This window comes from Agromyces sp. ISL-38 (assembly GCF_018613935.1).
Taxonomy (GTDB): domain Bacteria; phylum Actinomycetota; class Actinomycetes; order Actinomycetales; family Microbacteriaceae; genus Agromyces.
The window spans coordinates 1-55,675 of sequence record NZ_JAGGPF010000001.1 but is presented as its reverse complement, the minus strand read 5'-3'; the positions used below and the strand labels follow the sequence as shown (position 1 = coordinate 55,675).

Below are 55,675 nucleotides of genomic sequence, written 5' to 3'. Positions count from 1 at the left end.
GGATGCCGCGCATGGCCGCGAGGATGAGGCCGATGGTGAACTCGGCCGCCGCCTGGGCGTTCCGTCCCGGCGCGAACGTCACGAGCACCCCGGCATCCGTCGCCGCGTCGAGGTCGACGTTGACGGGGCCGCCGCGGCACACGCCGATGAAGCGGAGTTCGGGGCTGGCGGCGAACACCTCTGCGGTGAACGGCGCCATCTGCGTCACGGCGATGTCGACGCCGTCGAGTGCGGCGATCGTCTCATCGATGGTGCCGCTCGCCTCGTGCACGCTTGCGACGTCACCGAAGGGCTCGTGCGGCCAGGGAAGGGTGAGCTCGCGATAGCGCGGCCGCGGTTCGGTGTCGGGCAGCTCACGGTCGAGCGCGGCCCGGAACAGTCCAGGCGTGACGAAGTGGTCGCCCGCGATCAAGATGTGCGTCATTGCGCGCCTTCCTGCAGTGCAGCAGACCGTGCTGGTGCATCGGTCGAGTCGAGCCGAGCGTAACACGCAGAATGTTACTTCTACCAGTCGTGGTGTTGGGCCTTCTGATCGAGGGTCAGCGGATGCCGCCGCGCGAGGGGATCGCCGCGACATGCACGGTCGCGTGGTCGGCGATGCGCTCGACCATGGCGGGGTCGACATCGTCGGTGAGGATCACATCCGTGAACTCCGCGATCGGCACGAATCGGTGGAGCGAGGTGTGCCCGACCTTCGAGCCGTCCATCATGAGCACCCGGCGCCGGCCGCTCTGCAGCATCACGCGCTTCATGCTCACGACGTCCTGCTCCTGGTGGTACGTCATGCGTTCGTCCATGGTCGACGTCGACTGGAACGCGACGTCGACCGCGTACGCCTCGAGGTTCGTCTGGTCAGGCGGCCCGATGAACGAATCGTGGGTGCGCGAATACGCGCCGCCGATCATGATGAGGTGCACGTCGGGCGCTTCACGGAGCGACTCGAGCACCTGCCGATAGTTGGAGACGACCGTGAGCGGCGCCTTGTCCTTCACGAGGCCGGCGAGAGCGAGCACCGTCGTGGAGTCGTCGAGCATGATCGCCATCCCCGGCTCGACGAACGACTGGGCGACCTGGGCGAGCGCCGCCTTCTCCTCGGCACGGCGATGCAGGCGGAACTCGGAGCTCGACTCGAACACGCTCGTCGGCAGGGCCGAGACGCCGCCGTGGAACTTTCGCACGAGCTGGCGGGCCGCGAGGTCCTCGAGGTCGCGGTGCACGGTCATCAGGCTGCGTCCCGTGAGCTCGGCGAGCTCCGCCGCGGTGGCGGATCCGGCGGCGAGCACGTGATCGAGGATCATCCGTTGCCTGGCGCTGCGTGTGGACGGGCCATTGGCGTTCGAACTCATGGGTCTCCTTCGAGTTGCCGAACTTTACCAAGCTGATCGGGAGAACGACCAGCGTGGAGCCAGGATGGAACTAAGGTTTACCACAGAAGTTGACAGTTCTAACGTCATGTTTGGTAGAGTTCCCGGCAACGGTTCGGTAGATGCGTCGCGACACCGCCGAGCCGCCCCCCTGCACCACCCGTTCCCCGCACCGGGGACTCACCGAGGAGATTCAATGAAGAAATCCCACGTGCGACTCGCAGCAGTACTCGGGTCGATCACGCTCGCCACGGCGATCGCGGCGTGTTCGCCCGGAGGCGCCACCGCAGGCGGCGACGGCGCCGGAGACGGCGCGGCATCCGGCAAGATCGCGTTCCTCATGCCCGACCTCGCGTCGACCAGGTACGAGCAGCAGGACAGCCCGCTCTTCACGGCGAAGATGGAGGAGCTCTGCCCCGACTGCGAGGTCATCTACCAGAACGCGGACTCCGATCCCGCGAAGCAGCAGCAGCAGGCCGACTCGGCGATCGCGCAGGGCGTGAAGGTCATCGTGCTCGACGCGGTCGACACGAAGGCAGCGGCATCCATCGTCGTGAACGCCCAGTCGCAGAGCATCCCGGTCATCACGTACGACCGGCCCATCGTCGACACCCCGGCCGACTACTACGTGTCGTTCGACAACGAGGGCATCGGCGAGCTCATCAGCACCTCCCTCGTCGAGGGCCTCACGGCGGCGGGCGCGACCGGCGGTGTGCTCATCGTCAACGGCTCGCCGACCGACGACGCCGCCCAGCTCATCAAGAAGGGCATCCACACCGGCGTCGACTCGAGCGACTTCAACGTGCTCGCCGAGTTCGACACCCCGGGCTGGGAACCCCAGAAGGCGCAGGACTGGGTCTCGGGCCAGATCACGCAGTTCGGCTCGCAGATCGTCGGCGTCGTGGCCGCGAATGACGGAACGGGCGGCGGATCGATCGCCGCCTTCAAGGCAGCCGGCGTCACCCCGACGCCGCCCGTCACGGGCAACGACGCCGAGATCGCCGCGATCCAGCGCATCATCGCCGGCGACCAGTACAACACCATCTCGAAGCCGATCCGCATCGTTGCCGAGGCGGCGGCCGAAGTCGCCTACGCCTTCCTCACGGGCAACCCGCCCGAGGGCGAGACGACGCTCTTCGACACCCCCTCCCAGTTGTTCACGCCCGAGGTCGTGACGCAGGAGAACGTCAAGGAGGTCATCTTCGACGGCGGCATCTACACCGTCGACCAGGTGTGCACCACCGAGTACGCTTCCGCCTGCGAGGCGCTCGGCATCGCCTGATCGATCGGATGCCGCCCGCGCGCGTCGCGGGCGGCATCCGGCATCCGGCAAACCACCACCACCACCCGTTCAACGCAACGCTCCCCACCTCACCAGCACCGCACCGACGAAGAGGTCACACCGTGAACGCAAGCCCCGCAACCGACACCGCGGCCGCGCCGGACGGCGCCCACCCGAACATCCACACCGTGCTCTCGATGCGGGGGATCTCGAAGAGCTTCGGTGCAGTGGCGGCCCTCACCGACATCGACCTCGATGTCTCCTCGAGCGAGGTCGTCGCGATCGTCGGCGACAACGGCGCCGGCAAGTCCACCCTCGTCAAGGTGCTCTCGGGCGTGCACGCGCCCGACTCGGGCACCATCGACTTCGGCGGGGAGCGGGTGACCCTGCCGACGCCGATGGCCGCGCTCGAGCGCGGCATCGCCACCGTGTTCCAGGACCTCGCCCTCTGCGACAACCTCGACGTCGTGCAGAACCTCTTCCTCGGCCGTGAGCGGGGCCCGTTCCGGCTCGACGAGGTGGGCATGGAGGTGCGCGCGTGGGAGCTGTTGCGTCAGCTCTCGGCGAAGATCCCGTCGGTCCGGATCCCGATCGCGTCGCTCTCGGGCGGCCAGCGCCAGACGGTCGCGATCGCCCGCTCGCTCCTCGGCGATCCGAAGCTCATCATCCTCGACGAGCCCACCGCGGCGCTCGGCGTCGCGCAGACCGCCGAGGTGCTGAACCTCGTCGAGCGGCTGCGCGAACGAGGACACGGGGTCATCCTGATCAGCCACAACATGGAGGACGTGAAGGCCGTCGCTGATCGCGTCGTCGTGCTGCGACTCGGCCGCAACAACGGCGAGTTCCGCGTCGGCGACGTCTCGACCGAGGAGATCATCTCCGCCATCACCGGCGCGACCGATAACGCCGTCACCCGACGCCGCTCACGTGGCGACGCGGCATCCCAGACCCCCGACGCCATTACCACCGAGGAGGCGGCACGATGACCACCACGACCACTCCGAGCCCCTCCACGCCCACCGACCTCCAGGACGAGCGGCTCCGTGCCGACACCGGAGTGGGCGGCGCCATCCGTGCCGGCATCGATCGCATTCGCGGCGGCGACCTCGGGTTCCTGCCCGTCATCGCCGGCCTCGCGATCATCTGGACCATCTTCCAGATCCTGAACCCGTACTTCCTCTCGAGCGGCAACCTCACGAACCTCCTCATGGAGTCCGCCCCCGTCGGCGTCATCGCGCTCGGGATCGTGTTCGTGCTGCTCATCGGCGAGATCGACCTGTCGGTAGGATCCGTGAGCGGCCTCGCCGCCGCGATCATGGCGATCAACTTCATCGACAACCGCTGGCCCCTGCCGCTCGCGATCGCCGCGGCCGTGGGCATCGCGGTCGTGATCGGATTCGCCTACGGCTTCATCTACAACCGGATCGGCGTCCCCTCGTTCGTCATCACGCTCGCCGGGCTCCTCGGCTTCCTCGGACTGCAGCTGTTCGTGCTCGGCCCGAAGGGCACGATCAACCTGCCATTCGACTCGCCGCTCGTGTACTTCGGCCAGCTCGCCTTCGTGCCGCAATGGCTCGCGTACGCGCTTGCCGTGCTCGCCGCCGCGGCGCTGCTCGTCGGCGGGATGCTCCGCGCCCGCGTGCGCCGCAATGCCGGGCTCTCCGCGCCCGCGCTCAGCCTGATCCTCATCCGCGCCGGCCTGCTCGCCGTGCTGCTCGCATTCGCGGTCTGGTACCTCTACCAGGCGCGCGGGGTCGGGTGGATGGTCGTGTTCTTCGTCGCGCTCGTGCTGCTGGCGAACTACGCCCTCACCCGCACGAGCTGGGGCCGCTCGCTCTTCGCGGTCGGCGGCAACCGGGAGGCGGCGCGGCGCTCCGGCATCCGCATCACCGCGGTCTACACCTCCGCCTTCATCGCCTGCACGACCCTCGCAGCCGTCGGCGGACTGCTCGCGGCGGGGCGCCTCGCGTCGGCTGCGCAGTCGAGCGGCGGTGGCGATGTGAACCTCAACGCGATCGCCGCCGCCGTGATCGGCGGCACGAGCCTGTTCGGTGGGCGCGGTTCGGCGTTCGCGGCGCTGCTCGGCATCCTCGTGATCCAGTCGATCTCGAGCGGCCTGACGCTGCTCAACCTCGACTCGTCGATCCGCTACATGGTGACCGGCGCCGTCGTGCTCATCGCGGTCGCGCTCGATGCGGTCGCCCGGCGCTCGCGCAGTTCGCACGGTCGAGCCTGACGCGGTGGCCGGCGCCCCTCCGAGCGGGCGCCGGCCACTGACGTGCGCCCCGGCGCAGGCGTTTCGACCACCGCGTCCGTTCCGGTGCTGCCCCGGTATCGTGCGAACCATGGACTTCTCTGCGGATGCCAGCGCTGAAGCGGTGGAGGCCGCGCTCGCGGAGCTCGCCTCCGTCGACCGGGCTGCGGTGTCCGCGCGGTTCTTCAAGACGGGCCCGGGCCAGTACGGCGAGGGAGATCGATTCATCGGGGTGAGCGTGCCCGCGACCCGATCGGTCGTCGCGGGCTTCGCCGGGCTTCCGCCGGTCGAAGTGAGGAAGCTCCTCGAGAGCCCCGTGCACGAGCACCGGCTCGCCGCGCTCCTCGTGATGGTGCGGCAGTTCCAGGTCGCGAGCCGCCAGCGAACCCGCGTTGACGAGGCCCACGACGACGACGGCCGCGACGACGACGCACGGCGGGCGCTGCACGAGGCATACCTCGCCGCGGTGCGAGCCGGGCGCGTGAACAACTGGGATCTCGTCGACTCCTCAGCGGAGTATCTCGTGGGCGAGTTCCTGCGGGCGGCCGGGCGCGGCGACGATCCGCTGCTCGACGAGCTCGCGGCATCCGACTCCCTCTGGGAGCGCCGGGTTGCGGTGCTGGCGACGTTCGCCTTCATCAGGGCCGGTGACGGCGGGCCGATCCTGCGGCTCGCGCCGCGGCTGCTCGGCGACCGCGAAGACCTCATGCACAAGGCCGTCGGATGGATGCTGCGCGAGCTCGGCAAGCGCGTCGATCGCGGCGTGCTTCGCGGGTTCCTCGACGAGTACGCCGCGCGGATGCCGCGCACCATGCTCTCCTACGCGACCGAGCACCTCTCGCCCGACGAGCGAGCGGCGTATCGCGCGCAGCGCTGAACGCCCGGGAGTCCCCGCCCGTCGAGCGGGACGGGGACCTCTTCGCTTTCCGTCGGGTACTCCGCTAGTGCACGAGCTCGGCCGCGCGGGCGGGAGCGGCGACGCCGGTGGGGGTCGCCGTCGTCGCCGTGCGACCAGACGGCAGCAGCATCGCGACGAGCGCCGACGCGAGCAGCACAGCCGCGCCCACGGCGACCGCCGGCTGTGCGCCCATGGCGTAGTCGATCGGCGTGAGCGCTCCGCCCGCACCCGTGAATACCGCCGTCGACACGGCGATGCCGAGTGCGACGCCCACCTCGCGGAGCATCGAGTTCGTGCCGCTCGCCTTCGCATGGTCCTCGGGCGCCATCCTCGCGAGCACCGCGGTCGCCGAGGGCGCGAACACCAGGCCCATGCCGACGCCCGCGACGATGAAGGGCGCGACGTAGGCCGAGTACTCGATGCCGGCGTCGAGCAGTTGCGTGAGCCAGAACAGTGCGCCGCTGAGCAAGAGCAACCCGGTCACGATTAGGGCGCGCGTTCCGACCCGCGGGGCGAACACCCCGGCGAGGGGCGCGACCACCATCGGCGCGAGCGTCCACGGCGAGGTCTGCAGCGCCGCCTCGAGCGGCGTCGCGCCCTGCACGACCTGCAGGAATTGGATCAGGATGAAGATCGACCCGAACGCGCCGAAGCTGAAGCCGAAGCCCGCGACGTTCGCGACCGTGAAGCTCCGGTCGCGGAAAAGCCGGAGCGGGAGCAGGGGCGCGGTAGCGCGCGTTTCCCACAGCACGAATGCGAGAAGGAGGATGCCACCCGCGATGAGGCTGCCGAGCACCTCGAGGCTGTCCCAGCCCGCGTCGTTGCCTCGGACGATGCCGTAGACGAGACCGAGCAGCCCGAGCCCCGAGAGCGCGAGTCCGAGGAGGTCGGCGCGGAGCCGTGCGCCGAAGCTGTTCGGCAGGGCGAGGAGGGCGAGCGCGACCGAGATCACGCCGACGGGCACGTTGATCCAGAAGATGGCTTGCCATGCCCAGCCTTCGATCACGGCGCCGCCGATGAGCGGGCCCGTCGCGACGCCGAGCCCCGCGACGCCGCCCCAGATGCCGATCGCGAGCGGCCGTCGGGCGATCGGCACGGCGCCCGCGAGGAGCGTGAGCGAGAGCGGCATGATCGCGGCCGCGCCGAAGCCCTGGGCCGCGCGGGCGGCGATGAGCTGCCCGGGATCGGTCGCAAGGGCCGCGAGTGCAGAGCTCAGGGTGAAGACCACGATGCCGACGAGGAAAAGGGTGCGGCGGCCGAATCGGTCGCCCAGCGCGACGGCCATGAGGATCGTGCTCGCGAAGGCGAGCGTGTACGCGTTCATGAACCACTGGAGCTCTTCGACGGATGCCCCGAACTCCGAGTGCAACACCGGCAACGCGTTCGTCATCACGAGGTTGTCGAGCGTCGCCATGAACATGGGCAGGGCGGTGGCGACGAGCACGAGCCACAACGGGCTGGGTCGACGCGTGAGCGGGCTGGATGGTGCATCGAGGATGGTCGACACGACGAAACTCCCTAGTTGTTATCGGATGATTACTTGGACTGTAGTAATCGACTGATAACATGTCAAGCATGACGGTCGAAGAAGCCACCACAGCGCCCCGCATGAAGGCGGCGGATCGCCGCGAGCTCATCCTTGAAGCGGCGACCGCGGTCTTCGGAGCGAAGAGCTACGTCGGCACGACGACCGATGAGGTCGCCCGCGCCGCCGGCGTGAGTCAGCCCTACGTCGTGCGGCTCTTCGGCACGAAGTCGAAGCTGTACATCGCCGTGATCGAGCGGGCGTACGAACGGATCCTCGGCGAGTTCACCAGGGTGCTGCCAGGCCCGCCCGAGGAACGGATGAAGCGGATGGGCGCCGCCTACGCCGGACTCCTGGTCGAGCGGGGCATGCTGCCCGTCATCGCGAACTCCACGGCGCTCGGCGGCGACCCCGAGATCGGTCCGGTCGCGCGCGCCGGGTTCAACTCGATCTGGCGCTTCGTGCGCGACGAGGCCGGATTCACCAAGGTGGAGACTCGCGACTTCATGGCGAACGGCATGCTCATCAACGCGATCGTGGGCCTTCGGCTCGTCGGTGCGTATGGCACCGAGCAGTCCGTCACCGAGGTGTTGAACGCCTGCTTCCCCGACGCCGTGGGAGTGCGCGAGCTCATGCCCGAGGCCGGCGAGCCCTGGTGACCGCGTCCCTCTCCCACGTCCATGCTCTCCTGGCTGAACGGCGCATGGGCACCGCTTTCCATTGACAGCGACTCGCGTGCGCTGCCAGTATGCGGTTCGGCAGTTCGCCGATCACCAACACAGCAAGGAATCCTCACATGACTACTCCCGCGCCCGCTCCCGTGCCCGCTCAGTCGGCGCCCACCGAGAAGTGGAATGTCCTCTCGATCGTCGCCTTCGTGCTGTCGCTCGTCGGCTTCAACGTCATCGCGATCGTGCTCGGCTTCATCGGCCTCAACCAGGTGAAGAAGACCGGTGAGCGCGGCCGTGGCCTCGCGCTCGCCGCGATCATCATCGGATTCGTGTCGATCGTCATCATCATCATCTGGGTGATCGTGGTCGTCGCGGTCGTGGCCTCCAACCCGGAGCTCACGACGACCTACTAGGTCCTTCGCCTCCCGAGGTTCCAGGGAGGTCCCACCGAGGTTTCACGCACACGGAGTCCCCGACCGGCACAGCCGGACGGGGACTCCGTTCGTCGTCAGGCATTCGTGCTGTCGCGAGCCGCCACGCCACGCCATGATGTGGAGCATGGAATCCCCGGTGGCGAAGCCCGACCGCACCCTCATCGTGATCCTCGGCGTGATCGCCGTAATGGTGATCGTGGCACTCATCGTCGTGTTCACGACCGGTGCGCCCGAACTCCTCGACGAATCCACGCCCGAGGGCGTCGTGCAGCGCTACTCGGCGGCGGTGATCGAGGGCGATGAAGCGGCGGCCATCGAGTACCTGGTTCCCGAGCTCGGCGACTCCTGCGAGCGCACGGGGACCGGCCCTGTCGACGGCATGCGGGTCACCCTCGTCTCCACGACGGAACGCGACGACTCGGCCGACGTGAAGGTGCTCATGGTCACGTCGTACGACGGCGGACTGTTCGGATCGTCGGAGTACGAGGAGGAGGCCGTGTTCGACCTCGTCGCGGCCGACGGCGGCTGGCTCATCGAGTCGGCCCCGTGGCCGCTCACGATCTGCGCCCCGAAGGTGGTGCAGTGATGACCGCCACCACGCTCCCGACTGACCCCGTCACGGGCTCGGCGCAGCGCACCGTGCGGCGCCTCATCGTCTACACGCTCCTCTTCGTGCTCGTCACGATCGGTGCCAGCGGCCTGAGCGGTCTCCTCGCGCGACTGCTCGAGAGCGGCACTCCACTCGCCGTCGGCGGCAACGCCGGCCTCGCGCTGTCGCTCGCCTTCACGCTCATCGGCGGGCCGCTCGCGGCGGTGCTCTGGTGGGTGGTGTGGCGCCGGCTCACGGATGACTCGGAGCGGTCGTCGCTTGCATGGGGCCTCTACCTCGCCCTCATGTACACGGTCTCGCTCATCGTGGCGACCTCGGCACTCGTGGGCACGTTGTCGTTGCTCGTGAGCGGACGTTGGGATCCCGGAGACCTCTCCGTCGGCGCGGTCTGGGCACTCGTTTGGGTCTGGCACCGATGGATGTGGCGCCACCCGGTCCGGCATCCGATCAGGCTCGCCACCGTGCCCGCCGTCGCCGGCACGGTGTACGGCCTCATCATCGGCATCGGTGGCGGCGTGACCGCGCTCGGCTCACTCTTGGACACGGCGATTCGGCGAGCATCCGAGCAGGCGATCGCCGGCACCACCTGGTGGCAGGCGCCGCTCGAGTCGCTCATCTGGGCGGTGGCTGGTGGGGCGATCTGGTCGTGGCACTGGTTCCGCGACGATGCGCGACGACTGGAGACGGGCCTCGCCCGCGTGGCGCTCGTCGTCATCGGCGTGCTGGCGGCCGGGTTCGTGATGCTCGCCGGACTCGGCACCGCGCTCTTCGTGCTGCTGAGGCTGGCCTTCGACCCGAGCGACCCGATGGGCGAGATCCTCCGCCCACTGGGAACGGCGCTCGCCGCGGCATCCGTCGGCGCTCTCGTGTGGGTCTACCACCACCGCATCGCGTCGGGGCGCTCCGACGGCACGCGCCGCGCCGGCGCGCTGGTCATGTCGGGCCTCGGCCTGGTGGCGGCCGCGTCGGGAATCGGCGTCGTCATCAACGCGACGCTCGCCACGCTCGCGAGCCCCCTCGCGGCATCCGACACCCGCTCGCTCCTCCTCGGCGGGATCAGCGCGCTCGCTGTGGGCGGACCGGTCTGGTGGATCAGCTGGAAGCCCGCCCGGCAGGTCGGATCGACGGAGATCGGCTCCACCGGCCGCCGGGTGTACCTCATCGCCGTGTTCGGCGTGAGCGCCGTCGTGGCGCTCATCACCCTGCTCGTGGTCGGCTACCTGCTGTTCGAGTTCGCGCTCGATCCCACGACGACGGCGAGCCTCGTCGACCGGGTGCGTGCGCCGCTCGGCCTCCTCGTCGCCACCGGGCTCGTGTTCGGCTACCACTTCGCGCTCTGGCGGCGCGATCGCTCGGTGATCGCCGCGGAGGGCCTCGCGCCCGCGCGCCGGATCGGCCGGGTCATCCTCGTGACGGCGGGCGACGCGGTCGCACTCGAGCAGGCCGTAACGGATGCCACGGGCGCCTCGGTCACCGTCTGGCGCTCCCTTGACGAGCCGGGCGCCGAGCCGGGCGCAGATCCGGATGCCGCGGCGATCGCCGGTGCGCTCGAGGGTGTGGCCGGCAAACGCGTGCTCGTGCTTGCCGGCCCGGGAAATCGCGTCGAGGTCGTGCGCCTGGCGGACTGAGCCGCAGCTCGGCTCTCAGAGCCGCTTCTGCTTGGAGATCGCCGTCGTCTCGTAGCCGAGCTCGTCGTAGAGGCGGATCGCGCCCTCGTTGTCGGCGAACACGTTGAGCCGGATCGAGGTCGCGCCCTGCGAGCGGGCGACGTCTTCGGCCAGTTGCATCGCTGCTCGGCCGATGCCGCGCCGTCGAAAGGCGTCATGCACCCGGATGTCCCAGACCCACCAGTTCGACGCGTCGCTCGAGGGCCCGATCCAGAGCCACCCTGCATCCTCGCCGTCGGCCACGACCGTGAAGAGGAGTTGCCCGTCGATGAGGCTGCCGTCGGGGAAGAACTGCTGCTCGGAGGCCTGCCGCGCGGCCGCCGCCCCCTCGGCGCTGTCGCCTGCGGCGATGCGGGCCTGTTCGTAGGCCGACATCGCGATGGGCAGCCAGGTCGCGGTCTCCTCGATGGACTTCGGCACGAGGCTGAGGTCGTTCGTCACCATCCGTCCATGCTCGCACGGGCGTGGCGATCAGCTGTGAGCTTTTCGGTTCAGTGAGTCGGGCGCCGCTCACGGGCGCCGGTGCAATGGTTGCGAGAATGGGGGCATGACGAGAACGGTGCGCGGCGCGAAGGTCCTCATCACCGGCGCGGCCGGTGGCATGGGCCGCCTGTTCGCCGAGCGAGCGGTGGCCGAGGGCGCGACATCCGTCACCCTCTGGGACCGCGATGTGAGCGCCCTCTCTCGCGTGGTCGACGAGCTGGGCGCCGCCTCGCGCGGGCGCACCCGCGTGCACTCGTACGTCGTCGACGTGAGCGACCCCGGCGCGATCGCGAAGCACGCGCAGCGGGTGCGGCGCGACGTCGGCAATCCCGACGTGCTCATCAACAACGCCGGCATCGTGCGCGGCAATCGCTACTTCTGGGAGACCGACAGCGGCGACGACACCCGCCCGACGATGCAGGTCAACGCGCTCGCGCCCATGTACATCACCCGCGAGTTCCTGCCGGGCATGATCTCCTCGTCGTACCGCGCGGCGCGCATCGTGAACATCGCCTCGGCCGCCGGCACGCTCGCCAACCCGCGCATGGCCGTGTACGCGGCCTCGAAGGCGGCGCTCATCGGCTGGAGCGAGTCGCTGCGCATCGAGCTCGAGCAGGCCGACCACACCAACGTGCGGGTCACCACGGTCACGCCGGGCTATGTCTCGACGGGTATGTTCGCGGGCGTCCGGGCGCCGATGCTGGCTCCGATCCTCGAGCCCGAGTACGTCGTCGACCGCGTGTGGCGCGCGATGCTCGCGGGCAAGCCCCTCGTCGAGCTGCCGCGCAGCGTCGGGCTTTCGCGGGCGGTGCGCGGTATCCTGCCGACGCGGGTCTTCGATCGCGTCGTGGGCGACGCCCTCGGGGTCTACCGCTCGATGGAGCGGTTCACCGGCCGCTCGTAGCGGGTCGGCCGCTCGGAACGGCACGGCGATCGCCCGTCAGAGCCCGCGCTCGCCGAGCCAGCCGAGCAGTACGAGTTCGAACTCGGCCGGCCGCTCGAGGTTCGGCAGGTGTGCGGCATCCGGGAAGCTGAACCCGGTCGCCTCGGGCAGTGCGTCGAGCAGGTGCTCGTAGTGGGCCCGCGTGGGCCCCAGGTCGTACTCGCCGACTAAGACGAGCGCGGGGATCCGGATGTCGCCGAGCCGGCCGTACGCGGGCGGCTCGAGCGGTTCAGGGCTCGCCGCCTCCTCGGCATGCGCCACGTTCGCTGCCGCGATCCCGTGGGCGATGGCGACGAACTCGGGATCGAGGTCGGATTCGAGTCGATTGCTGCCCGCAGCCCACAGGGCGGTCTCGAGGCGGGCGAGTCGTCGCCAGTCGGATGCCGCGAATGCGTCGTCGAGCTCGTCGATGCGGCGGTGCTCCTCGTCGGAGAGCGGGAGCCCGGGGAACCCGCTCGGGCCGGCTCCCACCGTCACGACCCCGGCCACGCGGTCGGGGGACTCGAGCGCGAGATCGAGGGCCGTGGTGCCGCCGCGACCGGCGCCGATGATCGTGGCCCGCTCGATGCCGAGGTGGTCGAGCACTGAGCGCACGTCGTCACGATCGGAGTAGGGCGCGCCGTCGTGCCGCGTCGCCCCGAAGCCGCGTGCGTCGAGCCGCACCACGAGGTGCCCCGCGGTGAGTGCCGGCACTTGCGGCTCCCACATGCGCATCGTCGCGATTCCCGAATGCAGCAGCACGAGGGCCGGCTCCGACGCGTGGCCGGCGGATTCGTAGGCGAGCTCGGCACCCGGGACGGCGAGGTGGGGCATGTCTCGAGAGTACGGGACGCGGTGCGCGTGGCGAGCCGGGCAGCCGCACGCGTCAGTCCTTGCCGGAACCCTTGCCCTTCTCGCCGTCTTTGCCCTTGCCGCCGCCCTTGTCGTCGCTGCTGCCCGGGCCCTGATTCCCGCTGTCATCGGATTCTTCGGGCACTGGCGTCGGCGTGGGGGTGGCGGTGGGTGTCGCCGCCGCCGCCGCGGCCTCGAGGTCGGCACGCACGAGCGCGATGGCATCACGGATGTCGCGCTCCCGTGCCGCGTCGAGGTCACCGTCGGCGCTGGCTTCGGCGACATTCGCTTCGAGGATGTCGAGCGCGGCGAGTGCGTCTGCGAAGTCGCCGTTCGCGGCGCGGTCCGCGATGCTCACGACCGAGGCGTGGAAGCCGTCGGAATGCGACGGAGCCTGCGCCGCGCACGAGCCGAGGCCGAGCGCGAGCACGAGTGCGACCGCGGCAGCACGGGGAGCGGATCGACGGGCGCGAGCACCCGATCTTGCGGCCATGGCGCTCAGCCCTCGCCGCTGTCGTCGGTGGAACCGGTACCGGGAGTCTCCGTCACCGGGGCATCCGTGGCGGGAAGCACGGCGTGCCGGCGCGGGAGACGCGGTGCGATGCGCGTCATCCGCCGGTCACCGCCTCGTCGAGTTCCTCGAGGTGCACGCCCAGCTCGCCCGGCACGGCCGGCAGCGGCTCAGGCGTCGTCGCGGCCTGCTGTGCGGTGAGCGACGAGAACAGGAGCACCGCGACCACGGCCCCGATCGCCACGAGGAGCGAGATCGCGATCGTCGGCCGCACCCAGCGGCGCGAACGTTGCTCGGATGCCGCGCGGGCCGCGCGCCGCGTCGACTCCGCCGATTCCGTGCCGGCGGGAGCGTCGAAGAACGACCGGCTCGGCGACGGCAGGACCTGGGTGGCGGCTGTCTCTGAGCCGCTGGAGGCATCGGATGCACCGGATGCCGCGGCCGCGGCCTCCGCCGGCTGGGTCTGCGCGGCGGCGACGTCGGCGAACGCGATCGTCGGCGCGGTGACATTGCTCACGGAGGCGCGCGACGTGTCGAGCGCCGTGGCGGCGATGGCGACGTCGAGTGCACTCGGCCGGTCGCCCGGCTCGCGTGCGGTCATGCTGCGAAGCAGCGACACCCAATCCGCGCCGAGCGACTCGGGGATCTCGGGATCGCGCACGAGGCGGGCGCTCGCGGCCTCGACCGCTGGGCCGGGGAACGCCGCCACGCCGGTACGCGCCTCGAGCACGAGCAGGCCGAGCGAGTAGATGTCGGCCGCGGGGCTCGGCGCCGCGCCGCTCACCTGCTCGGGGCTGAGGTACCCGGGGGTGCCGACGAGGAGACCCGCGCGGGTGAGCCGGGCGTCGTCGATGAGCCGCGCGATGCCGAAGTCCGCGAGCTTCGCGTTCCACGTGCGGCTCGGCAGGTGCGCGGGTTCGAGCAGCACGTTCGCGGGCTTCACGTCGCGGTGCACGATGCCGCGCTCGTGGATGACATGCAGGGCCTCGGCGACGTCGGCGAGCAGGCCCGCGGCATCGGCGGGGCCGAGCGGTCCGTGCTTCAGGGCCTCACGCAGGTCGCGGCCGTCGACGAGCTCCATGACGAGGAACTCGCGACCGCTCGCAGGGTCGCGCGAGGCATCGTAGAGGGTGACGAGCGCCCGGTGCCTGAGGCTCGCGAGCAGGGCCGTCTCGGAGCGCCGGCGCTCTGCGTCGTCGATGCCCTCGGCGGCCTCTGCGAAGACCTTCACGGCGACGGGACGCCCGAGCGTGAGATCTTCAGCGCGATACACGGTCGCCATGCCGCCCCGGCCGATGCGCGCGTCGAGGCGGTATCGGGCGCCGAGGACGGCGCCCACGAAGGAATCGCCCACGACGTGGTCGGAAGAGGTGGTCACGTTTCCGAGCGTAGCCGGGTCACCTGAGCGTAGCCGGGGGTTGTGAAATGGACCGTGACCTGCAATGCGCCTGCCTCGAATCACCGCTGAACGGGTGTTCAGCCGAAGATCATCGGGAGGTCGTCGTCGTTTTCGGAGAGGGCGACCTCGACGAGCACGGGCACGTGGTCGGACGGCGCGTCGCCCTTGCGCTCATTGCGGTGGATCGAGGCATCCGTCACCGCTTCGGCGAACTTCGCCGAGCCGAGGATGAAGTCGATGCGGAGCCCCTCGTTGCGCGGGAACTTCAGCTGCTTGTAGTCCCAATAGGTGTAGCCCTCGGGGATGCGCGGGCGCACGACATCGGTGACGCCGGCGTTCTCGAGGTTGAAGAAGGCCTGACGCTCGGGTGGCGACACGTGCGTCGTGAGGCCCTCGACGACGGCCGGGTCGCCGTTGTCCACGTCGAAGGGCGCGATGTTGAAGTCGCCCATGAGCGCGAACGGCAGCTCGGGCCGCGACGAGGTCTCGGCTCGCGTGTGGTCGGTGAGCGCGGCGAGCCAGTCGAGCTTGTAGGTGTAGTGCGGGTCGCCGAGCGAGCGCCCGTTGGGCACGTAGAGGCTCCAGATGCGCACGCCGTCGACGGTCGCCCCCATCGCGCGGGCCTCCTTCGGCAGATCGGGGCCCTCCTCGCCCTTCAGGAAGCCCGGCATGCCGGGGAAGCTCGTGGCCACGTCGTGGATCGGCGAGCGACTCGCGATCGCCACGCCGTTCCACTGGCTGAAGCCGTGGATCGCGAGCTCGTAACCCGCCTCCTCGAATGCCGCCGCCGGGAACTGCTCTGGCGTGCACTTGATCTCCTGCATCGCGAGCACGTCGACGTCTTCTCGCACCATCCAGTCGACGACACGGCTGAAACGGGTGCGGATCGAGTTGACGTTCCAGGTGGCGATGCGCATGCTCCAAGCCTAGGACGGCGAGGCGACATGGCCGTGCGGTCGGTCAGCGTTCGTCGTCGTCGGCGGCCGCGCCGACCACCCCGGGGTCCTCGCCGACCTCGGCGGGCTGCAGGCGCGGCAGCACGAGCCAGAGGCCCGCGAGGATGACCGCACCGAGCCCGAGCGCCACGAACCCCCCGACGCGGCTGAGCGCGAAATCGAAGACCAGGCTCGTCACGCCGATGACGAGCAGGGCGACGACGACGAGGTCGGCGATGAGCAGCCGGTTGCCGGTGCGCACCACCCGTTCCTTGGCCTGCCTTCGGAACAGCGTTCGGTGCAGGGTCACCGGTGCCAGCCCGATCACGGTCGCGAGTCCGGCGAGGCCGACGAGCACGAGGTAGAGCGTGAGCTGGTAGTCGTCGAGCTGCTCGAACCGCGGCTGGAACGCGACCGCGAGCAGGAAGCCGCCGATGAGCTGCGTTCCCGTGAGCGCCACGCGCAGCTCCTGGAGGATGTCGTTCCAGTTGCGGTCGCTGCGCTCGTTGGGCGTCTCATTGCGTCCGTCGTCGCCTCGGGGGGTCGCGGGGCCGGCGGGGCCGGCACGGACGATCGGCCTGACGTGGCGACGGTTCATGCTCGATCGTAGCCACGAGGAGGGAGGCGGGTTCAAGCCCTTGCGCGGTCGCCATCCGATGGGGCGGCGGCCGGATCGAGGCAGCGACAGGCAGGCTCGCGCTCCAGGCCTCCCTCGCCGCGGGCTTCGGCGACCGGAATCCCGCATTCCGGCAGGCCCGCAACCGCATTCTGGCAGGGGCGCACGGATGCTGCCAAGATCGAGGAGTATCGACGAGCTGGGGGTGGCCGTGAAGTTCAGCATCGAAGGCGTCGAGGGGCTCCCCGAGATCGTGCGCGGGCACGACCTCGCCGCGCTCATCGTCGACGCGGTCGACCTCGCCGACGGCGACATCCTCGTCATCACGTCGAAGATCGTCTCGAAGGCGGAAGGGCGCTTCGTGCAGGCCGTCGATCGCGAGCAGGCGATCACCGACGAGACCGTGCGGGTCGTCGCGACGCGCGTCTTCGACGGTGGCATCACCCGCATCGTCGAGAACCGCCAGGGCATCATCGGTGCGGCAGCGGGCGTCGATGCGTCCAACGCCCCAGACGGCACGGTGCTGCTGCTTCCGGTCGACCCCGATGCCTCGGCGCGCGCGCTCGCCACCGGCATCCGTGCGCTCACCGGTGCGGCCGTCGGTGTCATCCTCTCCGACACCCTGGGCCGGCCATGGCGCGAGGGGCAGACCGATATCGCGATCGGCGCCGCGGGCGTGCACGTCTTCGAAGACCTTCGCGGGTCGACGGATGCCGCGGGCAAGCCGCTCGCCGTCACGATGCCGTGCGTCGCCGACGAGCTCGCCGGCGCCGCCGAGCTCGTGAAGGGCAAGAGCTCGGGGGTGCCGGTCGCGGTGGTGCGCGGACTCGGCCGGTTCGTCGGCGACCTCGACCTGCCGGGTGCGCGAAGCATCCAGCGCCCCGCCGACCGCGACCTGTTCCGCATCGGCGCCGATGAGGCGTACAACGAGGGGTATCGCGACGGCTTCGACGAGTCGCAGGCCGAGGGGCCGCTCGATTCGGCATGATCCCTGCCGGAATGCGCTCACGTGCATCGGCTTTGGGAGGACATTCGCCGATTCGTAGGACGCTTGCGTTCGCAGACGTCCTCCCAACCTGCGAATGTCCTTCGGAAGGCGCAGCGAGTGCGGTCGCGCATTCCGCGGAGGAGGCGAGCGGGTTCGCCGCGAACGCGGGAGGATAGGGGGATGCCAGTGCACATCGGCTACGCCGCGATGCTCGAACGGTTTCCGCCCGCCGAAGCGGTGGCGCTCGCCGCGCTCGCCGAGTCGCACGGCTTCACGGGCGTCATGGCCAGCGATCATTTCCAGCCGTGGCTTCCGGCGCAGGGGCAGTCGTCGTTCGTGTGGAGCGTGCTCGCCGCGATGGGCGAGCGCACCGCGGGCGACCTCGGCCCGGGCGTGACGACGCCGACGTTCCGGTGGCATCCGGCCATGGTGGCGCAAGCGAGCGCGACGCTCGGCGCGCTCTACCCGGGCCGGCACTGGCTTGGCATCGGCTCGGGCGAGGCCCTCAACGAGCACGTCGTCGGCAATTACTGGCCCGAGGCTCACGAGCGCATCAACCGCATGTTCGAGGCTGTCGACGTGATCAAGAAGCTCTTCGCGGGCTCGCTCGCCGGCCGTGACGTGCGCCATTCGGGCCAGTACTTCAAGCTCGAGTCCACGCGGCTCTGGACGATGCCCGCGGTCGCGCCCCAGATCTTCGTCGCGGCATCCGGACCCGTGACCGCCCGCCGAGCCGGACGCAACGTCGACGGGCTCATCACCACGGGTGCACCCGCCGATCGGCTCGCTGCGCTCCTCACCCGCTTCGGCGAGGGCGCTCGCGAGGCGGGGCGCGATCCCTCGAAGATGCCGAAGGTGCTGCAACTGCACCTCTCGTGGGCCGCGACCGACGAGGAGGCGATGCGCAACGCCCTCGTGGAATGGCCGAACGGCGGCATGCGCTTCGCGCGCAGCGACATCCGATCGCCGTTCGAGTTCGAGCAGCTCGCCCGCATGGTGCGGGCAGAGGACTTCGAAGGCCGCATGGTGGTCTCGGCCGATCCCGACGTGCATCGCGCCGACATCCAGCGGCACCTCGACCTCGGCTTCGACCGCATCTACCTGCACAACGTCGGCCGCAACCAGGCCGAGTTCCTCGAGGTCTTCGGCCGCGACGTGCTGCCGGCGCTCCGCGCATGAGCTCGTTGCCGCTGATGCGTGCCCTCGACCCGGTTGGAGTGACCGTGTTGCGGAGGAGGGCATGAACGCGGTGCCTCCGCCGGAACACCGGCACTCCGCCATCGCTCGCTGGACCGTCGTGATCCCCGTGAAGGCGCCCGCGGTCGGCAAGACGCGGCTCTCGCCGGCGCTCGCCGACGACGCTCGCACGCTGCTCGCCCGGGCGTTCGCGCTCGACACGATCGCCGCCGCCCTCGCGGCCGCTTCGGTCGAACGGGTGATCGTCGTGGGCGACGACGCCTCCCTCGCCGACGGAGCGGAGTTCCTCGCCGAGCCGGCCGGCGACGAGCGCGGCCTGCTGCCGGCGATCCGACACGGCATCGCGCACGCGCGGGCCGCGGGGCCGAGCGCCGTCGCCGTGCTGCTCGGCGACCTGCCGGGGCTGCACCCCGATGAGCTCGACGCGGCGCTCGAGGCTGCGGCGCGGCATCCGCTCGCCTTCGTGCGCGACGCCGACGGCACGGGCACGACGCTCGCGACCGCCGCACCGGGCGTGCCGTTCGAGCCGCGATTCGGGCCCGGTTCGGCGGCACAGCACGCGGCGGCCGGGTTCGTCGAGCTCGAGGCATCCGCCGTCCCCGGTCTCAGCCGGGACGTCGACACCGTCGACGGACTCGAGGCCGTGCTGCACCATGGAGTGGGCGACCACACCGCCGAAGCCGTCGCGCGCCTCGCCGACCGAAAGGGAACACTATGACGCTCACACTCGGATACAAGGCCTCGGCCGAGCAATTCGCCCCCCGGGAGCTCGTCGAGATCGCGGTCGCGGCCGAGGGGCACGGCATGGAGTCGGTGTTCACGAGCGACCACTTCCAGCCGTGGCGGCACGAGGGCGGGCATGCGCCGTTCTCGCTCACGTGGATCGCCGCGGTGGGCGAGCGCACCTCGAACATCCGCATCGGGACCTCGGTGATGACGCCGACGTTCCGTTACAACCCGGCCGTGCTCGCGCAGGCGTTCGCGTCGCTCGGCTGCCTCTACCCCGACCGCATCATCCTCGGTGTCGGCACGGGCGAGGCGCTCAACGAGATCGCGACGGGGTTCCGCGGAGCGGGCGCGCAGGACTGGCCCGAGTTCAAGGAGCGCTTCGGGCGGCTGCGCGAGTCGATCCGGCTCATGCGCGAGCTCTGGACCGCGGATCGCGTGAACTTCGAGGGCGAGTACTACTCGACGCACGACGCGTCGATCTACGATCGCCCCGCGGGGGGCGTTCCGGTCTACATCGCGGCGGGCGGGCCGGTCGTCGCGAAGTACGCGGGCCGCGCGGGCGACGGGTTCATCTGCACCTCGGGCAAGGGCATGGAGCTCTACACCGAGCAGCTCATCCCGGCCGTCAAGGAGGGGGCGGATGCCGCGGGCCGCTCGTACGACGCGATCGACCGCATGATCGAGATCAAGCTCTCGTACGAGGAGACCGAGGAGGCCGCGCTCGAGAACACCCGCTTCTGGTCGCCGCTCTCGCTCTCGAAGGAGCAGAAGCACGACATCACCGACCCCGTCGAGATGGAGCGGGCGGCCGACGCGCTGCCGATCGAGGAGATCGCGAAGCGCTGGATCGTCGGCAGCGACCCCGATCAGGTCGTCGCCGACGTCAAGAAGTACGTCGACGCCGGGTTCAATCACCTCGTGTTCCACGCGCCCGGCCACGACCAGCGCCGCTTCCTCGAGCTGTTCGAGCGCGATCTCGCGCCGCGCCTGCGGGCGCTCGACGCCTGACGGCGGCGTCGACGGCTCATTCCCGACGCTCGCGAGACCGGTGGGCGTACCATCAGGCATGGCCGGATCGTGGTCGGCGCCGCGATCGTGATCATCGACGTGATCGTCTACGTGACGTTCAAGCGCCGTCGGTGGTTGTAGGGGCGCTGCCTCGATCGGTCAGCCAGCAGGCTCGACGACCAGACCCGTGCCCCCGCCACGGCGCACCGGTTCGGCCGCGGCGGTCATGAGGCCGCTCTGGTCGACCTCGATCGCGGCGGCGGCCCCGATCTGCGCGGCCGAGGTGAACTGGTCCCCCGATGGCACGAGCACTTGCCCGTACGGCGTGAGCGCGTCCTGGTAGGCGGCGATGAACTCGGGCTCGGCCGTCGTCGCCACGGTGTTCCGCTGCGCGGCACGCGGGGCCGCGACCGCCTCGGGAAGCGTCATGCCGAGGTCGATGCGATTCATGAGGATCTGCAGCACGGTGGTGATGATCGTCGACCCACCCGGTGAGCCGACCACGAACCGCACCGCCCCGTCGTCGAGCACGATCGTGGGCGACATCGACGACCGCGGCCGCTTCCCGGGCTCGATGCGGTTCGGGTCGGAGGGGTTGAACACGGTGCTGAAGTCGGTCAGCTCGTTGTTCAGCAGGAAGCCGCGTCCGGGCACCGTCATGCCCGAACCGCCGGTCTGCTCGATCGTGAGCGTGTAGGCGACGGCATTGCCCCACTTGTCGACGACCGAGAGGTGGGTGGTCGAGACGTTCTCGGTGTCGAGCTGCTCCTCGAGGGCGGCGGCTGCGCAGCCCACGGAGTCGAGGGCTCCGGCGGGCACCGGCCGCGTCGATGCCGTCGTCGGGTCGATCGTGCAGTCCCGGGCGTCGGCGAACTCCTGGCTGAGCAGGGTCTCGGTCGGAACCTCGACGAACGCCGGGTCGCCGACGTACGCGGCGCGGTCTGCGAAGGCCCGAGCCGACGCCTCGAGGTAGAGGTGCAGGCTCGCGCCGGCATCGTCGGAGGAGAGCTCGTGGTTCTCGAGGATGTTGAGCGCCTCGCCGACCGTCGTGCCGCCCGACGACGACGGCGCCATGCCGTAGACGTCGAGGCCCCGGTACTCCACGTGCGTCGGCTCCTGCTCCAGCACCGAGTACGCCGCGAGGTCGTCGGTGGTGAGCGTGCCGGGCGGCGCGGGCAGCGCCGAGGCGGGATCCTTGCGCGGATGCTGCACGACCTCGGCGATCTCCGATGCGAGCCGGCCCGAGTAGAACGCGTCGGGGCCTTGCGCGGCGATGAGTGCGAGCGTTTGCGCGAGGTCGGGGTTCTTGAACCTCGAGCCGACCTGCGGTGCATCGCCGCCAGGGAGGAACAGCTTCGCGGTGTCGGGGAACGCCGCGAATCGCGCCTTGTTGTCGAGGGTCTGGTTGCGGAAGGTCTGGTCGACCGTGAACCCCTTCGCCGCGAGCTGGATCGAGGGGGTGAGCACGGCCGAGAGCGGCTTCGTGCCGAAGCGGTCGAGTGCGGCGTCCCACGTGGCGAGGGTGCCGGGAACGCCGACCGAGACACCGGATGACACGAGCTCGGGCGTGAATCGGTAGGGCTTGCCGGTTGCGGGGTCGATGAAGGCATCGCTCGGCATGGCCGCCGGCGCCGTCTCGCGCCCGTCGATCGTGCTCACCGTGCCGGTCGCCGCGTCGAAGTACACGAAGTATCCGCCGCCGCCGATCCCGGCGCTGTAGGGCTCGGTCACGCCGAGCGCAGCCGCAGTGGCCACCGCGGCATCCGCCGCAGTGCCACCGTCGCGGAGCACGTCGATGCCGATCGCACTGGCCGAGGCGTCCACCGACGAGACGGCACCCCCGTACCCGGTCGAGGTGGACGGCGCCGGCGGCGTCGGGCGACCGGTCGAGGCGGCGGCCGGCGGAGCAGCGAGCGACTGTGCGGACGCAGGCGCGGCCGTGGCGACGGCTCCGGCCGCGAGTGCGGCGGCGAGACCGAGTGCCAGGCGACGGAGCGTTGAGCGGTCGTGGGCGACGAAGCTGACCATAGGATTCCCCCCGAACTGGGTACAGACCATTTGGTGCCTCACGCTAGACCCGGGCGGCGGGCGGGGGCAATGGTTGGTCATGGGGGCTGCGATGAATGTCGGTCTGAACCAGGTGAGCGGCGCCGTGATGATCCTGGGCTCGGTGCTCTTCCTCGTCGCAGCCTTCATGCCCATCTCCGCCCGGGTGTTTCCCGAGGCTTCCCCGGCGAAGAAGCTGGAGCGCATCACCGATTCGCCGAGGGCCTGGATCGCGTCGCAGGTCCTGTTCGGTGTCGGATCGCTCGTCACGGTCATCGGGATCGGCCTCCTCGCCCCCGACGATCGCGACGGGTCATTCGCCTGGCTCATGCTGACCAGCACGGCGCTCCTGACGCTCGGCCTGGTTCCGTGGCTCGGACACCTGTACGCACGTGCTGCGAATCCGGCCGCGTTCGCCGAGGGGAGGCTGCCCGCCTGGCTCTTCCTGCTCTACGCCGCGCTGACCGAGATCGGCCTGGCGATCTTCGGCGTCGCGCTCGTGTTCAGCCCGTATCCGGACTGGCTCGGGTGGGTCGTGATCGTCGGCACGGCGCTGCTGATCGTCGTGACGATCGTCCTCCGGGACATGCCCCCGTTCTTCTTCCACGTCATCACCCTGCTTGCGGGAGTGGTGATCCTCCTCACGTCGCCTTCACTCGCGCCCTAGACAGGCCTGACTCTCCCCAATTCGGGGTGCGCGCCGTCCCCGCCCGGCGCCGGCAAGCGGCGGCGGCGGTGATCCTGAGTGTTCCCACTGACCAGGTCCCGGATGCCACGGGCAGGCGTAGCCTGAACTCATGCGCGCCCGCGACACCGGGGCCTCCCGAAGGCTCATCCGCTGGATCCCCGCGATCGCCGCGCCGATCGCGATCGGCGTCGGCGTCGTGCTCGTGCCGATGCAGGCGAATGCGGCCGTCGACCTCCCCGATCTCACGCCCGCCGAGCTCCTCGAGTTCGCCGCGTCGAGCGAGGTCGAGGCACTCTCGGGCACGATCGAGCAGCGCTCCGAGCTCGGCATCCCCGACCTGTCCGGACTCACCGGCACGATGGGCGGCGGCAGCACCGGCGGCAGTGGAGATCTCGGCCAGGGTGACGGTGACGGTGGCGGTGGCGACGCCGCGGCATCCGCCACCGATCTCGACGACCTCATCTCGCTCGCGACCGGAACCCACACGGCCAAGGTCTACCTCGACGGCTCGAACGCGCGCCTGCAGGTGCTCGATCGGCTCGCCGAGCGCAACGTGTACCTCTCCGAGGAGGGCGCGTGGATCTACGACTCCGCCGAGAAGGCGGCGACCCACCTCACCGTCGACCAAGCCGCCCTCGACGCGCTCGAAGCCGAGGCGCAGGCGCACGCCGACGAGGCACGTGAGCAGCTCGAGGCCGAGCTCGGCGCACCGCTGCCGACGCCCGAGCAGGTGCTCGACGAGGCGCTCGCGAAGCTCGATCAGACGACCGACGTCTCCGTCGGCACCGATGGGCGGGTCGCCGGCCGCGAGGTCTACGAGCTCGTGCTCGAACCGCGCGATGCCGAGACGCTCATCGGCGAGATCACCGTGGCGATCGACGGCGACACGGGCGTCGCGCTCGCGGCATCCGTCACCGCTCGCGGCGCCGACGAGCCGGCGTTCAGCGTCGAGTTCACCGACGTCTCCTTCGAAGCGCCCGATGCGTCGGTCTTCGCGTTCACCCCGCCCGAGGGCACCGAGGTGAGCGAGCACGTCGTGCCGATCCCGACCGCCGCAGAGCTCGAGCAGCGAAAGGCCCAGGCGGAGGCGGAGTCCGGCGGCGAGACGCCGCGGCCCGTGGTGCACGGCGATGGCTGGTCGGCCGTCGTCGAGCTGCCCGCTGCGGCGGTCGGCGCGGCCGGCTTCGACGGCGAGGCGGCCGCGATGCTCGGCTCGCTCACCGAGCGCGTCGACGGCGGACGCATCCTCTCCACCTCGCTCGTCACCGTGCTCATCACCGACGACGGCCGCGTGCTCGCCGGCGCGGTGACCGCCGATCGCCTGCTCGACGCCGCCGCAACCGGGCGCTGACGGCAGCCGCAGTGCCCGACCTCGCGATCGAGACACACGGCCTGACCAAGCGTTTCCGCTCGCAGGTCGCCGTCGACGGGCTCGACCTCGCCGTGCCCGAGGGCTCGGTCTTCGGATTCCTCGGTCCGAACGGCTCGGGAAAGACCACGACGATCCGGATGCTGCTCGGCCTCGTCGCGGCGACCGCCGGCGACGCCCGCGTGCTCGGTGCCGACATGCCGCACCACGTCGACTCGGTGCTGCCGCGCGTCGGCGCGCTCGTGGAGGGGCCGGCCTTCTCGCCGTACCTCTCGGGTGAGGCGAACCTGCGCCGCTTCGACGCCGCCGACCGGCACGCGCCGCGCGGCACCCGGTCGGACCGCGTCGCCCTGGCCCTCGAGCGCGTCGGGCTCTCGCACGCCGCGAAGAAGAAGGTGGGCGCCTACTCGCTCGGCATGAAGCAGCGGCTCGGGCTCGCGAACGCCCTGCTGATGCGCCGGGAGCTCCTCGTGCTCGACGAGCCCACGAACGGGCTCGATCCGCAGGGCACGCGCGAGGTGCGCTCGCTCATCCGATCGCTCGCCGAGGGCGGCACGACGGTGTTCGTGTCGAGCCACCTCCTCGCCGAGGTCGAGCAGGTCTGCACGCACGCCGCCGTGATGAGCGTGGGGCGCCTCGTCGCGCACGGCACGATCGACGAGCTCCGCGGCCGCGGCTCCAGGGTGCTCGTGCGAACGCCCGACCCGGGCCGGGCTCGTGCCGTGCTCGCGGCGCTCGGCCTGCCGATCGAGCAGACGACGGTGGGCGGCATCCGATCGGCGACGGATGCCTCGGACGACGAGCTCGTCACGGCCCGGCTCGGCGGCGAGATCGAGCGCCATTCGGCGGATGGCACCTCGGCGGATGGCAGCTCTACCGATCACGGCTCGGCGGATGGCGGCTCGGCGGATGGCGGCTCGGCGACTGCAGCGCCCGAGTCGATCGTCACCGCACTTGTGAATGCCGGCGTGCGGGTGCGCGGATTCGAGATCGAGCGGGCGAGCCTCGAGCAGCGCTTCGTCGACCTCACCGGCGAGGGATTCGATGTCGTCGCGTGAGGTGCACGACGGGCCTCTGGTGCTCGACGCGCGCGGCGGCGGCGGCGGCACGCTCTCCCTTCTCGGCTCCGAGCTGCTCACCCTCTTCCGCCGCCGGCGCACGTGGGCGCTCCTCGGCGCGCTCGCGCTCATCCCGATCCTCATCGCCGTGGCGGTCCGCCTCTCGGGCGGGCCGCCGACCGGGCGCGGGCCGGCGTTCCTCGACCAGATCACGAACAACGGGTTCTTCGTCGGCGTCACCGCGATCCTCGTCGCCATCCCGCTCTTCCTGCCGCTCACCATCGGCGTGGTGGCAGGCGACGCGATCGCCGGTGAGGCGAGCCACGGCACCCTCCGCTACCTGCTGATCGCGCCGGCGGGTCGCATCCGGCTGCTCCTCGTGAAGTACCTCGCCGCCGCCGTGTTCTGCGTGGCCGCGCCGCTCACCGTCGTGGTGGTCGGCACGCTCATCGGCTGGGCGCTGTTCCCGATCGGGCCGGTCACGCTCCTCTCGGGGGCGACGGTGGGCATCGGCGACGCGCTCCTGCGCTTGCTCGCGATCGCCGCGTACGTGACCGTCTCGCTCCTCGGCATGTCGGCGATCGGGCTCTTCCTCTCGACGCTCACGACGGTGCCGGTCGGGGCTATGGCCGCGACGGCGATCCTCGCGGTCGTGTCGCAGATCATGGACGCGCTCCCGCAGCTCGAGTGGCTGCATCCGTGGCTCTTCACGCACTACTGGCTCGGCTTCGGCGATCTCATGCGCGAGCCGGTCGTGTGGGACTCGTTCGCCGACAACGCGGTGTTGCAGGCCGGTTACCTCGTGGTGTTCGGGGCGCTCGCCGTCAGCCGGTTCCTCACGAAGGACGTGCTGTCGTGACGGAAGCCGCGACTCAGCGGCGCTCGCCCACGCTCGGCGGCAGCTTGCAGAGGTCGTAGAAGTATCGCTTCGGCGCTGCCTCGTCGGTTGCGTCGACGATCACGTTCACGAACGCGTGCGGCAGCTCCTCGCCGGCGAGTACCCACACGGAGAAGTGCCAGATGCCGCGGACCGACAGGTTCAGCAGCCTGCGCCCCTCGACGACGAGCACGGTGTCGGGGTCTGTTGCGGCGGTCAGCGTGCCGGCGCGGAAGGGCTCGACGGTGGCCGCGCGCAGCGTCGCCTCGTCGACATCGCCGAGTGACACCCGCACCGCGGGCTGCCCGAGGTCGACGAGCGTGGCGGCCAGGTCGTCGGCGAAACGGGCGGCCAGGGCATCGGTCTCGCCCTCGACGGCGAGGAGTCGCCGGCCGCGTGGCGAGTTGTGCAGGAACTCCCGTGCCATCGAGTCGAGCAGTTCTCGCCTCACCTCGCTCAGCACGTTCACGCGCTCAAGGCTACGCCTCAGGTCGGCCCGCCGGGACGGGTCGTGTGTGCGGCATCCGCTCGCCGGCGGCATCCGAGTAGGCGATGAGCGGCCGCCCGCTCACCGGATGCGCGAGCACCACGGCCTCGACGCCCCACACGGCGCGAATGAGTTCGGGCGTGAGCACCGTGCGCGGCTCGCCGGCGGCGACCACGCGGCCGATCGCGAGCACGATCACGTGGTCGGCGTAGCCCGCGGCGAGGGAGAGGTCGTGCAGCGCGGCGAGCACCGTGAGCCCACCGTGAGCGAGCTCGCGGAGCAGTCGCAGCATCGTGAGCTGCGCACGCACGTCGAGGTGGTTCGTCGGCTCGTCGAGCAGCAGCAGCTCGGGCTCCTGCGCCAGGGCACGTGCGATGTTCACGCGCTGGCGCTCGCCGCCCGAGAGCGACGCGTACTCCCGATCGGCGAGCTCGACGAGCCCGGCGTCCTCGATGCAGCGGCGCACGACTGCGCGGTCGAGCTCGCCCGGTCCGGCGAACGCCCCGAGGTACGGGGTGCGACCGAGCGCCACGACCTCCGCGACGCGCAGCCCCGGGGCATCCTGCACGTCCTGCTCGGCGAGGGCGATGACCCGTGCTCGTTCGCGGCGACGCATCGCGGCGAGATCGCGGTTGCCGAAGTGTGCGGTTCCGGCATCCGCTCGCTCGATGCCCGCGATGAGGTGGAGCAGGGTGCTCTTGCCGGCGCCGTTCGGGCCGAGGAGCGCACCCACCGTGCCGGCCGGCACCGTGCAGTCGACGTCGTCGATGATGAGGGCGCGTCCGCGGGAGAAACGCACGCGGTCGGTGTGGAGGGTCCCGCTCACGTGAGCCTCCGGTTGCGCAGCATGATGGTCGCGAACACGGGGCCGCCGATGAGGGCGGTGAGGATGCCGACGGGCAGCTCGCGCGGGTCGAAGAGGGTGCGCGCGCCGGTGTCGGCCCACACGAGGAAGATCGCGCCGGCGAGCGCCGACAGCGGCAGCAGCGCGCGGTGGCGTGAGCCGACGATGAGGCGCACGGCGTGCGGCAGCACGAGCCCGACGAAGCCGATCGACCCGCTCACCGCGACGAGCGCGCCCGTGAGGAGGGCCGTGCCGGTGAGGAGCAGGGCGCGGGTGCGGCCGACGTGCACGCCGAGCGCCGCCGCGGCCGTGTCGCCGAAGGCGAAGGCGTCGAGCGTGCTTGCACTCGTGAGCAGCGGCACGCCGATGACGATGACCGCGCCGCCTGCGATGGCGACCGAGGTCCAGTCGGTGCCGGCGAGCGACCCGAGCAGCCAGTTGAGGATCTCGCGGTAGCTGTCGCCCGTCGCGCTCCAGAAGATGACGAGGCTCGTGATGGCGCTGAAGACTGCGGAGACGGCGAGGCCGGCGAGTACCGTGCGCGTGGGGCTCAGCGAGCCGGCCGCGTTCGCGAGGGCGAGGGTCGCGACGAGGGCGACGAGCGCGCCGGCGAACGCCGCGAACGGCAGCAGGAGGCCCGCGCCGAGCACGATCACGATGACGGCACCGACCGACGCGCCCGACGAGAGGCCGAGTAGGTAGGGGTCGGCGAGCGGGTTGCGGGTGAGGGCCTGCATGACGGCACCGCAGAGCGCGAGCCCTGCACCGACCGCCGCGGCGGTGAGCACTCGCGGCATCCGGAGCTGCCACACGATGCCGTCGCGCAGCGGGCTGAGGGTGGGCTCGCCGATGCCGAGGTGCGCGAGCACGCTCGACCACACGTCGACGGGGCTGAGGCCCGCCGGTCCGATCGCGACGGCGGTGACGACGGATGCCGCGAGCAGCACCGCGAGCCCGACGGCCCACGCACCTGTGCGCACGCCGCCGTCTCCCGCGCGCCCGCGTGCAATCCACTTCTCCTGCCTCTCCTGCCTCCCAATGTCCGCGTCGCTCGTCGGACGCGTCACATTGCGCCGAACCGGGGCGGATTCGTCGCCTGGTTGTCGCGAAGTGACGCGTTCGTCGGCGTCGGGGTGGGGAGGGAGCGGCATCGCTACCCGAGCTCCTCGAGCTGCTCGACAAGCGAGGCCACCGCGCCGACGTTCCGCACGCCGGCCTCGGTCGCGGGGAAGTCGACGATGAGGTACCGCCGCTGCTGCACCGCGGGGAGTGCGGCCGTCGCCGGGTTCGACTCGAGATGGGCGATCTTCTGATCCGCGGTGTTCCAGGCGGCATCCACGAGCACGATGACGTCGGGGTTCGCCTCGACGATGGCCTCCCAGCCCATCGAGGTCCACGTGTCCTCGACGTCAGCCGCGATGTTCTCGAGTCCGGCGGCGGCCATGATCATCTGCGGCGCGCCGATGCCGGCGCCGACGTACGGGGTGTCGTCGCCCGAGCTGTACCAGAGGGCGGTGAGGCCGGCCGTGCTGGGCTCGATCGCGTCGAGGGCGGCCTGCTGCGACGCGACGAGCTCGGCTGCGGCATCCGTCGCTCCGAAGATCGCACCCGCCTCCTCGAACTCGCGGAAGACCTCGTCGAACGTCAGCGGGTTCGGCATGTAGCCCTCGCCCTTGCAGGCGGCGGGCGCCACGTAGGTCGCGACGCCGAGGCCGGCCAGGGCGTCACGGTCGCCCGCACCCTCGGCGGTGAGGTTCGACTCCCATCCGGCGAAGACGAGGTCGGGCTCGGCCGCGAGCGTCACCTCTTGCGAGGGCACCTTGTCGGAGAGCGTCTCCAGGCCGGATGCCGCGTCGGCGTACTCGTCGGGCACGGGGCCGTCAGTGAAGGCCGTGCCGACGATGCGGTCCTCGAGTCCGAGGGCGAGGAGCAGCTCGAGCGTCGACGACTTGATCGTCACGACGCGCTCGGGTGCGGACTCGAAGGTCACCTCGGTGCCGCAGTTGTCGAGCGTGAGCGGGTAGCCGGATGCCGCGTCGCCACCCCCGGCGGAGGCGTCGTCGCTCTTCGGCGTCGCGGTGCCGGCGGCCGCGCAGCCCGCGAGCAGGAGTGCCAGCGCGGGAATGGCGAGCAGCGCCGTGCGGGCGCGACGGGGGGATGCGTTCGCGCTGGACCGCGCGAGCGACGGGATTTCGGGCATGAGGCCTCCGGGACGGTGAGCAATCGGAATCCGACGAGGTCGGCGACTCGCGGCCCAATCCCGGGCCACACTCACCGGTCAGATCCAGACCGGCGGGTCGAGTCCAGTCTAGTGAGGCGTCGCCCCCCGATGTCCGCGAATCGTAAGGTATCCCGGTAGTGGCAGGGGCACGGCGGAGCTTGACTTCCGGAAGGCCGTCGAAACCCGACGGCGAAGGAGATGAAGCGACATGGAATCCACTCGAATCCGAATTGCCCTGGGCTCGGCGACGGCCGTCGCGCTCACCCTGGGTGCCGTGCTCGTGGGCGCGCCGGCCGCGCGGGCCGCGGGCGTCAGCGGTCCCTCGTTCTACGTCGACGGTGCGCTGTACCGCACCGTGGGAACGCCGACCGACCTCACCGGAACGGGCGCACCGGCGAGTTCCTACCAGCCGATCTACGCGTTCCCCGAGGGGACGCAGCCCAACGTCGCGACGGCCGCTCCGGGCGACGCCGACTATCGCGGCGGGCGGTGGCAGGTGTATCCGGTCGCGCTGCCAGACGGGTATGCGGCAGCGCTCGCGTCGGGCGATCTCGACAACGACGGCGTCCTCGACTCGAGCGATGAGATCTGGGCGGCCGTCACGGCCGGCGATCTCACCATCGGCAGCGCGGCCGCCTCGTTCGAGTGCCCGGTGATCCCGGTCCCGGCCTCGCACTGAGAGGCCACGCGACCGACCGGCGCCGGCCGCGTGGCCGGCGCCGGCGCCGGCGCCGGCGTTCGCGCACCGTCCGATCAGTGCGCGCGCAGCGACGTCCCCACGTCGAGGGCCGCGCCGGCGAGGGCGGCCGAGGTGTCGAGGTCGTGCATCCAGAGGGGGACGGATGCCGCGTGCAGGCCGGATGCCTCGAGCGAGGCCACCGCTGCGGCATCCGCTTCGTCGACGAGCCAGGCGTCGAGCAGGCCGCCGCTCGCACGTGCGCCGTAGTGACGCGCCACGGCTTCGGCGCTCGTCGCCACGCCGATGGCGCTGAGGCAGGCGTCGGCCATGCCGCGCACGACCTTGCCGCCGATGATCGGCGAGATCCCGACGACGGGCGCGGAGGTCTCGGCGAGGGCTTCGCGCATGCCGGGAACGGCGAGGATCGTGCCGATCGAGACGACGGGGTTCGACGGCGCGACGAGCACGACGTCGGCGCCGAGGATCTCCTCGACGACGCCGGGAGCGGGCAGTGCCCGCTCGATGTTCCGTTGCCGGAACGCGATCGCGGGGAGGGCGGCGCGATATCTCGTCCACCACTCCTGGAAGTGCATCGTGCGCTCACCGCCGGGCACGTCGGCGTCGGCGACATCGACGTCGGTGTCGACCTCGGTGTCGGTCGCGGGAATGAGCCGGACTCCGAGCGGCCACCGCGACTGCAACCGGGCCGCGACCTCTGAGGGGGTCGCGCCCTCGCGCAGCCACGAGGTGCGGGCGAGGTGCGTGCCGAGGTCGAGGTCGCCGAGGGTGAACCACGGCCAGCCGACGCCCCACTCGCGCAACTCGGCGGCGACCCGCTCGCTCTCACCTGCGCGGCCCCAGCCGCGCTCGGTGTCGTTCACGCCGGCGAGCGAGTAGAGCAGCGAGTCGAAGTCGGGCGAGAGACGAACACCCGCGAGCCACAGGTCGTCGCCCGTGTTGACGATCACGGTGACGGATGCCGTCGTGCCGCCGTTTCCGTCGGGCCACCGCCGCGCGCACTCTTCGCGCACGCCGCGCACGAAGCGCGACCCTCCGACTCCGCCAGCCAGCACCGTGATTCGCACGAACCCAGCCTACGGAGACTCGTGCCTCTGGCATTCCCGGCCCGATCGGTCCACGATGGACGGACAGATCCGCATCGCCGCGGGAGGCCCCATGAACTCGGCATCGATCCCGACCCACCGGACCGTCGCCCTGGTGGGCGGCACAGGTTCGGGCAAGACGACGCTCGCCGAGGCATTGCTGTTTCGCGCCGGCGCGATCTCGAGAGTCGGCGACGTCGAGCACGGCACGACGGTCGGCGACCATGACCCCGAGGAGATCGCGCGAGGCACGACCCTCGGGCTCTCACTCGCCACCTTCACCTGGACCGGTCCCGACGGCACCGAGCATGCCATCACGCTGGCCGACACCCCGGGACATCCTGACTTCGTCGGCGGCGTCGACACTGCGCTGTCGGTGGCGGATGTCGCGATGGTCGTGGTGAGCGCGGTCGACGGCGTCACGGCGGGCACCCGTGCCGTGTGGGCCGCTGTGGAGGCGGCTGGCGTGCCGCGCATGGTCGTGATCACGCAGGAGGACAAGGCCCGAGCCGACTTCCGCCGGGTACTCGGCGAGTTGCACGCGGCGTTCGGCGACCGCCTGTGGGCGGTCGAGCTGCCGCTCGGGGAGGAGCAGGCGTTCCGCGCGATCGCGGACGTGCTCAGCGAGCAGGCGCTCGTCTACGACGACGCCGGCGGCCACAAGAACGCGCCGTTGCCGCCCGAGGCTGAGGCCGAGGAGCACCGGATGCACGTCGACGTGACCGAGGAGATCGTCTCGCACGACGACGAGCAGCTCGAGGCCTATCTCGAGGGGAGGGAGCCGACCGCCGAGGAACTCGAGCGTACGCTCGCTCGGGAGGTTGCGACTGGCGACGCGGTGCCGGTGATCGTGTGCTCTGGGGTGACGGGCGCCGGGGTCGACCGTGTCGCCGACCTGCTGTGCGCGCTGGCGCCGTCAGCCCTCGAGCATGATGGCCGGATCGTCATTGGGGGCTCGACAGCCGACAGCGGCGACGAGGGTCGCGGCGCGGCGGGCAGTGAGCTCGGGGTCGCTCCCAATCCCGATGGCGAGCCGCTCGTGCACGTGTTCCGCACGGTAGCCGACCCGTTCGTCGGGCAGGTGTCGATGCTCAAGATGTTGTCGGGCGTCGTGCGCATGGGTGACCGGCTGCACAACGCCACCACCGGCGCCGACGAGCGCATCCACGGACTCTTCCTGCTCCGCGGCGCGGAGCACCTGCCGGTCGACACGCTGCGTGCCGGCGAGGTGGGCGCGGTCGCAAAGCTGACGGGTTCGCCGTCGGGCTCGCTGCTCTGGTCACGCAGCAGTGGCGTCGCGCGACCCGCACCCCTGCCGAGGCGGGCGCCGGTGTTCGCGGTGACCCTGGCACCGGCTTCCCAGTCCGACGACGAGAAGCTGTCGACCGCGCTCGCCCGGCTCGTCGCGGAGGACCCGACGCTCGTCGTCGATCGCGTCGCCGGTGCACCGATTCTGCGCGGTCTCGGCGACGTGCATGTCGCGGTCGCGGTGGAGCGCCTCGCGAGAGTGTTCGGCGTGCACGTGACGACGGGTCCGGCGCCGGTGGCGTATCGCGAGACGATCGCGAGACCGGCGCAAGCCGAAGGAAAGCTCAAGAAGCAATCGGGTGGTCATGGGCAGTTCGCCATCGTGCAGCTTCGCGTCTCGCCGCTTCCGACGGGCGATGGCTTCGAGTTCGTCGACAAGGTCGTGGGTGGCGCGGTGCCCAGGGCGTACATCTCGGCCGTCGAGAAGGGTGCCCGCGATGCGCTCGCCGCGGGAGGGCCGCAGGGCCACCCGGTCGTCGACGTGCGCGTCGAGCTCTACGACGGCAAGTCGCACTCGGTCGATTCGTCTGAGATGGCCTTCCGCACGGCGGGGTCGCTCGGCGTCAAGGCTGCACTGGCCGAGGCGGGCACCGTGATACTCGAGCCGCTGTCGGTCGTGACCGTCACCGTGCCGTCGGAGTTGCAGGGCACGGTGCTGACCGACCTGTCGGGTCGTCGCGGACACGTGAGCGCGACGGAGTCCGCCGATGAGGGTCGCACGCGCGTCGTGGCGAGTGTTCCCGACGTGGAACTGAGCCGATACGTGCTCGACCTGCGGTCGATGACCGGCGGGCAGGCGGAGCTGACGATCGCGCCCGACCGGTATGCGAAGGCGCCGAACTCGGTCAAGGCATGAGCTGGGGTCGCTCGTTCAGGCCGCGGCGTTCAGCCAGGGGCATCCGCTCGACGCGCCCCTGACGGCCACCCATCAAGCCCGCGGCATCGCACGGCTCGACCCGCTCCCCGACGGCCACCCATCAAGCCCGCGGCATCCGCGCGGCTCGGCCCGCTCCTCACGGCCACCCATCCAGCCCGCGGCATCCGCGGGCTCGACGCACCGCTCACGGCCACGCATCAGGCCGCGGCATCCGCGCGGCTCGGCGCACCGCTCACGGCCACGCATCAGGCCGCGGCATCCGCGCGCAGCTCGAATCGTGCCCTACCGCCGAGCCTCGGAACCTGTTGCGGATCGACGTGCGACGGCGGAATGAACCAGACCTCACCGGCCGTCACCCGAATGCGCCAATCTTCTCGATGCACGGTGTGGTGACAGAAGCTGCACAGCATCACGCCGTTGGCGAGGTCTGTAGGGCCCCGGTCGCGTTCCCACCAGTCGATGTGGTGGGCTTCGACGTACCCGATGTTCTGGCCGCAACTTGCGCAGCCGCCGTCGCGCTCGGCAAGCGCGAGTCGCTGTGCGCGAGTGAAGAACCGCGCCGCTCGCCCGAGGTCGAGCGGAAGGCTGTCGCGACCGAAGACCGCCGGGATGAGGTCGGCGTCGGCGGACATGCGCCGCGCGGTCGAGGCGGAGATCGGCTGGTTGATGCCGTCGATGCGAGCATGGCCGATGCCGTCGACGAGCGTCTCATGGTTCATCCGCACCACGACCGTGGTCTTCGCGAGCGGAGTGAGGGTCTGCGTGCAGCCGAGCGTGTGACGAGCGAGCGCGGCGAGTGCGTCGGCCTGGATCTGCGGGATCGACCGCGGGTCTTCGAGCACCGGACCTTCCCCGCAGGGCTGAGGCTCACGCCGGCGGAGCACGTCGCTTACGAGTGCCTCGATCGCGGCCTTCACGGGGGCGGCGCTCTCCGGGTCGAGTCGCGCGTGGAGGTGCACCATGCCGTTGCCGTCTTCGCGCATCGTGAGCCAGCGCTCCTGGTGGAGCTCCTCTTCGCGGGGCTCGACGCCGTCTTGGTCGAGTCGTGCCTCGGCTTCTCGCACCCCGCGCAGGAGTATCTCGAGCGACACCTGCGATGCCAGCCCCACGAGCCCGGCCTCGGCGATGTCAGCCCTTGCCGGGTCGGCCCGCACCGCCACGCGATCGAGCATGGAGGTGATCGCGGATGCCGCCTCGAGGCTGAGATCGGCAGCCTGCAGAGCAGCTGCGACATGCGGATGCCGCGATGGCAGGCGCTCGCCGCCGAACGTCTGCCGTTCTGCCGTCGCAGTGCCGACCGCGATGAGCTTCGCGGCATCGCTGCGGGACGCCCCGGTGGATGCCGCGATGAGTCGCTGAGGGCTGTGGAAGCCTTGGGTCTTCGCCAGCCCGGTGTCGCCGAAATCTTGACCCGACCGGTTCGCGACCTCGGCGGCCGCGCGGGCGAGCAGCGCCTCGGCATCGCGTCGCACCTGAGCGAGCAGGTCGGTCACGCGCACGAGCCCGCTGTCGCTCATCTGCTCGATCTCGGTCTGGGCGCCGCCGAGCCTCGCCCCGAACGCCGGCATCGAGTCGGCCCACGCCGCGCGCAGCGCCTCGAGGTCTCGCTCGAGAGTGTGTATGGGCCGCTGCATACTTCGATCATGCACCCACCCACTGACATTCGAACGGAGCAAGAAATATGGCCTGATCAGCGGATCTCCTGTGGATAGATCGCACGAATGCTGCCCTGTGGAGGACAAGTCGATGGGCGCCGGATGTCGGTGGCGGGTCGCGGGTGGCGGGTGGTGGGGGGTGGGGATGGCGGTGGCGGTGGCGGTGGCGGGTGGCGCGTGGTGGTGTGGGGATGGCAGATGGCGGCTGGCGGTGGCGGGGGTGGGGATGGCGGGGCGGGGCGGGCGGTGGCGGGGGCGGGGCGGGTGGTGGCGTGGGGATGGCGGGTATGGGATGGCGGTGTGGGTGTCGGGTGGTGGTGTCGGGTGGCCGGTGTCGGCTGTCGGGTGTCCGGCGGCCGGTGGCCGGGTGTGGTGGTCAGAGTCACCGGCCAGCCCTAGTCTGGGCAGGCGATACGCCACCGTCTCCAGGAAGGTCCTGCCCACCATGGCCCAGATCAGCACGGCAGCACTCCAGATCAGCACGGCAGCAGCCGCCGACGCACTCGTGCGCCTCGGTCTCCCGGCGAACACCGCCTCCTTCGGCTTCCGGCCGGTGGTTCCCGGCGCGCCTGTGAGCGGCCCGGCGATGCCGATCACGCACCTCGGCAGCGTCGACGTGCTGCTCGAGACGATCGCCGAGGCGCCGCCGGGAGCCATCATGGTCGTCGACAACGGCGGGCGTCATGACGAAGCGTGCGTCGGCGACCTGTTGACGCTCGAGGCCAAGATGGCCGGCCTCGCCGGAATCGTCATCTGGGGATGCCATCGCGACACGGCACAGCTCGTCGACATCGGCCTCCCCGTCTTCAGCCTCGGCGCCTACCCCCGCGGGCCGATCCGCATTCCTCCCGCGGGCCCGTCGATGCGCACTGCGATCATCGACGGGATCCCGGTGCTGCGCGACGACTGGGTCATCGCCGACGACGACGGCGTCCTCTTCGTGCCCAGGGCATCGGCCGATGCGGTTCGTGAGTCGGCGGCATCCATCATGCAGACAGAGTTGGCGCAATCGCAGCGGATGCTCGATGGTGCCTCACTGCGCGAACAGATCGGCTTCGCCGACTACCTCGCAGAACGGGCGACGAATCCGACGTACTCGCTGCGTGATCACCTCAAGGCCCGCGGCGGCGCCGTCGAGACGTGATGCGGGTCGAGGAGCGTCCGACGAAGGAGGAAGCGTCTCGAAACCCTGCTTCCCGCGAGGAGGGCTTCGAGACGGCCGTGGACCGCCTCCTCAACCCGCAGACTCCACCCTCAATATCCGCCCGCCGCAATATGCTGCGCCGCCGTCGCGAGCGCGTCGGCGACCTCCTCGGCGCCCTCGCGCAGCACGCCGACCGTCACCCGCACGAACTCGTCGCCCGGCCGCACGCGCCCGGCGTTCGAGGCATCCGTCGAATCCGCCGCCGCGAGGAACGGCGTACCAGCAGCCACACGGATGCCGGCGGCCGCGAGCTGCACGAGCGCCGAGCGTTCGCTCAGCACCGGCATCCACAGGTTGATGCCGTCGGCGGGTGCGACCGCGACGCCACGCGCGCGCAACGCGTCGCCGAGCGCGCGTTGGCGTGTGTAGTACTGGCGACGTGCCTCTGCGACCGCGTCGATCGACGCGCCGTCGGTCAGCAGGTCGAGCAGGATCGTCTGCAGCATCCGCGAGGTCCAGCCCGGCCCGAGCATGCGCCGGGCGGTGATCCGCTCGATGAGCTCGCGCGGGCCGCCGACCGCGGCGATGCGGAGGTCGGGTCCGTGCGACTTCGAGAAGCTCCGCACGTGCACGACGCGACCGGGCAGGGAGTTCCCGAGCGTCACGTCGCCTTCGGTCGAGATGAGCCCCGAATGGTCGTCCTCGATGACGATGAGCTCGTCGACGTCGTTCGCCGAGCGGATGACGCGGGCCAGTTCGGTCGCGCGCGAAGCCGTCATCGACGCGCCGGTCGGATTCTGGGCGCGAGGCTGGAGCAGCACGGCGACGGGCCGGCGGAGGAGCGCCCGGGCGAGCGCCTCGGGCACCATCCCGTGCTCGTCGAGGCGCACGGGCACCGCCTCGGCGCCGAGCACGTCGAGCAGGTCGAGGAACGGCGGGAAGCCCGGGCTCTCGACGACGACGCGATCGCCGAATCGCACGAGTTGTCCGAGCGTGCGCGAGATCGCGTCGAGGGCGCCGTCGACGACCATGATCGACTCGGCCTCCGACGGCCACGAGTCGGCGAGCACCGCGGCGAGCGCGGGGATCACGGGCTCGTCCTGGTAGCTGTCCGTCTCGGCGCGAACCGAGACGCGGGAGAGCGCGGGGCCGAGGGCCGGCAGCAGGAGCGGGTCGGGCGTTCCTCGCGAGAGGTCGAGGCGAACCGGATCGTTCGGCGGCGCCATGCCGCGCATGCGCGGCGCGAGCCATGCCGGCGAGTTCTCGCGCACGAAGCTGCCGGCACGGCCGCGCGACTCGATGAGGCCGGCACGCGACAGTGCCTGCCACGCCTGGCTCACGGTGGCGGGGCTCACTGCGAGCTCGCTCGCGAGCTCCCGCACGGTCGGCAGCCGGGCGCCCTGCGGCAGTTCACCCGTGTTGATGAGCCGCGCGAGCACTCCTGCGATGGCGCGCGGCGTCGTATCGGGGAACTCGGCGAGCGCGATCAGCGCCGGGACGTCGACGCGAACGCCGGTCAGATGAGCACCTGCCATATGAATACCTGACATGACCATTGCCTCCTCACGAAGCAAGAGACAAGATAAGTAACCACAGCGTCACAGAGTGAAACAAAAGAGAAATGTTCACGCCGAACAATAACAGAACGGGTCGCGAGTCCCGTTCGGCACTTCCCATCGGCACCACCCTCGGCATCACAGCATTCGCCCGGTGAGCACTGAGCACTGAGTTCCACGCCCAGGGCACACCGTGCGGCGGCAACGACGCCGACCGACTCAGGAGGCACTATGACGATCGTCAGGGCGGCCATCACGCAGACGACCTGGACCGGCGACAAGGAGTCGATGATCCAGAAGCATGAGGACTTCGCACGGCAGGCCAAGGAGCAGGGCGCCCAGGTCATCTGCTTCCAGGAGCTGTTCTACGGTCCGTACTTCGGCATCACCGAAGACGTCAAGTACTACGACTACGCCGAGCCCGCCGACGGCCCGATCGTGCAGCGCTTCGCGGCGCTCGCGAGGGAGCTCGGCATGGTCATGATCCTGCCGATCTACGAAGAGGAGCAGCCGGGCGTCTACTACAACACGGCCGTCGTCGTCGATGCCGACGGCACGATCCTCGGCAAGTACCGCAAGCACCACATCCCGAACCTCGACAAGTTCTGGGAGAAGTTCTACTTCCGCCCCGGCAACCTCGGCTACCCGGTGTTCAACACGGCGGTCGGGCCGATCGGCGTGTACATCTGCTACGACCGGCACTTCCCCGAGGGATGGCGCGAGCTCGGCCTGAACGGCGCGCAGATCGTGTTCAACCCGAACGCCACGAAGCCCGCCCTCTCGAACCGCCTCTGGCAGATCGAGCAACCGGCCGCGGCTGCTGCGAACGGCTACTTCGTCGCCGCACCGAACCGCGTCGGCACCGAAGACAACGAGTACGGCGACCTCGCCGTCACCTTCTACGGCTCGAGCCAGTTCGTCGACCCGCGAGGCAACCTCGTCGGCGAATACGGCTCCGACGAGCACGAGGAGGTCGTGATCCGCGACCTCGACCTCGACCTCATCCGCGAGGTGCGCAACACGTGGCAGTTCTACCGCGACCGCCGGCCCGACTCGTACACCTCCATCCCCAAGCCGTAGCGGTAGGGGAGTAGCGGCGGCGGAGTGGTTTCGATACGCGACTTCGTCGCTACTCAACCACCGGATGAGCGCTACTCGATCACCGGGTCCAACGAAGGAGCGAACCATGGCGACAACTCTCATCACCGGCGGCACCGTCGTGAGCTCCACGGGCCGGGCGCCGGCCGACGTGCTCATCGACGGTGAGCGCATCGTCGGCGTGCTCGAGCCCGGCAGTCAGCTTCTCGGCACGGATGTCGCGGCATCCGTCGACCGGGTGATCGACGCGACCGGCAAGTACGTGATCCCGGGCGGCATCGACGCGCACACGCACATGGAGCTGCCGTTCGGCGGCACCGCGGCGATCGACACGTTCGAGACCGGAACGCGCGCTGCGGCATGGGGCGGCACGACGTCGATCATCGACTTCGCGGTGCAGCGCTACGGCGAGCGCGTGCAAGACGGGCTGGCCGCCTGGCATGAGAAGGCGGCGGGCAACTGCGCGATCGACTACGGGTTCCACCAGATCGTCGGGGGCGTCGACGACGACTCGCTCGCGGCGATGCGTTCGCTCCCCGACGAGGGCGTCTCGAGCTTCAAGCTCTTCATGGCCTACCCGGGCGTCTTCTACTCCGATGACGCGCAAGTGCTGAAGGCCATGCAGGTCTCCCGCGACACCGGGATGCTCACGATGATGCACGCCGAGAACGGGCCGGCGATCGACGTGCTCGCCCAGCAGCTCGTCGACCAGGGCAAGACCGACCCGTACTACCACGGCATCGCCCGCGCCTGGGAGATGGAGGAGGAGGCGACGCACCGCGCGATCATGCTCGCGAAGCTCACGGGTGCCCCGCTCTACGTCGTGCACGTGTCGGCGAAGCAAGCCGTGGAGCAGCTCGCGTGGGCTCGCGACAAGGGCCAGAACGTCTATGGCGAGACCTGTCCGCAGTACCTCTACCTGAGCCTCGAGGAGCAGCTCGGCGCGAAGAGCGGCGAGTGGGGCTCCTTCGAGGGCGCGAAGTGGGTGTGCTCCACACCACTGCGGAGCCGCGAAGAGGGCCACCAAGACGCGATGTGGCAGGCGCTGCGCACGAACGACCTGCAGATGGTCTCCACCGACCACTGCCCGTTCTGCATGAAGGATCAGAAGGAGCTCGGCGTCGGCGACTTCCGCAAGATCCCGAACGGCATCGGCTCGATCGAGCACCGCATGGACCTCATGTACCAGGGCGTCGTCACCGGCGAGATCACCCTCGAGCGCTGGGTGGAGCTCACGAGCACCACGCCCGCCCGCATGTTCGGCCTCTACGGCACGAAGGGCGTCATCCAGCCGGGCGCCGACGCCGACGTCGTCGTCTACGACCCGTACGGCCACACGTCGATCGGCATGGGCAAGACCCACCACATGAACATGGACCACTCAGCATGGGAGGGCTTCGAGATCGACGGACACGTCGACACGGTGCTCTCTCGCGGCAAGGTCATCGTCGACGACAACGCCTATCTCGGCGCCAAGGGCGACGGGCGCTTCCTCAAGCGCGGCCTCAGCCAGTATCTGATCTGACACCGTCCTGACCTAAGGAGCACGCATGGAATTCGGAGCGGTACTGCAGACGAACCCGCCTGCCTCCCGAACGGTGCAGCTCGCGAAACTCGCCGAGGTGCACGGGTTCACGCACGTCTGGACGTTCGACTCGCACATCCTCTGGCAGGAGCCGTACGTCATCTACGGCCAGATCCTGGCGCAGACCCAGCGCATCAAGGTCGGCCCGTTCGTCACCAACCCGGCCACTCGCGACTGGACGGTCACGGCATCCGTGTTCGCAACGCTCAACGAGATGTACGGCAACCGCACCGTGTGCGGCATCGGCCGTGGCGACTCGGCGGTGCGCGTCACGAACGGCAAGCCCGTGACCCTGAAAGAGCTGCGCGAGGCGATCCACGTGATCCGCGAGCTCGCCAACAGCCGGCCCGTCCAGTACCACGACTCGACGATCCAGTTCCCGTGGAGCCGCGGCTCCGAGCTCGAAGTGTGGGTGGCCGCCTACGGCCCGCTCGCGCTCAAGCTCGCAGGCGAGGTGGGCGACGGGTTCATCCTGCAGCTCGCCGACGTCGACATCGCGAAGTGGATGATCACGACCGTGCGGAACGCGGCCGAGGCCGCCGGGCGCGACCCGATGTCGGTGAAGTTCTGCGTCGCCGCGCCCATGTACATCGGCGACGACTGGGAGCACATGCGCGACCAGTGCCGCTGGTTCGGCGGCATGGTCGGCAACCACGTGGCCGACATCGTTGCGAAGTACGGCGAGCATGGCGACGTGCCCGAGGCGCTCACCGACTACATCAAGGGCCGCGAAGACTACGACTACAACGAGCACGGGCGCGCGGGCAACGTGCACACGCAGTTCGTTCCCGACGAGATCGTCGACCGCTTCTGCGTGCTCGGCACGGCCGGGCAGCACATCGAGAAGCTCGAGCAGCTGAAGGCGCTCGGCGTCGACCAGTTCGCGGGCTACCTGCAGCACGACAACAAGGAGGAGACGCTCCGGGTCTACGGCGAGACCGTGATCCCGGCGCTCTCCGAGCACATCACGGCGAAGGCATGACCGAGGTCGGCGCGCGAGAGGCCAACGCGGTGACGGATGCCGCGGCCGTCGTCGCGCCCGGCGACGCCGGTGCTCGCGCTGCACCGCCGCGCCGTCCGGGCGCCGGCCGCGGCGGTCGTGCGGGTCGCGGGTTCGCCGCGTGGATCTGGGGCCTCGTCGGCATCCTCACGATCGCCCTCATCTGGGAGGGCTACAAGCTCCTCGGTCCGGCCGACGGCGTCGTGGTCGGCGACCTGCGCATCATGCCGCGCACGACCGACCTCGCGATGCCGCACGTGTGGCAGATGCTCGGCCGCCTCTTCGAGCCGGTCACGCGAGCGGATGACGCGCTGCCGCTCTGGGCGGCGGTCGCGCTCGCCGCACTCACGACCCTCGGCATCGCCGCGGCCGGCTGGCTCGTCGGCGTCGTCGTGGGCATCGGCCTCGCCCTCGTCATGCAGCGCTGGCGCATCGCCGAATGGGGGCTCCTCCCCTGGATCGTGCTCAGTCAGACCGTGCCGCTCATCGCGTTCGCGCCGATCGTGAAGAGCTGGGGCTCGCGCGTCGAGATCGGCGCGTTCGAATGGCAGGACTGGATGTCGGTGGCGCTCATCGCGAGCTACCTCGCCTTCTTCCCGATCGCGATCGGCGCCCTGAAGGGGCTGCAGTCACCCGATCGCATCCACACCGAGCTCATGGAGACCTACGCCGCCGGCTACTGGCAGACCCTCGTGAAGCTGCGCTTCCCGGCTGCGGTGCCCTACCTCCTGCCCGCCCTCCGGCTGGGAGCGGCGAACGCCGTCATCGGCGCCGTGGTCGCCGAGGTGTCGACGGGGCTGCAGGGCGGCATCGGGCGCATCCTCATCCAATTCGCCGGGCAGGCCTCGGGCGACCCGGCGAAGGCATGGGGACCGATCTTCGGCGCCATCGTGCTCGGCCTCGTCGCCGCAGGCTCGGTGGCCCTGCTCGGGGTCATCCTCTCGAACTACCGACGAAACGAGGAACACGCATGAGCGCCGCTGTCGAGATCACCGGGGTCGACAAGACCTTCGACACCCGCTCGGGCGCGGTGCAGGCCCTCACCGGAATCGACCTCACCGTCGAAGCCGGCGAGTTCGTCTCGCTCATCGGCCCCTCGGGCTGCGGCAAGTCGACGCTCATGCGGCTGATCGCCGACCTCGACGAGCCCACGGCCGGCACCGTCGAGGTGTTCGGCAAGGGCGCGCGGCAGGCACGGCTCGACCAGGAGTACGGCATCGCGTTCCAGTCGGCGGGGCTCCTGCCGTGGCGCACGGTCGCCGCGAACGTCGCGCTGCCGCTCGAACTGCACGGCGTGGCATCCGCCGCTCGCAGCACCCGCGTCGCCGAGCTGCTCGACATGGTGGGCCTCTCGGACTTCGCCGATCGCTATCCCGACCAGCTCTCGGGCGGCATGCAGCAGCGCGTCGCGATCGCCCGCGCGCTCGCCGAGCAACCGCGACTGCTGCTCATGGACGAGCCGTTCGGCGCGCTCGACGAGATGACGCGCGAGAAGATGCAGTCCGACCTCGTGCGCATCTCGGCCGAGACGGGCGCGGCGGTCGTGTTCGTCACGCACTCGATCCCCGAGGCGGTGTTCCTCTCCGATCGCGTCGTCGTGATGTCGCCGCGGCCGGGGCGCATCCAGGAGATCGTGCCCATGCGGCTCGGCGCCGAGGCGGCGCGCGCGGCCCGCACCGAAGAGCTGCGCGAGGAGCGCGCCTTCTTCGACATGGTCACCGCGGTGCGCGAGGCCCTGCACCAGGGCTCGCCCGTCGGCACGGCCCCACGCGGACTGGAGAACCGCTGATGGCCATCGCGACCGCGACGCGCATGGGCCCGAAGACCGAGACGACGTTCCGGGTCCTCGCCCCGGTCGCCGTGGGGGTCATCGTGCTCGGGGTCTGGCAGTTCCTCGTGACCGTCGTGGGCGTTTCCGACTACCTGCTTCCGAGCCCGGCGTCGATCATCGAGGAGTTCATCCAGTTCTGGGAGTCGATCCTGTCGGCCTCGATCCTCACCGGCACGAATGCGCTCATCGGCCTCGTCGTGGGCTCGCTCGTCGGCATCGCGCTCGCCGCGATCGCCGCCCGCTGGCGTGCGGTCGACCAGATGAGCGCCCCCGTGGTCGCCTCGCTCGCCGTCATCCCGATCGTCGCGCTCGCGCCGGTGCTCAACTCGATGTACGGCGCCGACAGCCAGTTCGGCCGGCAGGCGATCGCCGCGCTCGCCTCGTTCGTGCCCGTGTTCATCAACACGCTGCGCGGATTCCGGCAGACCGCGCCCGTGCACCGAGACCTCATGAAGGCGTACGCCGCGAGCTCCGGCCAGGTGCTGCGCACGCTCACACTGCCGACCGCGAGGCCCTTCATGCTCACCGGCATCCGCATCGCCTCCTCCCTCGCCGTGATCTCCGCGCTCGTCGCCGAGTACTTCGGCGGCCCGCGCGGCGGCCTCGGCGGGCTCATCTCCACGTCGGCCGCGTCGAGCGCCTACGCCCGTGCATGGGCGTACGTCGTGGCATCCATCGCCCTCGGCCTCCTCTTCTACCTCGTGACGCTCGGCCTCGAACGGATGCTGCAGCGCCACGCCCCGCAGGCGCGACGACGCCCCTGACGCCAGACCACCACGGCCCCGGGCCTGGCGGACCGCACCAACACCGCACCGCAACACGAAAGGACCGACATGAACCACAGCAGACGTCGCTTCGCGACGATCGGCGCCATCGCCCTGTCGGCGGCGCTCGCACTCACCGCATGCGCGGCACCCGGCGACGGGGATGGCGACGGCGGCGACGGCGGTGACGAGCTCACGCAAGTGAAGCTCCAGCTGCAATGGCTGCCGCAGGGCCAGTTCGCGGGGTACTTCGCCGCGCAGGAGCTCGGCTACTTCGAGGACGAGGGCCTCGACGTCGAGATCATCCCGTCAGGTGGCGACATCGTTCCTCAAGACGCGCTCGCCAACGGCGACGTGGACTACGCGATCGCCTGGGTGCCGAAGGTGCTCGGCTCGATCGAGCAGGGCGCGAACCTCACCGACATCGCCCAGATCTTCCAGCGTTCGGGCACCCTGCAGGTGTCCTTCGCCGACTCGGGCATCGACTCGGTCGCCGACTTCGAGGGCAAGAAGATCGGCTCGTGGGGCTTCGGCAACGAGTGGGAGATCTTCGCGGCCATGGCCGCAGAGGGCCTCGACTCCTCGACCGTGCAGATCATCACGCAGGACTTCAACATGAACGCCTTCCTGCAGGGTGACATCGACGCGGCCCAGGCGATGACCTACAACGAGTACGCGCAGCTCCTCGAGACGGCGAACCCCGACACGGGCGAGCTCTACCAGCCCGACGACTTCAACGTCATCAGCTACCAGGACACCGTCGGCGCCATGCTGCAAGACGCGATCTGGGCCGACACCGAGCGACTCGAGTCCGATGATGAGTACCAGGACACGACCGTCAAGTTCCTCAAGGCCGTCATCCGGGGCTGGGTCTACGCCGCCGAGAACCCCGAGAAGGCATCGGAGATCACGATCGGCGAGGGCTCCGGCTGGGGTCCGAGCCACGAGCTCTGGATGGTCAACGAGACGAACAAGCTCATCTGGCCGTCGCCGAACGGCATCGGCGTCATGGATGAGGCTGCTTGGGACGCCACCGTCGCGGGCGCGCTCTCCGCGGTGAACGAGTCGGGTGCAAGCCCGATCACCGAGGAGCCGCCGGCATCAGCGTGGTCGAACGAGTGGATCCAGCAGGCGCTCGACGAGCTCGAGGGCGAAGGTCTCGACCTCACCGGCGAGAACTTCGAACCCATCGAGGTCGAGCTCACCGAGGGCGGCAACTAGCGACGCCGCGGGTCGAGGAGCCGCGAAGCGGCCACCGAAACCTTCCCAGGTCTCGAAACGCGCTTCGCGCTCCTCGACCCGCAGAGACGACAACACGAAAGGCACCGACGCCATGACCGACAACGTCACCGAGAACCTCACCGAAAGCCTCGATGAGCTCGCCCGCGAGCTCGACCGCGCGCACGTCTTCCACTCCTGGTCCGCGCAGGCGCAGCCGTCGTCGCTCGTCGTGGCGAGCGGCCTCGGATGCCGCGTCTGGGACCACGCCGGCCGGGAGTACCTCGACTTCGCGAGCCAGCTCGTGAACGTCAACATCGGCCACCAGCACCCGGCGGTCGTGCAGGCGATCCGCGAGCAGGCCGCGCTGCTCACGACGATCGCCCCGGCGACGGTGAACCTCGCGCGCGGCGAAGCGGCCAAGCGCATCGTCTCGCACGCGCCATCCGGATTCCACAAGGTCTTCTTCACCAACGGCGGTGCGGATGCCAATGAGAACGCCATCCGCATGGCCCGCTTGCACACCGGCCGCGACAAGATCCTCTCGACCTACCGCTCGTACCACGGCAACACGGGCGCGGCCGTGGTCGCGACGGGCGACTGGCGGCGCATCCCGAACGAGTTCGCCCGCGGGCACGTGCACTTCTTCGGCCCCTACCTCTACCGCTCGGAGTTCTGGGCCGAGTCGCCCGAGCAGGAGTCGGAGCGCGCACTGCACCACCTCGAGCGCGTGATCCTCGCCGAGGGGCCGTCGTCGATCGCGGCGATCCTCCTCGAGACGATCCCGGGCACCGCCGGCATCCTGATTCCCCCGCCCGGGTACCTCGCGGGCGTGCGCGAGCTCGCCGACCGGCACGGCATCCTGCTGATCCTCGACGAGGTGATGTGCGGTTTCGGCCGCACCGGACGCTGGTTCGCCTTCGACGGCTACGACGTGCGTCCCGACCTCATCACCTTCGCGAAGGGCGTGAACTCGGGCTACGTGCCCGTGGGCGGCGTGCTCATCTCCGACCCGATCGCCGCGACGTTCGACGAGCGGGTGTTCCCCGGCGGGCTCACGTATTCGGGGCATCCGCTCGCCATGGCCTCGATCGTCGCGGCGCTCGACACGATGGAGTCCGAGGGCATCGTCGCGAACGCGCGCGACATCGGCGACACGGTGATCGCCCCGGCGCTCGACGATCTCGCCGAACGTCACGCGGTCATCGGCGAGGTGCGCGGCGAGGGCGTCTTCTGGGCGCTCGAGCTCGTCGCCGACGCTGAGACCCGGGAGCCGCTGCCGGCGTCGGCCATGGGCCGAATCAAGTCCGCGCTCGTCGAGCGAGGGCTCCTGCCGTTCGTGCAGGACAACCGAATCCACGTCGTGCCGCCATGCGTCGTCACGTCCGATGAGGTGGCCGAGGCGATGGCGATCTACGATGAAGTACTGAGCATCGCACTCGAAGGAGAGAGCTGACTCATGAGCCAGACATTGACTGAATCCCAGCAGAAGGTCGCCGAGGCGACCACGGTCGAGCACTGGATCGACGGGGCATCCGTCGCCGGCGACTCCGACCGCACCGGCCCCGTCTACAACCCGGCCCTGGGCGTCGAGCAGAAGCGCGTGCGCTTCGCGTCGACCGACGACGTCGACACCGCCGTGCAGGCGGCAGCTCGCGCGTTCCCCGGCTGGCGCGACACCTCGATCGCGAAACGCCAGCAGGTGATGTTCACGTTCCGGGAGCTGCTGAACGCCCGCAGCAACGAGCTCGCGGCCATCCTCACGAGCGAGCACGGCAAGGTGCTCTCGGATGCCGCGGGTGAGATCGCACGCGGCCTCGAGGTCGTCGAGCTCGCATGCGCGATGCCGGGCTACACGAAGGGGGAGCACTCCGAGAACGTCTCGACGGGCATCGACGTCTATTCCACGAAGCAGCCGCTCGGGGTGGTGGGCATCATCAGCCCGTTCAACTTCCCGGCGATGGTGCCGCTGTGGTTTTTCCCGCTTGCGATCGCCACGGGTAACACCGTGGTGCTGAAGCCCTCCGAGAAAGACCCCTCCGCGGCGATCTGGCTCGCGCGGCTCATGCAGGAGGCGGGCCTGCCCGACGGCGTGCTGAACGTCGTGCACGGCGACAAGGTCGCCGTCGACGCGCTGCTCGAGCACCCCACCGTGCGTGCGATCTCCTTCGTCGGCTCGACGCCGATCGCGAAGTACATCTACGAGACGGCGGCGCGCAACGGCAAGCGCGTGCAGGCGCTCGGCGGCGCGAAGAACCACATGCTCGTGCTCCCCGACGCCGACCTCGACCTCGCCGCCGACGCCGCCGTGAACGCCGGCTTCGGCTCGGCGGGCGAACGCTGCATGGCCGTCTCGGTCGTGCTCGCCGTCGACACGATCGCCGACGAGTTCGTCGAGAAGGTCGCCGAGCGGATGTCGCGGCTCACGATCGGCGACGGAACCCGCGGTTGCGACATGGGCCCGCTCATCACGCGCGAGCATCGCGACAAGGTGGCCGGCTATCTCGACGTCGCCGTCGACGACGGCGCTTCGCTCGTGGTCGATGGACGCGGCGTCGAGATCGACGGGGAGCCCGACGGCTTCTGGCTCGGCCCGACGCTCGTCGACAAGGTGCCGACCTCGTCGAAGGTGTATCGCGACGAGATCTTCGGCCCCGTGCTCTCGGTCGTGCGCGTCGACGGCTACGAAGAGGGCGTCGGCGTCATCAACGAGTCGCCCTACGGCAACGGCACGGCGATCTTCACGAACGACGGCGGCGCTGCACGGCGCTTCCAGCGCGAGGTGACGGTCGGCATGATCGGCATCAACGTGCCGATCCCCGTTCCCGTGGCCTACCACTCGTTCGGTGGCTGGAAGGACTCGCTCTTCGGCGATGCCAAGGCCTACGGTCCGCGGGGCTTCGACTTCTACACGCAGGAGAAGGCGATCACCTCACGCTGGCTCGACCCGAGCCACGGCGGCCTGAACCTCGGGTTCCCGCAGCACGACTGACGGTGTCGTGATCAATTGCGCGACCAGGGTTTCACCGAGCCATCGCTCGTAGCGGTCGGCCGACCAGCCGCGTTCCTCGACGAGCTCCCGGTAGATCTCCTCATTGGAGAAGCACCACAGGAGGTCGGTCGCGGCTGATTCGCTGACACCGGGGGCAAGATCGGCATGCAGGTCGTGGATGAACTCCGCGAAGACCCGGGCGCGGCTGTCGAGCACCTTGCGGTAGTCGGCGGCGACCTTCGGGTCGGACGCGGCGGCCTGTCGGTGGATGGAGATCACATCGAAGCTCGTCTCCATCTGCCGGCGTACGAGGCGCGCCCACAACTCCAGGCGGTGAGGGGCCTCTGACTCGGCCGCGGCTTGGGCCATCAACTCGGGGATGTTCGAGTCCCGCAGCATGACGCTGCGCATGCCTTCGAGGAGCGCTCGCTTGTTGCCGAACGCCGCGTAGATCGTCTGAGGGGCGACGCCGGCCTCCGTCGCGATCGCGTCGATGGTGGTGCCGGCCCAGCCGTTGCGTGCCATCAGCGCCCGGGCGGCGGCGATGACCCGGTCCTTGGTCTCCTGGGCCTGACGCTGTCGGTGCGTGGGCCGCGGGGAATCAGAGTTCACGATGTGAGTATAGCCATAATCCATTAAAGAGAGTAGAACTATGTTCAGCCGAGTAACACTCTAATGAGGAGAAGAACATGTCGAAACTCACCGCGAGGAAGGCCGACGCGACGGCTCCCGCGATCGACCGACGGCGCTCCCTCGATGGCACGGCGCGGCTTCTGACCGGCTGGTGCGGCATCGGGATGGTGGCAGCCATCGTGGTGAACGGCCCACTGTCGCAAGCGCTGCAACGAGTGCCCAGCTACTGGAACGCGGGCGCGGGCGATGAGCTCGCCACCTACCTGCACGACGACGGGAACGTCGACCAGATGCTCGTGTTCTTCGCCCTATCGAACCTCATCTTCGTCTTCGCGATCGGGTTCTTCGCAGGCCTTCGACGCGTTGTCAGCCAATCAGCCCTCTCAGACTGGGTGAGCGGCGTCGTATCGATCGGCTCGGCGATCTTCCTGGCGGGCGGGCTGTTGTCTGAGACGCTCTCCACGGGTATCGCCGTGGTGCTGCGTTCGACCCCCGACTACCATCTCGACGTCGACGCCGCCCTCCTCCTCCAGGGCCTGTGGTCGACCGCGATCGCTCAAGGGCAGGTAGCTCTCGGCGTCGTCATCATCACCGTCAGCGCGGTCTCGCTGCGCGCTGGTGGGCTGCCGCGGTGGCTCGCGTGGTTCGGTGTCATCGCCGGCATCGTGACCATCGTGCGGCCAGCGTTCATCACCGACGTGCCGCTGTTCATCGTGTTGTTCCAGCCGACGTTCCTGTGGATCGCTGCCGTCTCCGTCGTCCTCCTCCTTCAGGGAAGGCGCCACTCCGCTGCTCGATGAGAGGTCGAACCAGGTTGATTCGGAACGAAGCTCACGCTGACGGCGGCAGCGCGTCGCGCAGCAGTTCGAGCGCGGCGCGCACCGTCTGGTGCACGACCTCCGACGGGTCGCCGTGGAACTCGAGGCGGGTGTCATTCGTGGTGCCGCGCACGGTGACGGCGGCGAAGACCGTGCCTGGCGGCTGGCCGTCGGCGGACTCGGGGCCGCCCACACCGGTCACGGCGACGGCCGCATCGGCGCCGAGCACGCGCGCGACGCCCGTCGCGAGCTCGCGCGCGCACTGCGCCGACGTGACCGACTCCGCGGTCACGCCGAGGAGTTCGCGCTTCACGCCCTCGGCGTAGGCGACGACGCCTCCGCGGAACCAGTCGGATGCGTCATTCCCCGCGCCGAGCGCGTTCGAGAGCGCCCCGCTCGTGAGTGACTCGGCCGCTGCGATCGTCATGCCCGCGGCCTTCGCGCGCCGCGCGATCTCTGCGGCGACATTCGCGAACTGCTCTGCCGGATCTTGCATCGGCCCCTCCTCGTCTCGATCTGTTCTGCGTACCGCACCGGAGTGAGGTTGTCGGTGTGGAGGCATCCGCTCCGTGCACTCCCGCGCGACGACGTCACTCCCGCTCGGACGAGGCCTCGGTCGGCGCCGGCGCGCGCGCTGATGCGCCCCGGGCGAACGCGGCGACCGCGTCGCGCGCGTACGGCGTCTCGAACGCTGCCCCGATCGTGCGGGCCTCGTCGTCGAGCGCCTCGCGGAAGGAGCGAGCGAGTCCGGCCCGCATGAGTCGCTTCGTCTGCCCGAACGCGTCGGTCGCCCCGTCGAGCCACGACGTGGCGATCTCACGGGCGCGAGCGTCGAGCGCCTCTGGGGCCACGACCTCGGTCACGAGTCCCCAGTCGAATGCCTCCGCGGCCGAGAGGGTGCGCGAGGTGAGGGTGAGCTCGAGCGCGCGACGGGTGCCGACGGCCTCGGGCAGCAGGGTGCTGACGCCGCAATCGGGGGTGAGCCCGACATCCGCGTACCGGCTCGCGAACGTCGCCCGCTCGGAGGCGATGACGAGGTCGGCGACGAGCATGAAGCCGAGCCCGCCTCCGGCGACGGGGCCCTGCACGGCCGCGACGATGGGCTTCGTGCTCCCGCGGAGCACGCGGTGGCCCTCGTGGATCACGTCGGCGAGGTCGGTGATCACGACGCCGGCATCGGGCTGCCCCGCCGCGAGTTGCGACATCGCGAGCACGTCGCCCCCGGCGCAGAACGCACGGCCGTTCGCATCGAAGAGCACGGCGCCGATGTCGTCGCGCTCGGCGATCTCGTGCGCGATGGATCGCCACAGGTGGATCGCGACGGGGTCGACCGCGTTCAGTCGCGAGGGGCGGTTGAGGGTGATGTGGGCCAGCCCGTCGGACACCTCGAACAGGATCGCGTCATCGCTCATGATCGTGGAGTTTAGTTCGAGCGACGTCGCGGCGGGCGGCATCCGGTGTCAGGCGCCGAAGTTCGCTCCCGGTGCCGAGAGCGATCGGACGGCACCGGTGGCGTCGTCGCCGTAGACCCTCACGCCGAACGACGGTGACCAGTCGCCCGCGTCTTCCGTACCGGGCATCGGCGGGAGCTCGACGAGGTCGTACCTGAAGGAGACCGACGACTGGTTCGTCTCCGGCGAGGTCCAGCGGTACACCTCGTCGCTCTCGGGCGAGGCTTCGAGTGACGCGAACGGATCCCCGACGGCGACATCGCCGACTGCAGTGACGACGACGCCGTTCGCGTCGTCGGACGTGAGGCGCACCCAGTGCTCGGGGTCGTATGGTGCTCTTCCCGCCGGAACGGTATCGGCGAGTCGCAGACCGCCCCAGTCGTAGTACGTCGCCGCCGGGGCGTCGCCACGTCCTTCGAACCACGTGTCGACGGGTGTTCCCAGATACTGCGTCAACCCGGCGAGGACCTCGGCGGTGGGCTGGAAGTAGTCGAACCTCGCGAGTTCGGTGTCGTCGTCGGCGATGACGGTGATCCACTCGGCTCCGATCACAATGCGCTCCACTTGGGCGGCCGCCGGCGGGGCCGCCACGGGCTCCTCGGTGGGGGCCGGGGTCGCTGTCGCAGTCGGTGCGGGTGTCGATGAGGCGGTCGGTCGCGGCGTGGGCACGACGGGTTCCGGCACGCACGCCGTGAGCAGTGCGAGGGACCCGGCGACAAGCAGCGAAGCGGCGATACGGCGCCGGCGGAGATTCATGGCTCGACTGTACTGACGAGGACAGGGCTGGCCCCTCAGGGACAGCCCCGATGTACCCCGATCGTTATACGGCCGCGTCGTCATGCGGCCGCGCGCGCGGACTCGAGCCGCGCGGCACGATCGACGAGCACATCGAGCACCGTGCGCACGGCGAGGCGCTCCGCGACATCCGGTCGCACGAGCGCCACGATCTGGCGAGCGGATGCCACGCCCCGCAACGGCTTCAGCACGACGCCTGCCGACACGGGGCCCGACGTGTAGCGCGGCACGAAGGCGATGCCGAGACCCGCCTCGATGAACGCCTCGATGATGCGCATGTCGCTGAACCGCTGGCTTACGTGCATGCGCGTTCCTGCTTGCTGCTCGACTTCGTGCAGGATGCGCTCGAACGGATACCCCATGGGTACCCCGAGCCACGTCTCGTCGACGAGGTCGGCCGCGGTGACGTGCGCACGGCCGGCGAGGCGGTGGTCGGCGGGCAGGCCGATGTCGAGCGGCTCGGTGAGGAGCGGGATGGCGCGCAGGCCCCGCCCGCCCCAGGGGAGTACGCCGGGCATCGTGTGGGCGAGCACGATGTCGTAGTCGCCGGTGTGATCGGCGAACTCCTCGAGCTCGGGGTCGAGGTCGGTGCAGAGCACGTTGAGCCCGGCGACCTGTGCCAGGTCGGTGAGCACGCTCGGCAGTAGTGCCGCGCCGATCGTGGGGAAGGTGAGCAGGGTCACCTCGCCGCTCGGGTGGTTGCGGAACTCGTCCCACAGGGCTGCGGCGCGCTCCAAGGCGATCGCGACGTCGGCGGCACTGCGCGCAAGCGCTTGGCCCGCGCTCGTGAGCACGATGCCCCGCCCGCTGCGTGCGGTCAGCGGCATCCCGGCCTCGCGTTCGAGCACTTTGAGCTGCTGCGAGACGGCCGAAGGGGTTCGACCGGTCGCTTCGGCCACTGCCGTGACGCTGCCGCGCTCGGAGAGTTCGCGCAAGAGGTCGAGTCGGTTCACATCCATGTAGTTAGTCTAAACTATTCATGTAGAACTGTGCGATTGTGCTGAATGGTTTTTCGAGGTTCAATAGGGGAGTCGAACACGTGCAACGGCGCAACGGTCGCTCGACCAGCCTCGTTTCATCTTCGAAAGGAATCACCGTGTTCACCGCCATCCTGCTCATCGTCGTCGTCTCTGCCGCCGCCGTCTCCGGCTCCATCTTCAGCACCGTGCGCGACGGCTACCGTCGCCTGCCGAAGGAGGCGTTCGCGCGCACCGTCTAGGCGCCGCGAGCCCGGGGTCGCAATCCCCGAGCGCAGGGCCGCCGCGCGGGGGAGGGACACTCCGCGGGGCGGCCCTTCGTCGTCGACGTGAGGTTTCATCACGCCCGAGACATCCGATCCTGCTCTGACGGCGTGCGGGCCGTAGAGTATTCGGGTGACCATTCGAGAGCCCCTGAACATCACCGACGCACGTCGGCAGCTCATCGACCACATCTCGGCCCTCGCAGTGTTCCACGGTGATTTCACCCTGACCAGCGGCAAGAAGGCCTCGTACTATGTCGACTTGCGCAAGGTGAGCCTCGACCACCGGGTCGCTCCGCTCATCGGGCAGGTCATGCTCGACCTCATCCGCGATGTGCCCGGCGTCTCCGCCGTCGGCGGCATGACCATGGGCGCCGACCCGATCGCCGCGGCGATCCTGCACCAGGGCGCGGCCCGCGGCCTCGCCTACGATGCGTTCGTCGTGCGCAAGGAGCCGAAAGACCACGGGCGCGGCAAGCAGGTCGAGGGCCCCGACCTCGAGGGCAAGCGAGTAATCGTGCTCGAAGACACGTCGACCACCGGCGGCTCGCCCCTCAAGGCGATCGAGGCCCTGCAGAAGGTCGGAGCCGAAGTCGTCGCGGTCGCCGTCGTCGTCGACCGTGCCACTGGCGCGCGCGAAGTGATCGAGGCCACCGGCGTGCCCTACCTCTACGCGATCGGCTTGGAAGACCTGGGCTTGGCCTGATGAACGCTGACGGGCGCGACGAGAGCGGCAACGAAGGGGGAGCAGACTGGCTGCTCGCCCAACTCGCCGCTGGTCGCCCGTCCGCCCGAAACGAGCCGCCTGTCACGCCGCCTCCCTCTGCGCCCTCGGTGACCCCCTCGGCGTCGCCACCGCCGGCGGTGCCGCCCCCGCCGGAGGCACCGGTGCGCACTCCCGCCCCGCGCCGTGAAGAGGTGCTCGACTGGTTCTCGCTCGCCGACTCGGCTCCATCGGCGACGGATGCCGCGACGCGCGCACTGCCGGTCGTCGGCGGCCCCCTTGATCGCGGCCCCGCAGCCGATCCGCCCGCACCCGAGGAACCGCCCGCGCAATCCGCGCCGTACGCTCCCACCGCTCTGCCGTCGTGGACACCGCCGTTCGCGGTCGGGCGACCCGCCGCTGCGGCCGTGCCGCCGCCCGCGACGCCGCCGATCCCCCCGGTCGCACCGCCGGCCACTCCCGTCTACCTGACCGAGGTCGAGCCTCCCGTGGGCCGGGCAGCGGATCCGCAGACGCCGCCCGTCGCGTCGCCTTCGGTGACGCCCGCGGCGCAGACGCCGCCGTACACGCCGGCTCCGGTGCCGCCCGCGTCGCAGACGCCGCCCGCGTCGCAGACGCCGCCCGTTGCACCACCTCAGGCAGCGACACCGCCGGCACCGCCGGCACCGCCGGTTTCGCACCCACCGGAGACGCCGCCCGGACCGGTCACGCCCGCGGCGCCGTTCGCCCTCACGTGGGGATCGAACGAACTCGAGTCGGAAGATGCAATCCGGGCTGCATTCCGCAGTCTGTCGCAGCCGTTGACCCCTTCGGCTCCCTCGCCCGACTCCTCCACGCCTGCGACTCCCCTGACAGCCGACCCGCCCGCGGTGCCGCCCGTCGCTCCCGCCGAGCGCGTGCTTCCCGAGGCGCCGTTCGCCGACTACACGCCGCCGCCCGTCGCCCGGCAGTCGTTCACGCCGGTGCAGCATCCGACCACACCCGATACCGCGCCTCCCAGCTGGGAGGAGCGTGCGGCCCGACGGTCGCAACTGCCGAACTACGATGCCGAGCTCTGGTCGGCGCTCAACGAGCCCGATCCCGCTGGGGCGACCTCGCCATCTGCGCCCGCGGTGCCGCCCCTGGCCCCGGCACCGCCTGCTGCGTCTCCGCCGTCACCCCCCTCATTGCCGCCTACTGCGTTGCCCGCGTGGCCTGAGCCTGCCGCGCCCGCCGCGCCTACTGCGTTGCCCGCGTGGCCTGAGCCTGCCACGCCGCCCGCGCCGCCCG

General features: G+C 70.3%; 54 protein-coding genes and 1 pseudogene (1 of these 55 cut by a window edge). 33 read left to right on the top strand and 22 right to left on the bottom strand.

Translation table 11 applies throughout. From position 1 onward, the window contains the following. Together J7E25_RS00270 and J7E25_RS00265 are read right to left on the bottom strand one after the other, a co-directional pair. Nucleotides 1-424, bottom strand: the 5' end (the start) of a protein-coding gene (locus J7E25_RS00270; RefSeq protein ID WP_214866848.1) for a 2-hydroxyacid dehydrogenase. The gene continues 644 nt to the left of window position 1, outside the view; the window shows 424 of its 1,068 coding nt (coding positions 1-424); it begins with the start codon at nt 422-424; its stop codon lies beyond the left edge, outside the window. Nucleotides 425-539: 115 nt separating this feature from the next. After that, on the bottom strand, nt 540-1,346 hold the full coding sequence (locus tag J7E25_RS00265) for a DeoR/GlpR family DNA-binding transcription regulator (RefSeq protein WP_214866846.1): 807 nt from the start codon (nt 1,344-1,346) through the stop codon (nt 540-542). A 214-nt stretch (nt 1,347-1,560) separates the two neighbouring features. On the opposite strand from J7E25_RS00265, the gene J7E25_RS00260 reads away from it, so the two are divergent. From J7E25_RS00260 to J7E25_RS00245, 4 genes are all read left to right on the top strand, one after another. Further along, a complete protein-coding gene (locus tag J7E25_RS00260) occupies nt 1,561-2,646 on the top strand; it encodes a sugar ABC transporter substrate-binding protein (RefSeq protein ID WP_214866844.1) in 1,086 nt (361 codons plus the stop codon). 197 nt (nt 2,647-2,843) lie between these two features. Next, entirely contained in the window at nt 2,844-3,632 is a 789-nt protein-coding gene (locus tag J7E25_RS00255) for an ATP-binding cassette domain-containing protein (protein ID WP_214867764.1), read from the top strand. Next, nucleotides 3,629-4,882, top strand: coding sequence for a sugar ABC transporter permease (locus tag J7E25_RS00250; protein WP_214866842.1), 1,254 nt, complete (start codon nt 3,629-3,631; stop codon nt 4,880-4,882). Before J7E25_RS00255 ends, J7E25_RS00250 begins: the two co-directional genes overlap by 4 nt. A gap of 109 nt (nt 4,883-4,991) precedes the next feature. Then, nucleotides 4,992-5,777: a DNA alkylation repair protein gene (locus J7E25_RS00245; RefSeq protein ID WP_214866840.1), complete on the top strand. Its 786-nt coding sequence runs from the start codon at nt 4,992-4,994 to the stop codon at nt 5,775-5,777. Nucleotides 5,778-5,841: 64 nt separating this feature from the next. Here the strand turns inward: J7E25_RS00245 and J7E25_RS00240 are convergent, their stop codons facing one another. Beyond that, a complete protein-coding gene (locus J7E25_RS00240; protein WP_308164273.1) occupies nt 5,842-7,305 on the bottom strand; it encodes a DHA2 family efflux MFS transporter permease subunit in 1,464 nt (487 codons plus the stop codon). 68 nt (nt 7,306-7,373) lie between these two features. On the opposite strand from J7E25_RS00240, the gene J7E25_RS00235 reads away from it, so the two are divergent. The 4 genes from J7E25_RS00235 to J7E25_RS00220 all read left to right on the top strand — a co-directional run bounded on the left by J7E25_RS00235 (nt 7,374) and on the right by J7E25_RS00220 (nt 10,666). Beyond that, the gene (locus J7E25_RS00235; RefSeq protein ID WP_214866838.1) at nt 7,374-7,982 is read left to right on the top strand and encodes a TetR/AcrR family transcriptional regulator; all 609 of its coding nucleotides are present in this window, start codon (nt 7,374-7,376) and stop codon (nt 7,980-7,982) included. A 137-nt stretch (nt 7,983-8,119) separates the two neighbouring features. Then, nucleotides 8,120-8,407: a DUF4190 domain-containing protein gene (locus J7E25_RS00230; RefSeq protein WP_214866836.1), complete on the top strand. Its 288-nt coding sequence runs from the start codon at nt 8,120-8,122 to the stop codon at nt 8,405-8,407. Nucleotides 8,408-8,552: 145 nt separating this feature from the next. Continuing rightward, nucleotides 8,553-9,014, top strand: coding sequence for a hypothetical protein (locus J7E25_RS00225; RefSeq protein WP_214866834.1), 462 nt, complete (start codon nt 8,553-8,555; stop codon nt 9,012-9,014). Next, nucleotides 9,014-10,666, top strand: coding sequence for a DUF5671 domain-containing protein (locus tag J7E25_RS00220; protein WP_214866832.1), 1,653 nt, complete (start codon nt 9,014-9,016; stop codon nt 10,664-10,666). The genes J7E25_RS00225 and J7E25_RS00220 overlap by 1 nt, the downstream gene beginning before the upstream one ends. Before the next feature lie 15 nt (nt 10,667-10,681). On the opposite strand, the gene J7E25_RS00215 is transcribed toward J7E25_RS00220, so the two are convergent. Further along, nucleotides 10,682-11,149, bottom strand: a complete 468-nt coding sequence (locus J7E25_RS00215) for an N-acetyltransferase (RefSeq protein WP_214866830.1) — start codon at nt 11,147-11,149, stop codon at nt 10,682-10,684. A 103-nt stretch (nt 11,150-11,252) separates the two neighbouring features. On the opposite strand from J7E25_RS00215, the gene J7E25_RS00210 reads away from it, so the two are divergent. Further along, on the top strand, nt 11,253-12,092 hold the full coding sequence (locus J7E25_RS00210) for an SDR family oxidoreductase (RefSeq protein WP_214866828.1): 840 nt from the start codon (nt 11,253-11,255) through the stop codon (nt 12,090-12,092). Nucleotides 12,093-12,128: 36 nt separating this feature from the next. Here J7E25_RS00210 and J7E25_RS00205 read toward each other — a convergent pair whose 3' ends face one another. From J7E25_RS00205 to J7E25_RS00185, 5 genes are all read right to left on the bottom strand, one after another. Then, entirely contained in the window at nt 12,129-12,944 is an 816-nt protein-coding gene (locus tag J7E25_RS00205) for an alpha/beta fold hydrolase (protein ID WP_214866826.1), read from the bottom strand. 52 nt (nt 12,945-12,996) lie between these two features. Further along, nucleotides 12,997-13,455 carry a hypothetical protein gene (locus tag J7E25_RS00200; RefSeq protein WP_214866824.1) on the bottom strand — a complete coding sequence of 153 codons (459 nt, stop codon included), beginning with the start codon at nt 13,453-13,455 and terminating at the stop codon, nt 12,997-12,999. Nucleotides 13,456-13,570: 115 nt separating this feature from the next. After that, nucleotides 13,571-14,851 carry a serine/threonine-protein kinase gene (locus J7E25_RS00195; protein WP_214866822.1) on the bottom strand — a complete coding sequence of 427 codons (1,281 nt, stop codon included), beginning with the start codon at nt 14,849-14,851 and terminating at the stop codon, nt 13,571-13,573. Between the two features lie 98 nt (nt 14,852-14,949). Continuing rightward, nucleotides 14,950-15,789 carry an exodeoxyribonuclease III gene (locus J7E25_RS00190; RefSeq protein ID WP_214866820.1) on the bottom strand — a complete coding sequence of 280 codons (840 nt, stop codon included), beginning with the start codon at nt 15,787-15,789 and terminating at the stop codon, nt 14,950-14,952. 43 nt (nt 15,790-15,832) lie between these two features. Next, nucleotides 15,833-16,405, bottom strand: a complete 573-nt coding sequence (locus tag J7E25_RS00185) for a DUF6328 family protein (protein WP_251038680.1) — start codon at nt 16,403-16,405, stop codon at nt 15,833-15,835. A gap of 223 nt (nt 16,406-16,628) precedes the next feature. Here J7E25_RS00185 and cofE point away from each other — a divergent pair, with 223 nt between their 5' ends. The 4 genes from cofE (at nt 16,629) to fgd (ending at nt 20,345) form a co-directional block, all read left to right on the top strand. Continuing rightward, nucleotides 16,629-17,411 carry a coenzyme F420-0:L-glutamate ligase gene (gene cofE / locus J7E25_RS00180; protein WP_308164272.1) on the top strand — a complete coding sequence of 261 codons (783 nt, stop codon included), beginning with the start codon at nt 16,629-16,631 and terminating at the stop codon, nt 17,409-17,411. Nucleotides 17,412-17,591: 180 nt separating this feature from the next. Beyond that, entirely contained in the window at nt 17,592-18,590 is a 999-nt protein-coding gene (locus J7E25_RS00175; RefSeq protein WP_214866816.1) for a TIGR03557 family F420-dependent LLM class oxidoreductase, read from the top strand. Between the two features lie 61 nt (nt 18,591-18,651). After that, a complete protein-coding gene (gene cofC / locus J7E25_RS00170; RefSeq protein WP_214866814.1) occupies nt 18,652-19,326 on the top strand; it encodes a 2-phospho-L-lactate guanylyltransferase in 675 nt (224 codons plus the stop codon). Continuing rightward, nucleotides 19,323-20,345 carry a glucose-6-phosphate dehydrogenase (coenzyme-F420) gene (fgd, locus tag J7E25_RS00165; RefSeq protein WP_214866812.1) on the top strand — a complete coding sequence of 341 codons (1,023 nt, stop codon included), beginning with the start codon at nt 19,323-19,325 and terminating at the stop codon, nt 20,343-20,345. The genes cofC and fgd overlap by 4 nt, the downstream gene beginning before the upstream one ends. Nucleotides 20,346-20,504: 159 nt before the next feature. Here the strand turns inward: fgd and ggt are convergent, their stop codons facing one another. Next, the gene (ggt, locus tag J7E25_RS00160; protein WP_214866810.1) at nt 20,505-22,373 is read right to left on the bottom strand and encodes a gamma-glutamyltransferase; all 1,869 of its coding nucleotides are present in this window, start codon (nt 22,371-22,373) and stop codon (nt 20,505-20,507) included. Between the two features lie 91 nt (nt 22,374-22,464). Here ggt and J7E25_RS00155 point away from each other — a divergent pair, with 91 nt between their 5' ends. From J7E25_RS00155 to J7E25_RS00140, 4 genes are all read left to right on the top strand, one after another. Then, nucleotides 22,465-23,058: a hypothetical protein gene (locus J7E25_RS00155; protein WP_214866808.1), complete on the top strand. Its 594-nt coding sequence runs from the start codon at nt 22,465-22,467 to the stop codon at nt 23,056-23,058. Nucleotides 23,059-23,188: 130 nt separating this feature from the next. Beyond that, nucleotides 23,189-24,430, top strand: a complete 1,242-nt coding sequence (locus J7E25_RS00150) for a hypothetical protein (RefSeq protein ID WP_214866806.1) — start codon at nt 23,189-23,191, stop codon at nt 24,428-24,430. 11 nt (nt 24,431-24,441) lie between these two features. Further along, complete coding sequence (locus J7E25_RS00145; RefSeq protein WP_308164270.1) at nt 24,442-25,506, top strand: ATP-binding cassette domain-containing protein; 1,065 nt, start codon at nt 24,442-24,444, stop codon at nt 25,504-25,506. Beyond that, on the top strand, nt 25,493-26,365 hold the full coding sequence (locus J7E25_RS00140; RefSeq protein WP_214866804.1) for an ABC transporter permease: 873 nt from the start codon (nt 25,493-25,495) through the stop codon (nt 26,363-26,365). The genes J7E25_RS00145 and J7E25_RS00140 overlap by 14 nt, the downstream gene beginning before the upstream one ends. 13 nt (nt 26,366-26,378) lie before the next feature. On the opposite strand, the gene J7E25_RS00135 is transcribed toward J7E25_RS00140, so the two are convergent. The 4 genes from J7E25_RS00135 to J7E25_RS00120 all read right to left on the bottom strand — a co-directional run bounded on the left by J7E25_RS00135 (nt 26,379) and on the right by J7E25_RS00120 (nt 29,914). Next, on the bottom strand, nt 26,379-26,852 hold the full coding sequence (locus J7E25_RS00135; RefSeq protein ID WP_214866803.1) for a hypothetical protein: 474 nt from the start codon (nt 26,850-26,852) through the stop codon (nt 26,379-26,381). A 10-nt stretch (nt 26,853-26,862) separates the two neighbouring features. After that, complete coding sequence (locus J7E25_RS00130) at nt 26,863-27,696, bottom strand: ABC transporter ATP-binding protein (protein ID WP_214866801.1); 834 nt, start codon at nt 27,694-27,696, stop codon at nt 26,863-26,865. Continuing rightward, nucleotides 27,693-28,694 (bottom strand): putative F420-0 ABC transporter permease subunit, encoded by a 1,002-nt coding sequence (locus tag J7E25_RS00125; RefSeq protein ID WP_308164269.1) that lies wholly within the window; start codon nt 28,692-28,694, stop codon nt 27,693-27,695. Before J7E25_RS00125 ends, J7E25_RS00130 begins: the two co-directional genes overlap by 4 nt. A gap of 173 nt (nt 28,695-28,867) precedes the next feature. Next, complete coding sequence (locus tag J7E25_RS00120) at nt 28,868-29,914, bottom strand: putative F420-0 ABC transporter substrate-binding protein (RefSeq protein WP_214866797.1); 1,047 nt, start codon at nt 29,912-29,914, stop codon at nt 28,868-28,870. A gap of 229 nt (nt 29,915-30,143) precedes the next feature. Between J7E25_RS00120 and J7E25_RS00115 the strand changes: the two genes are divergently transcribed. Continuing rightward, on the top strand, nt 30,144-30,614 hold the full coding sequence (locus J7E25_RS00115) for a hypothetical protein (RefSeq protein ID WP_214866795.1): 471 nt from the start codon (nt 30,144-30,146) through the stop codon (nt 30,612-30,614). Nucleotides 30,615-30,688: 74 nt separating this feature from the next. Here J7E25_RS00115 and cofD read toward each other — a convergent pair whose 3' ends face one another. Next, entirely contained in the window at nt 30,689-31,699 is a 1,011-nt protein-coding gene (gene cofD / locus J7E25_RS00110; protein ID WP_214866793.1) for a 2-phospho-L-lactate transferase, read from the bottom strand. Between the two features lie 91 nt (nt 31,700-31,790). On the opposite strand from cofD, the gene J7E25_RS00105 reads away from it, so the two are divergent. Then, nucleotides 31,791-33,881 carry an elongation factor G gene (locus tag J7E25_RS00105; protein ID WP_214866791.1) on the top strand — a complete coding sequence of 697 codons (2,091 nt, stop codon included), beginning with the start codon at nt 31,791-31,793 and terminating at the stop codon, nt 33,879-33,881. Between the two features lie 266 nt (nt 33,882-34,147). On the opposite strand, the gene J7E25_RS00100 is transcribed toward J7E25_RS00105, so the two are convergent. Then, entirely contained in the window at nt 34,148-35,536 is a 1,389-nt protein-coding gene (locus J7E25_RS00100) for an HNH endonuclease signature motif containing protein (RefSeq protein WP_214866789.1), read from the bottom strand. Between the two features lie 466 nt (nt 35,537-36,002). Here J7E25_RS00100 and J7E25_RS00095 point away from each other — a divergent pair, with 466 nt between their 5' ends. Next, the gene (locus tag J7E25_RS00095; protein WP_214866787.1) at nt 36,003-36,701 is read left to right on the top strand and encodes an RraA family protein; all 699 of its coding nucleotides are present in this window, start codon (nt 36,003-36,005) and stop codon (nt 36,699-36,701) included. A gap of 110 nt (nt 36,702-36,811) precedes the next feature. Here J7E25_RS00095 and J7E25_RS00090 read toward each other — a convergent pair whose 3' ends face one another. Continuing rightward, a complete protein-coding gene (locus J7E25_RS00090; RefSeq protein ID WP_251038679.1) occupies nt 36,812-38,251 on the bottom strand; it encodes a PLP-dependent aminotransferase family protein in 1,440 nt (479 codons plus the stop codon). A gap of 237 nt (nt 38,252-38,488) precedes the next feature. Here J7E25_RS00090 and J7E25_RS00085 point away from each other — a divergent pair, with 237 nt between their 5' ends. The 9 genes from J7E25_RS00085 (at nt 38,489) to J7E25_RS00045 (ending at nt 48,745) form a co-directional block, all read left to right on the top strand. Next, the gene (locus J7E25_RS00085) at nt 38,489-39,337 is read left to right on the top strand and encodes a nitrilase-related carbon-nitrogen hydrolase (protein ID WP_214866785.1); all 849 of its coding nucleotides are present in this window, start codon (nt 38,489-38,491) and stop codon (nt 39,335-39,337) included. 106 nt (nt 39,338-39,443) lie between these two features. Continuing rightward, nucleotides 39,444-40,880: a dihydropyrimidinase gene (gene hydA, locus J7E25_RS00080; protein ID WP_214866783.1), complete on the top strand. Its 1,437-nt coding sequence runs from the start codon at nt 39,444-39,446 to the stop codon at nt 40,878-40,880. A gap of 25 nt (nt 40,881-40,905) precedes the next feature. Further along, nucleotides 40,906-41,922 carry a TIGR03842 family LLM class F420-dependent oxidoreductase gene (locus J7E25_RS00075; protein WP_214866781.1) on the top strand — a complete coding sequence of 339 codons (1,017 nt, stop codon included), beginning with the start codon at nt 40,906-40,908 and terminating at the stop codon, nt 41,920-41,922. Then, complete coding sequence (locus J7E25_RS00070) at nt 41,919-42,914, top strand: ABC transporter permease (RefSeq protein ID WP_214866779.1); 996 nt, start codon at nt 41,919-41,921, stop codon at nt 42,912-42,914. The genes J7E25_RS00075 and J7E25_RS00070 overlap by 4 nt, the downstream gene beginning before the upstream one ends. Then, a complete protein-coding gene (locus tag J7E25_RS00065; RefSeq protein WP_214866777.1) occupies nt 42,911-43,729 on the top strand; it encodes an ABC transporter ATP-binding protein in 819 nt (272 codons plus the stop codon). The genes J7E25_RS00070 and J7E25_RS00065 overlap by 4 nt, the downstream gene beginning before the upstream one ends. Further along, nucleotides 43,729-44,535, top strand: coding sequence for an ABC transporter permease (locus J7E25_RS00060; RefSeq protein ID WP_214866775.1), 807 nt, complete (start codon nt 43,729-43,731; stop codon nt 44,533-44,535). The genes J7E25_RS00065 and J7E25_RS00060 overlap by 1 nt, the downstream gene beginning before the upstream one ends. A gap of 69 nt (nt 44,536-44,604) precedes the next feature. After that, entirely contained in the window at nt 44,605-45,756 is a 1,152-nt protein-coding gene (locus J7E25_RS00055; protein ID WP_214866773.1) for an ABC transporter substrate-binding protein, read from the top strand. Nucleotides 45,757-45,868: 112 nt separating this feature from the next. Further along, nucleotides 45,869-47,209 (top strand): aspartate aminotransferase family protein, encoded by a 1,341-nt coding sequence (locus J7E25_RS00050; protein WP_214866771.1) that lies wholly within the window; start codon nt 45,869-45,871, stop codon nt 47,207-47,209. A gap of 3 nt (nt 47,210-47,212) precedes the next feature. Continuing rightward, nucleotides 47,213-48,745 (top strand): CoA-acylating methylmalonate-semialdehyde dehydrogenase, encoded by a 1,533-nt coding sequence (locus tag J7E25_RS00045; protein ID WP_214866769.1) that lies wholly within the window; start codon nt 47,213-47,215, stop codon nt 48,743-48,745. Here J7E25_RS00045 and J7E25_RS00040 read toward each other — a convergent pair. Then, entirely contained in the window at nt 48,686-49,357 is a 672-nt protein-coding gene (locus J7E25_RS00040; protein WP_214866767.1) for a TetR/AcrR family transcriptional regulator, read from the bottom strand. The two genes, J7E25_RS00045 and J7E25_RS00040, sit on opposite strands and share 60 nt — an antisense overlap. 77 nt (nt 49,358-49,434) lie before the next feature. Here J7E25_RS00040 and J7E25_RS00035 point away from each other — a divergent pair, with 77 nt between their 5' ends. After that, nucleotides 49,435-50,178: a DUF4386 family protein gene (locus J7E25_RS00035; RefSeq protein ID WP_214866766.1), complete on the top strand. Its 744-nt coding sequence runs from the start codon at nt 49,435-49,437 to the stop codon at nt 50,176-50,178. Between the two features lie 31 nt (nt 50,179-50,209). On the opposite strand, the gene J7E25_RS00030 is transcribed toward J7E25_RS00035, so the two are convergent. The 4 genes from J7E25_RS00030 to J7E25_RS00015 form a co-directional block, all read right to left on the bottom strand. Then, nucleotides 50,210-50,692 (bottom strand): CinA family protein, encoded by a 483-nt coding sequence (locus J7E25_RS00030; protein ID WP_214866764.1) that lies wholly within the window; start codon nt 50,690-50,692, stop codon nt 50,210-50,212. Between the two features lie 94 nt (nt 50,693-50,786). Then, on the bottom strand, nt 50,787-51,608 hold the full coding sequence (locus J7E25_RS00025; RefSeq protein ID WP_214866763.1) for an enoyl-CoA hydratase/isomerase family protein: 822 nt from the start codon (nt 51,606-51,608) through the stop codon (nt 50,787-50,789). Between the two features lie 48 nt (nt 51,609-51,656). Continuing rightward, on the bottom strand, nt 51,657-52,403 hold the full coding sequence (locus tag J7E25_RS00020; protein ID WP_214866761.1) for a hypothetical protein: 747 nt from the start codon (nt 52,401-52,403) through the stop codon (nt 51,657-51,659). Between the two features lie 80 nt (nt 52,404-52,483). After that, nucleotides 52,484-53,401: a LysR family transcriptional regulator gene (locus J7E25_RS00015; RefSeq protein WP_214866759.1), complete on the bottom strand. Its 918-nt coding sequence runs from the start codon at nt 53,399-53,401 to the stop codon at nt 52,484-52,486. A 137-nt stretch (nt 53,402-53,538) separates the two neighbouring features. On the opposite strand from J7E25_RS00015, the gene J7E25_RS18085 reads away from it, so the two are divergent. The 3 genes and pseudogenes from J7E25_RS18085 to J7E25_RS18080 all read left to right on the top strand — a co-directional run. Next, entirely contained in the window at nt 53,539-53,661 is a 123-nt protein-coding gene (locus J7E25_RS18085; RefSeq protein WP_285289775.1) for a hypothetical protein, read from the top strand. A 172-nt stretch (nt 53,662-53,833) separates the two neighbouring features. Further along, nucleotides 53,834-54,388 carry an orotate phosphoribosyltransferase gene (gene pyrE, locus J7E25_RS00010; protein ID WP_251007065.1) on the top strand — a complete coding sequence of 185 codons (555 nt, stop codon included), beginning with the start codon at nt 53,834-53,836 and terminating at the stop codon, nt 54,386-54,388. 182 nt (nt 54,389-54,570) lie between these two features. After that, nucleotides 54,571-55,675, top strand: a pseudogene (locus tag J7E25_RS18080) (hypothetical protein); the annotation flags it as partial.

What these genes read in the sequence shown, in the direction of transcription:
- J7E25_RS00265 (WP_214866846.1), bottom strand. Translation starts at nt 1,346, where the DNA reads ATGAGTTCGAACGCCAATGGCCCGTCCACACGCAGCGCCAGGCAACGG.
- J7E25_RS00260 (WP_214866844.1), top strand. Translation starts at nt 1,561, where the DNA reads ATGAAGAAATCCCACGTGCGACTCGCAGCAGTACTCGGGTCGATCACG.
- J7E25_RS00255 (WP_214867764.1), top strand. Translation starts at nt 2,844, where the DNA reads ATGCGGGGGATCTCGAAGAGCTTCGGTGCAGTGGCGGCCCTCACCGAC.
- J7E25_RS00250 (WP_214866842.1), top strand. Translation starts at nt 3,629, where the DNA reads ATGACCACCACGACCACTCCGAGCCCCTCCACGCCCACCGACCTCCAG.
- J7E25_RS00245 (WP_214866840.1), top strand. Translation starts at nt 4,992, where the DNA reads ATGGACTTCTCTGCGGATGCCAGCGCTGAAGCGGTGGAGGCCGCGCTC.
- J7E25_RS00235 (WP_214866838.1), top strand. Translation starts at nt 7,374, where the DNA reads ATGACGGTCGAAGAAGCCACCACAGCGCCCCGCATGAAGGCGGCGGAT.
- J7E25_RS00230 (WP_214866836.1), top strand. Translation starts at nt 8,120, where the DNA reads ATGACTACTCCCGCGCCCGCTCCCGTGCCCGCTCAGTCGGCGCCCACC.
- J7E25_RS00225 (WP_214866834.1), top strand. Translation starts at nt 8,553, where the DNA reads ATGGAATCCCCGGTGGCGAAGCCCGACCGCACCCTCATCGTGATCCTC.
- J7E25_RS00220 (WP_214866832.1), top strand. Translation starts at nt 9,014, where the DNA reads ATGACCGCCACCACGCTCCCGACTGACCCCGTCACGGGCTCGGCGCAG.
- J7E25_RS00215 (WP_214866830.1), bottom strand. Translation starts at nt 11,149, where the DNA reads ATGGTGACGAACGACCTCAGCCTCGTGCCGAAGTCCATCGAGGAGACC.
- J7E25_RS00210 (WP_214866828.1), top strand. Translation starts at nt 11,253, where the DNA reads ATGACGAGAACGGTGCGCGGCGCGAAGGTCCTCATCACCGGCGCGGCC.
- J7E25_RS00205 (WP_214866826.1), bottom strand. Translation starts at nt 12,944, where the DNA reads ATGCCCCACCTCGCCGTCCCGGGTGCCGAGCTCGCCTACGAATCCGCC.
- J7E25_RS00200 (WP_214866824.1), bottom strand. Translation starts at nt 13,455, where the DNA reads ATGGCCGCAAGATCGGGTGCTCGCGCCCGTCGATCCGCTCCCCGTGCT.
- J7E25_RS00190 (WP_214866820.1), bottom strand. Translation starts at nt 15,789, where the DNA reads ATGCGCATCGCCACCTGGAACGTCAACTCGATCCGCACCCGTTTCAGC.
- J7E25_RS00185 (WP_251038680.1), bottom strand. Translation starts at nt 16,405, where the DNA reads ATGAACCGTCGCCACGTCAGGCCGATCGTCCGTGCCGGCCCCGCCGGC.
- J7E25_RS00175 (WP_214866816.1), top strand. Translation starts at nt 17,592, where the DNA reads ATGCCAGTGCACATCGGCTACGCCGCGATGCTCGAACGGTTTCCGCCC.
- cofC (WP_214866814.1), top strand. Translation starts at nt 18,652, where the DNA reads ATGAACGCGGTGCCTCCGCCGGAACACCGGCACTCCGCCATCGCTCGC.
- fgd (WP_214866812.1), top strand. Translation starts at nt 19,323, where the DNA reads ATGACGCTCACACTCGGATACAAGGCCTCGGCCGAGCAATTCGCCCCC.
- ggt (WP_214866810.1), bottom strand. Translation starts at nt 22,373, where the DNA reads ATGGTCAGCTTCGTCGCCCACGACCGCTCAACGCTCCGTCGCCTGGCA.
- J7E25_RS00155 (WP_214866808.1), top strand. Translation starts at nt 22,465, where the DNA reads ATGAATGTCGGTCTGAACCAGGTGAGCGGCGCCGTGATGATCCTGGGC.
- J7E25_RS00150 (WP_214866806.1), top strand. Translation starts at nt 23,189, where the DNA reads ATGCGCGCCCGCGACACCGGGGCCTCCCGAAGGCTCATCCGCTGGATC.
- J7E25_RS00140 (WP_214866804.1), top strand. Translation starts at nt 25,493, where the DNA reads ATGTCGTCGCGTGAGGTGCACGACGGGCCTCTGGTGCTCGACGCGCGC.
- J7E25_RS00120 (WP_214866797.1), bottom strand. Translation starts at nt 29,914, where the DNA reads ATGCCCGAAATCCCGTCGCTCGCGCGGTCCAGCGCGAACGCATCCCCC.
- J7E25_RS00115 (WP_214866795.1), top strand. Translation starts at nt 30,144, where the DNA reads ATGGAATCCACTCGAATCCGAATTGCCCTGGGCTCGGCGACGGCCGTC.
- J7E25_RS00105 (WP_214866791.1), top strand. Translation starts at nt 31,791, where the DNA reads ATGAACTCGGCATCGATCCCGACCCACCGGACCGTCGCCCTGGTGGGC.
- J7E25_RS00100 (WP_214866789.1), bottom strand. Translation starts at nt 35,536, where the DNA reads ATGCAGCGGCCCATACACACTCTCGAGCGAGACCTCGAGGCGCTGCGC.
- J7E25_RS00095 (WP_214866787.1), top strand. Translation starts at nt 36,003, where the DNA reads ATGGCCCAGATCAGCACGGCAGCACTCCAGATCAGCACGGCAGCAGCC.
- J7E25_RS00090 (WP_251038679.1), bottom strand. Translation starts at nt 38,251, where the DNA reads ATGTCAGGTATTCATATGGCAGGTGCTCATCTGACCGGCGTTCGCGTC.
- J7E25_RS00085 (WP_214866785.1), top strand. Translation starts at nt 38,489, where the DNA reads ATGACGATCGTCAGGGCGGCCATCACGCAGACGACCTGGACCGGCGAC.
- hydA (WP_214866783.1), top strand. Translation starts at nt 39,444, where the DNA reads ATGGCGACAACTCTCATCACCGGCGGCACCGTCGTGAGCTCCACGGGC.
- J7E25_RS00075 (WP_214866781.1), top strand. Translation starts at nt 40,906, where the DNA reads ATGGAATTCGGAGCGGTACTGCAGACGAACCCGCCTGCCTCCCGAACG.
- J7E25_RS00070 (WP_214866779.1), top strand. Translation starts at nt 41,919, where the DNA reads ATGACCGAGGTCGGCGCGCGAGAGGCCAACGCGGTGACGGATGCCGCG.
- J7E25_RS00065 (WP_214866777.1), top strand. Translation starts at nt 42,911, where the DNA reads ATGAGCGCCGCTGTCGAGATCACCGGGGTCGACAAGACCTTCGACACC.
- J7E25_RS00060 (WP_214866775.1), top strand. Translation starts at nt 43,729, where the DNA reads ATGGCCATCGCGACCGCGACGCGCATGGGCCCGAAGACCGAGACGACG.
- J7E25_RS00055 (WP_214866773.1), top strand. Translation starts at nt 44,605, where the DNA reads ATGAACCACAGCAGACGTCGCTTCGCGACGATCGGCGCCATCGCCCTG.
- J7E25_RS00050 (WP_214866771.1), top strand. Translation starts at nt 45,869, where the DNA reads ATGACCGACAACGTCACCGAGAACCTCACCGAAAGCCTCGATGAGCTC.
- J7E25_RS00045 (WP_214866769.1), top strand. Translation starts at nt 47,213, where the DNA reads ATGAGCCAGACATTGACTGAATCCCAGCAGAAGGTCGCCGAGGCGACC.
- J7E25_RS00035 (WP_214866766.1), top strand. Translation starts at nt 49,435, where the DNA reads ATGTCGAAACTCACCGCGAGGAAGGCCGACGCGACGGCTCCCGCGATC.
- J7E25_RS00030 (WP_214866764.1), bottom strand. Translation starts at nt 50,692, where the DNA reads ATGCAAGATCCGGCAGAGCAGTTCGCGAATGTCGCCGCAGAGATCGCG.
- J7E25_RS00025 (WP_214866763.1), bottom strand. Translation starts at nt 51,608, where the DNA reads ATGAGCGATGACGCGATCCTGTTCGAGGTGTCCGACGGGCTGGCCCAC.
- J7E25_RS00020 (WP_214866761.1), bottom strand. Translation starts at nt 52,403, where the DNA reads ATGAATCTCCGCCGGCGCCGTATCGCCGCTTCGCTGCTTGTCGCCGGG.
- J7E25_RS00015 (WP_214866759.1), bottom strand. Translation starts at nt 53,401, where the DNA reads ATGGATGTGAACCGACTCGACCTCTTGCGCGAACTCTCCGAGCGCGGC.